Here is a 56,082-nt window from a genome sequence, read left to right on the forward strand (position 1 = left end):
GCGGGAGCGATCACCGGCGGCGTGCCGGACGCCGGCGCCCGGTCGCGGGGACCGACGGCACCGCTGTCGGGGCCGAGGCCGGTGCCGCCGCTGTCGAGGCCGCACGCCGTCGCAGACGCGGGCGGCGGGGCGACGGCGGGCGTCGGCGGCACGTGCTCACGGCGGGACTCCGCCGAACGCGCAGGCACGGCAGGCGTCGGCCCGAGAGACCCGCGGCCGGCACGGGGTGGTCGTGTCCCGTGCGGTGGAACGGCCACCTTTCCCCCTTCGCTGTCCACGGCCCTGGATCAGAGGGCGAGCGTAGTGAGGGCGGGCGGCCGGGGACGGACGCCGGGCGGGCCGGGGGCGGGAAGTCGCCCGTTCGGGGGCCCGTCAGGGGGTGAGGCCGGCGGGGCGGTCCGACGGCTGAAGCAGTGCGACGCGTTCCGCTGAGGCCTGTCAGTGGCGGCTGCAAGACTGAACGAGGCGCCACGGAACCGACGCACGAAGGAGTGATCGGCATGGCAGGCATGGGCGGCGGACGGCCGAGCCTCTACCCCACGCTGCTGTACGCGGACGCGAAGGCGGCGATCAAGCAGCTCACGGAGGCCCTCGGCTTCACCGAGCTGTCGGTGTACGAGACGGAGGACGGCAAGGTGATGCACGCGGAGCTGGTCCAGGGCAACGGCGCGGTGATGATCGGCTCCAAGGGCCGCGGCGGCCTCTTCGACACGGCGATGAAGGACGCCGGGCCCGCCGGGGTGTACGTCGTCGTGGACGACGTGGACGCCCACCACCAACGGGCCCTGGAGCACGGCGTGGAGATCCTGTTGCCCCCGACGGACCAGGACTACGGCTCGCGGGACTACATGGCCCGGGACACCGAGGGCAACATCTGGAGCTTCGGGACGTACGCCCCCGAGATCGGCGCCTGAGCGGCCCCCGCGCCGCTCATCCTCCGGTGTGCACGTGGAAGGCGGCCCGGCGTACGGCCTTGGCCAGGGCCGGGTCGGGGTGCGCGGCGGCGAGCGCCACCAGGACCTGCACGGTGCGCGGGTGCCCGACGGCGCGGACCTCGTCGAGCAGCTGGGGGACGGTGGGCTGCACCGCGGACTCCAGATGCCGGACCAGCATCGGCGACTCGCCGTGGTCGGCGACGGCGGCGGCCGTGTCCACCCACAGCCAGGTCGCCTCCTCGCGGGTGAGCACCTCGTGGGCGTCCTCCGGGTCGATCCCGTCGTGCTCGGCGAGCCACAGCAGGGCGTAGGGCCGCAGGGCAGGCTCGTCCACGACGGCGCGTACGTCGGGCTCGGCGGGGGCGCCGACGACGCGCAGCGCCTCGAAGGCCAGGCCGCGCAGCAGCGCGTCCTCGCCGCGCGCGGCGTGGATCAGCTCGGTGACGGCATCGCCGACGGTGCGGGCGGCGAGCCAGGCTCGGTATTCGGCGCGGGCGGCGTTGGGGCGGAGCTGGGCGCAGCCGCGGAGCATGTCCTCGGCGGACTGCTCGATGTTGCCGGCCGGGCTCTGCGCGGCCACGCAGATCTGCTCCAGCTTGACCCAGACCGCCCAGCTGCCCAGCGGCGTGAGGGTGGCCTGGCCGTCACCGTAGGTCAGCGCGCCGACCGAGGCGAGGGCCCGCAGCGCCCAGTCGAGGAGGGGTTCGAGCGGGGTGTCGCCGGTGGGCGCGGCGTCTTCCGGTACGACGGCCGTGAGTTCCGCCGGGCTCGCGAAGTCGGCCGCCGGGCGCGCGGGTCCCGGCTCGGACGGCCGCCGCGCCCCCGGCAGGGCCGGCTGTGCGGACCCCGGCTCGGACGGCTGCCGGGCCGCCGGCACGGTCGGCCGCGCGGGCCCGGGCTCGGCGGGCTGCCCGGCGCCGGGCTCGTAGGGGACCTCGCAGCGCTCGGTGCGCAGTTCGGTGACCCGCTGCTGGAGCAGGTCGAGCAGCTGCTCGACCGGGACCGGCCCGGCGGACAGCTGGAGGAAGGAGAGCACCTGGGGCATGGCCGAGACGACCTCGGCGACGGCGGCCGGCTCGTGCTCCTCGGGTTCCGGGGAGGAGAGCGACCATGCGTCGAAGAGGGCGACCCAGCCGCGCAGTACGGCGCTGTCGTCGCGGTCCCAGGCGCGCAGCCGCCAGCCGGGGCGCGCGCTGTCGCCGTGCACCTCGACGAGTCCGGCGAGGCGGGCGGTGTCCCAGTCGGTCCGGATCTGAGCGACGCTCAGGCCCAGATCGGCGGCGGCGCGTCGGGCGGTGGCGTCGGAGAGGGTGGCCTTGCCGTCGGCGGTGGCGCCGTCGCTGCCGGGGCCGAGTGCGGCGTCGGCCCAGCGGGCGACCCGCACGGGGCCGGCCAGCCCGGTGCGGGCCATTCCGGCCAGTTCCGCGGGGGCCGGGGTGCCCTCCGGAGGCCGGGGTGCGGGGCGGCGCGGGCGCCGCTGGTTCACAGCTCTGGGGGCGGCGGCCAGGGGTCGCGGTCGGACGAGTCGGAGCCTGGAGTCGCGCGGGATACGGGACGTCACGAGTGCAGTCTTCCGGTTGACGGTCCGAAAACCCAAACGGAATGTCACGGCGGGCGACGGGGCTGGCCAAGGCACGGGGTTCGGGGCGGGGCGAGGAGTGGTGATCAGGCCACTCGTACGGCCTTAAACGGAATGCCCGGCACCGGGCCTCCCGGCGCCTGCCGGAGGGTCGGGAGCGTCCTCGTAACCCATGGGGTGGCGTCCCCGTACCAGCGGGCCGGCGTGCTCATACCAGCGGGGTCAGGAAGCGGCGCAGCCGCTCCTCGTACTCCTTCGGGTCGGCGTTCCACATCGCCGCGTGCGGGGCCTGCGGGACGGTGTGCAGGGCGACCAGATCCGGGCGGCGGCGGGCGAGCCGGCGGGAGAACTCCCAGGGGGCCACCTGGTCGTCGGGCCCGTGGAAGATCAGGGTCGGCACGGTGAGCACGGCGGGGTCGGTGATCTCGGGGACCCGGTCGGCGTACAGGCCGGTCCGGCCCTGCGCGGCGCGCACGGCGAGCGGCAGCAGGGGCTGCGGGGTGCGGCGGGCCCGGGCGAGGGCGCGCAGCGTGGCCTCCCAGCTGAGCACCGGCGAGTCGAGGACCAGTCCGGCGATGTGCTCGCGCACCGCGGAGCGCTCGGCGGCACGCAGCGCCATGGTGGCGCCGGTGGACCAGCCGAGCAGGACGACCCGGCGGGCGCCGTAGCGGACGGCGTAGCGGATCGCCGCGTCCAGGTCGCGCCACTCGGTCTCGCCGAGGTGGTTCAGTCCGTCCGGGGGGCGCGGGGCGCCGAGGTCGCCGCGGTAGGCGAGGGCGAGGACCGGCACCCGGCGGGCGTGCAGGGGGGCCATGAGGTTCATGGCCTGTTCCCGGGTGGTGCCGAGGCCGTGCACGGCGATCACCCAGGTGTCCCGGGCGCCGGGTACGAACCAGGCGGGCAGTTCACCGAGTTCGCCGGGGACGTCGATGTCGGCGTGGTCGAGGCCGAGGGCGGTGCCGGGGTTGCCGACGTACAGGTTCGGGGTGAGCCACACCGCGTCGCCGGAGGCGAGGGTGCCGTGAGTGACGCGTTCCAGGCGGCGTACGACGGTGTCGGCCGCGTGCCGGGCCGCCTCCAGGACGGGGCCGACGACCGCGTGGGAGCCGTCGCCGGCGAGGCCGTAGGTGCCGGGGCGCAGCGAGGCAAGATCGCGGGTGAGGGTGATCTGGCCGGCGACGGTGCCGTGCACGGTGAGCCGGGGTTCGGTGGGCAGGGGGCGGCCCGCGGGCGCCTTCAGCGCGGCGTCGCTGGCGATCCGGCCGGCGGCGACGGATGCCGCGCCGGCCACGAGGACCGCGGTCAGTGCGGTGGCGGTCGCTTTGACTGGGCGCACGGGTCCAGTGTCGTGGGGGTTGGGCCTACCGGCCAGTGGAAGGGCGGGGCGGTGAGGAGCGCGGGGGTGCGGTCGGTTCGGCGCCGCCGGCCACGTGCGCGGTGGCCGAGCGCCGCTGCGGCGGACACGAGGGACCGGCATGGAAAGGTGAGCGAGGCGGTCGAGGAAGCGCCGGAGCGAGGGATGGGGCAGCACGGTGTCACCTCCGTTGGCCGTACCCCCTCAAACGTTCCCCGACCTCCGCCAGTTGTGCCTCCGTCAGCAGGGACGGGGTCGGGCCCGGTACCGAGGACGCCATCAGCCACAGACGGCACATCCACTCCAGCTGGGCGGTGCGGTCGTAGGCCTGGTCGAGGGTGGTGCCGTAGGTGATCGTGCCGTGGTTCTGCAGGAGGCAGCCGGAGCGGTCGGTCAGGGCGCGGAGCATGTTCTCGGCGAGCTCGTCGGTGCCGTAGGTGGCGTAGGGGGCGACCCGGACGGGGCCGCCGAGGGCTGCCGCCATGTAGTGGACCGGCGGGAGCTCCGGGACGAGCGTGGAGACCGCCGTCGCGTGCACGGCGTGGGTGTGGACGACCGCGCGGGCGTCGGTGGTGCGGTAGACGGCGAGGTGCATGGGCAGCTCGCTGGTCGGCACCAGCGTGCCGAGAACCTGGCGGCCGCCGAGGTCGACGCCAGTGATGTCGTCCGGGGTGAGCCGGTCGTACGGCACACCGGACGGGGTGACGAGCACCAGGTCGCCGATGCGCGCGGAGACGTTCCCGGAGGTGCCGACCACCAGCCCGTCGGCCACGGTCCGCCGCGCCGTCGCGACCAGTTCCGCCCAGATCCGTTCGTGTTCCGCGTCCCGCCGCTGTCCAGCCATGCCGTGATCCTGCCAGCCGCGCCCACGGAAGGGGGATGGACGGTCGCTTCCGACCGGAAGCGCACAGCGCCGAATGAGCGAAAACATGACGAACCGCCGTAAAGAGGCGATGATTCGCTGATCACCGGGCCTTCAATGGTCTCTCTTGCCCGCCGGACGGTCTTCCGTCCGCCGACCCGGGGAGACACATGGTCCGCGAACGCACCCTTCTCCGTCACCGCGCCGGTGCCCTCGTGGCGACCACGGCGGCGCTCGCCCTCGCGGCCACCGCGTCCGCGGCCGCCGGACCTCCGACGCTGGTCACGGGCCCGCTCCGGGGCCACGACGTCTCGTCCCACCAGGAGCACGTCGACTGGGCGGCCGCCAGGCCCATGGGCGCGCGGTTCGTCTACGTCAAGGCGACCGAGTCCACGGACTACCTCAACCCCTACTTCTCCCAGCAGTACGACGGCGCCCGTGCGGCGGGCCTGTACCGGGGCGCGTACCACTTCGCACGGCCGGACAAGTCCTCCGGCGCCGAGCAGGCCGCGTACTTCGTACAGCACGGCGGCGACTGGGTCGCGGACGGCAGGACCCTGCCGCCCGCGCTCGACATCGAGGACAACCCGTACAGCAAGAAGCACAAGTGCTACGGGGTGGGCAGGACGCGGATGGTCCGTTGGATCCGGTCCTTCAGCGACGAGATCAAGCAGGAGACCGGACGCCGCCCGGTGATCTACACGACGACCCAGTGGTGGCGGCTCTGCACCGGCAACAGCCGTGCGTTCGCCAAGAGCCACGCCCTGTGGATCGCCCGGCACGGCACCTCGCGGCCGGGGACGCTGCCGGGCGGGTGGCGGTACTGGACGATCTGGCAGTTCGACACCGACGGCCGGCTGCCGGGTGACCAGAATCTCTTCAACGGCTCCACGAGCCGGCTGCGGACCTTCGCGCGGGGTCGGTAGCCAAGGGGTGCCTGGGCCGCCCGAGCCGATCGGAACCTCAACCCCCCTCTTAGGACATCCCTACGCCTGTCGCAGTTCACCTTCTGTTCACTCAGGTTGCCTACGGTCATCCAGCCAATGACCTCGAACGATTGCCTGGGTAAATGGAAAGCTTCTCGCTGATCCTCGCGATAGTGGTGATAACCGCTCTCGCGTTCGATTTCACGAACGGTTTCCACGACACCGCCAACGCGATGGCCACGACCATCTCGACAGGCGCCCTGAAGCCCAAGATCGCGGTGGTCATGTCCGCCGCCCTCAATCTGGTGGGCGCCTTCCTCTCCGTGGAGGTCGCCAACACGATCTCCAAGGGTCTCGTCGACGAGAGCGGCATCCGTCCCGAGGTCATCTTCGCCGCCCTGGTCGGCGCGATCCTCTGGAACCTGCTGACGTGGCTGGTGGGCCTGCCCTCCAGTTCCTCGCACGCCCTGATGGGCGGTCTGATCGGCGCCACCATCGCCTCCGCCGGCTTCGGCGCCGTGCACGGTGACGTCCTGGTCACCAAGGTGCTGCTCCCCGCGGTCGCCGCGCCGATCGTGGCGGGCGTCGCCTCGATGCTGGCCACCCGGTTCTCCTACGGCATCGGCGGCAAGGCCGAGGGCGAGGCCACCCGCAAGGGCTACCGCGCCGGCCAGATCGCCTCCGCCGGCCTGGTCTCCCTCGCCCACGGCACCAACGACGCCCAGAAGACGATGGGCATCATCACCCTCGCGCTGATCACGGGCGGCGCCATCGCCCCGGGCTCGAACCCTCCCACCTGGGTCATCCTCTCCGCCGGCCTGGCCATCGCACTCGGCACCTACATCGGCGGCTGGCGGATCATCCGCACCATGGGCAAGGGCCTGACCGACCTGGAGCCGCGCCAGGGCTTCGCCGCCCAGACCAGCGCCGCGACCGCCATCCTGGCCTCCTCCCACCTGGGCTTCTCCCTCTCCACCACGCATGTCGTCTCCGGCTCGGTGATGGGCGCGGGCCTCGGCCGCAAGGGCGGGGTGGTCCGCTGGTCCACCGCGACCCGCATGGCCGTCGCCTGGGTGCTCACCCTCCCGGCCGCCGCGCTGGTCGGCGCGGGCGCCGAGTCCGTCACGGACCTCGGTGACTGGGGCACCGCCGCGGTCGCCGTCTTCCTCGTCGCCGCGAGCGCCGCGATCTGGAAGGTCTCCCGCCGCGAGGTCGTCGACCACACCAACGTCGTCGACGCGCCCGAGGAGCCGGCCGGCGTGGTGACCACCGCCATCGCCGCGGTGACCCCGCCCCCGGCGGGCACGATCACCGAGGACCTGACGGCCACGATCCCCTCCCCGGCCACCACCGAGGCCGCGCCGCCGGCCGCCACCGTCTGACCCCGGCCACACCGGTAACCAAGGAAGCAACCCCATGAAGATCGACTGGTCGGCCCTCGGCTCCGTCTTCGGCGTCAGCCTCGTGTTCACGGTGGGCCTGGTGGCCCTGTTCACCCTCGGCGTCAACGGTCTGGCGCGGCGCGAGAAGGCCGCGGCCCAGGGCAGCTCAGCCACCCTCGCCGTCACCGGCGCCTACCTCTGCTTCGCCGCCTGCGCGGCCGCGGTGTCGTACGGCATCTACCTGATCGTCTCCAAGTCCTGACCGAGCAGCACCGATCGGGCCATCCGAAGGCTCCCCGCCGTCCGTGACGGAGGGGAGCCTTCGCCATGCCCACGGGTCACGGGCGCCCCACGATGTGGGGATCGGCACACTCTCCCCGCGCAGGTCAACGGCAAGTTGACGGCCGTTCCGGGCGCGTGGTGGACTGCCCAGGCCATGTACGGCGGCAGGAGAGGAAGCCGGTGCGAATCCGGCGCGGTCCCGCCACTGTCACCGGGGAAGAACCCCCGGGAGCCAGGAACTCTCACCGCCGAATCTCGTCGAACCAGGGCGCGGACACCCTGAGTGAGGACACAGATCGCCATGCTCGGCTGCCGAAGGACCAGTACCAGGCCCGCTCCTGTACCCACGGCCGGCTGAGCCGATGGGTGCCGATCGCTCCTACGCGTACGGCGCCGCCGCCGGCCTTCTCGGTGACCTGCTCCTCGGCGATCCGCGCCGCGGGCATCCGGTCGCCGCGTTCGGGCGTGCGGCCGCTGCCGTGGACCGCGCGTTGTGGCACGACCACCGCGGCTGGGGCGCCTTGCACACCGTCGTGTGCGCCGGTGGCGCCGTCGCACTCGGCACACTGACCGCACGCGTCGTACGCCCCTCCCCCACCGCCTCCGTCGCGCTGACCGCCGCCGCCACCTGGGCGGTCGTCGGCGGTACGTCGCTCGCCCGGGAGGCCCGCACGATCGGGCGCGCCCTGGAGTCCGGGGACGTCGAGGCGGCGCGGGCGCGGCTGCCGCATCTGTGCGGCCGGGACCCGCAGGCGCTGGACGCCGACGGGATCGCCCGGGCCGTGGTCGAGTCGGTCGCCGAGAACACCTCCGACGCCGTCGTGGGCGCCCTGGTGTGGGGGGCCGTGGCCGGGGTGCCCGGGCTGCTGGGGTTCCGGGCCGTCAACACCCTGGACGCGATGGTCGGTCACAGGTCGCCCCGATACCGGCGCTACGGCTGGGCCTCCGCCCGGCTGGACGACCTGGCCGGCTGGCCGGGGGCCCGGCTGACCGCCGTACTCGCGGCCGCGGCCGGACCCGACCCGCGGGGTGCCCTGCGCGCCTGGAAGGCCGACGCCCACCAGCACCCGAGCCCCAACGCCGGGCCCGTGGAAGCGTCGTTCGCGGGGGCGCTCGGCGTCCGGCTGGGCGGAACGCTCTCCTACGGCGGCCGGGTCGAGCACCGGCCCGTGCTCAACGGGGACACCGGCCGGGCCGTCCGGGTCACCGACATCGACCGGGCCGTCCGGCTCTCCCGCCGCGTCGGCCTGCTCGCGCTCGGCGGCACGGTCGCCGCGCGCCTCCTCGTCAAGGGTCTGAAGGGACGTGGGAAGTGAACGGGGGACTCCTCGTCGCCGGCACCACCTCCGACGCCGGAAAGAGCGTCGTGACGGCCGGGATCTGCCGGTGGCTGGTGCGCCAGGGCGTGAAGGTCGCGCCGTTCAAGGCGCAGAACATGTCGCTCAACTCCTTCGTCACCCGCGAGGGTGCGGAGATCGGACGGGCGCAGGCCATGCAGGCCCAGGCGTGCCGGATCGAGCCGACCGCGCTGATGAACCCGGTGCTGCTCAAACCGGGCGGCGAGCAGAGCAGCCAGGTGGTGCTGCTGGGCAAGCCGGTGGGCGAGTTGAGCGCACGCGGCTACCACGGCGGGCGGCAGCAGAAGCTCCTCGGCACGGTGCTGGACTGCCTTGCCGAGTTGCGGGGCACGTATGACGCGGTGATCTGTGAGGGCGCGGGCTCGCCGGCTGAGATCAATCTACGGCGGACGGACATCGTGAACATGGGGATCGCGCGCGCTGCGCGGCTGCCCGTGCTCGTCGTCGGCGACATCGACCGCGGGGGCGTCTTCGCCTCCTTCTTCGGGACCGTCGCCCTGCTCTCGCCGGAGGACCAGGAACTGGTCGCCGGGTTCCTGGTGAACAAGTTCCGCGGCGATGTCTCCCTGCTGGAGCCCGGTCTGGAGATGCTGTACGGCCTCACCGGGCGGCGTACGTACGGCGTGCTGCCGTTCCGGCACGGGCTCGGCATCGACGAGGAGGACGGGATGGGGGTCCCCCCGCGCGAGCGAAGCCGAGCGTGGGGGAGGGTCTCGCTGCGCGGCACCGTCCGCGAGTCGACCGTGGCTGCGCCCGTCGGTGCGGATGTACTGCGCGTCGCCGTGTGCGCGATCCCGCTGATGTCCAACTTCACGGACGTGGACGCGCTGGCCGCCGAACCCGGTGTCGTGGTGCGGTTCGTGGACCGGCCGGAGGAGCTGGCGGACGCGGACCTGGTCGTGATTCCGGGGACCCGGGGCACGGTCCGGGCGCTGGAGTGGCTGCGGGAGCGCGGGCTCGCGGACGCCCTCGTCCGAAGGGCTGCCGAAGGACGCCCGGTTCTCGGCATCTGCGGCGGCTTCCAGATCCTCGGCGAGCGCATCGAGGACGAGGTCGAGTCGCGCGCCGGCGCGGTCGACGGGCTCGGTGTGCTGCCCGTACGGGTGCGGTTCGCGCGCGAGAAGACCCTGACCCGGCCGTCCGGGGAGGCCCTGGGCGAGCGGGTCGAGGGGTACGAGATCCATCACGGGGTCGCCGAAGTCCTCGGCGGAGAAGCCTTCCTGGACGGCTGCCGGGTCGGCCGGACCTGGGGCACGCACTGGCACGGCTCACTGGAGTCGGACGGCTTCCGCCGGGCCTTCCTGCGCGAGGTGGCCGCCGCCGCGGGCCGCCGCTTCGTGCCCGCGCCGGACACCTCCTTCGCCGCGCTGCGCGAGGAGCAGCTCGACCGGCTCGGCGACCTGATCGAACAGCACGCGGACACGGACGCGCTGTGGCGGCTCATCGAGTCGGGCGCGCCGCAAGGACTGCCTTTCATCCCACCGGGAGCGCCTGCATGAGCACAGTGTTGTTGTTGTCGACCGCCGACACGGATCTGCTGGCGGCGCGGGCCTCCGGCGCGGACTACCGCATCGGCAACCCGACCCGGGTGGACGTCGAGCAGGAGCTGCCGGGGCTGCTCGCGGGCGCGGACCTCGCCGTCGTACGGCTGCTGGGCGGCAAGCGCGCCTGGGAGGAGGGGCTGGCCGTCCTGAGGGCGTCCGGCGTGCCGACCGTGCTGCTGGGCGGCGAGGCCGTACCGGACGCCGAGCTGATGGCCGAGTCGTCGGTGCCGGCCGGTGTCGTGGCGGAGGCGCTGAAGTACCTGGTCGAGGGCGGGCCCGCGAACCTGCTGGAGCTGTCCCGGTTCCTCTCGGACACCGTGCTGCTGACCGGTGAGGGCTTCGAGGAGCCGCGCAAGATGCCCGAGTACGGCGTCCACGGCTCCTACGAGCTCCAGGACGGCCGGCCGACCGTGGGCGTGCTCTTCTACCGGGCGCACGAGCTCAGCGGCAACACCGCCTTCGTGGACACCCTGTGTGACGCGATCGAGGCCAAGGGTGCCAACGCCCTGCCGGTGTACTGTGGTTCGCTGAGGGGTGCGGACGCCGGGCTGTACGAGCTGCTGGGGAAGGCCGACGCGCTGGTCGCGACCGTGCTCGCGGCCGGCGGCACGCACGCCTCGCAGGCGTCGGCGGGCGGTGACGAGGAGTCCTGGGACATCGGCGCGCTCGCCGATCTCGACATCCCGGTTCTGCAGGGGCTTTGCCTCACCTCCTCGCGGGCCGCGTGGGAGGAGTCGGACGCCGCCCTCTCCCCCATGGACGCGGCGATGCAGGTCGCGATCCCGGAGTTCGACGGCCGGCTGATCACCGTGCCGTTCTCCTTCAAGGAGCAGGGTCCGGACGAGGTCCCGGTGTACGTGGCCGACCCGGAGCGGGCCGCGCGGGTGGCCGGAATCGCCCTGAGGCACGCGCGGTTGAGGCACAAGCCGAACGCGGAGAAGAAGGTCGCGCTGGTCTTCACCGCGTACCCGACCAAGCACTCCCGGGTCGGCAACGCGGTCGGTCTGGACACGCCCGCGTCGGCGGTGCGGGTGCTCGACGCCCTCCGGGACGCCGGGTACGGGCTCACCGAATACCCGTCCGGCGGCGACGAGTTGATCCACCGGCTGATCGAGGCCGGCGGCCATGACGTGGAGTGGCTGACGGAGGAGCAGCTGGCGGCGGCGCCCGCGCGCGTCCCGCTGACCGACTACCGGGCCTGGTTCGAGAAGCTGGACCCGGACCTCGGGGAAGCCATGGTGCAGGCGTGGGGCGAGCCGCCGGGCAGCCTGTACGTCGACGGCGAGGACATCGTGCTCGCGTCCCTGCAGTTCGGGAACGTCGTGGTGATGATCCAGCCGCCGCGCGGCTTCGGCGAGAACCCGATCGCGATCTACCACGACCCCGACATGCCGCCCTCGCACCACTACATGGCGGCCTACCGCTGGCTGGAGAACAGTTTCGGCGCCGACGCGATCGTGCACATGGGCAAGCACGGCACGATGGAGTGGCTGCCGGGCAAGGGGCTGGGTCTGAGCGCGGGTTGCGCTCCGGACGCCGTCCTCGGGGACCTCCCCCTCATCTACCCGTTCATCGTCAACGACCCCGGCGAGGGCACCCAGGCCAAGCGGCGCGGGCACGCCACGGTGGTCGACCACCTGGTGCCGCCGATGGCCCGCGCCGACACCTACGGCGACCTGGCCAAGCTGGAGCAACTGCTGGACGAGTACGCGCTCGTCTCCGACCTGGACCCGGCGAAGGCACCGGCCGTCCGCGCCCAGATCTGGACGTTGGTCAAGGCGGCCGAGCTGCACCACGACCTGCATGTGGCCGAGCAGCCGGACGACGACGCGTTCGACGAGTTCGTCATGCACATCGACGGCTATCTGTGCGAGATCAAGGACGTGCAGATCCGCGACGGTCTGCACATCCTGGGCGGCGGCCCGGTCGGCGAGCCCCGTGTGAACCTGGTGCTGGCCGTGCTCCGTGCCTCGCAGGTGTGGGGCGGGCAGGCGAACGCGCTGCCGGGGCTGCGGGCCTCGCTGGCGGCTCATTTCGGGCTCGTCGAGAAGGAGTTGCTCGCCGAGCCGGGCGCTGCGCTGAAGGTGCCGGTGGAGCTGACGGACTTGGTGGAGGGCCCGGCTCGTACCGCCTCCGACGCGATCGACCTGCTGGAACACCTGTGCCGGCGGATCGCGGAGGGCATGGAGGAGCGGGCCTGGGACCGCACGGCCGTACCCGCCGTCCTGGGAGACGTACTGGGCACCGAACTCCCGGACGCCTCCGCGGTGCTGGAGTTCGCGTGCGACGAGGTCGTACCGCGCCTCGCCCGCACCACCGACGAGATCGGGCACATCCTGCGGGCCCTGGACGGCGGCTATGTCCCGGCCGGGCCCTCCGGCTCGCCGACCCGCGGTCTGGTCAACGTGCTGCCGACCGGCCGGAACTTCTACTCGGTGGACCCCAAGGCGATCCCGTCCCGGCTGAGCTGGGAGGTCGGCCAGTCGCTCGCCGACTCCCTGGTGCAGCGGTATCTGCAGGACACGGGCGAGTACCCGACGTCCGTCGGCCTCACGGTGTGGGGCACGTCGGCGATGCGCACCCAGGGTGACGACATCGCCGAGATCCTGGCGCTGCTGGGCTGCCGTCCGGTGTGGGACGACGCCTCGCGCCGGGTCACGGGCTTCGAGGTGGTCCCGCTCGCCGAGCTGGGCCGGCCGCGCATCGACGTCACGGTCCGGATCTCCGGGTTCTTCCGGGACGCGTTCCCGCACGTCGTCGGGCTGATCGACGACGCCGTACGGGCCGTGGCCGAGCTGGACGAGCCCGCCGGGAGCAACTTCGTGAAGGCGCACGCCGACGAGGACACCGCCGGGCACGGTGACCGGCGGCGCGCGACGGCCCGGATCTTCGGCTCCAAGCCGGGGGCGTACGGCGCCGGTCTGCTGCCGCTGATCGACGCCCGCAACTGGCGCTCCGACGCCGACCTCGCCGAGGTGTACGCCGTCTGGGGCGGTTACGCCTACGGGCGCGGGCTCGACGGGCGGGCGGCGCGCGGCGACATGGAGACCGCGTTCAAGCGGATCGCGGTCGCCGCGAAGAACGTCGACACCCGCGAGCACGACCTGGTCGACGCCGACGACTACTTCCAGTACCACGGCGGCATGGTCGCCATGGTCCGGCATCTGACCGGCGCCAACCCCGAGGCGTACGTGGGCGATTCGGCCGTACCGGACCAGGTGAGGACCCGCACGCTCGGCGAGGAGACCCACCGCGTCTTCCGGGCCCGGGTGGTCAACCCGCGCTGGATGGCCGCCATGCGCCGGCACGGCTACAAGGGCGCCTTCGAGATGGCGGCGACCGTGGACTACCTGTTCGGCTACGACGCCACGGCGGGCGTGGTCGACGACTGGATGTACGAGAAGCTCGGCGCGGAGTACGTCTTCGACCCGGAGAACCGGGACTTCATGAAGAAGTCCAACCCGTGGGCGCTGCGCGGCATCACCGAGCGGCTGCTGGAGGCTGCGGACCGGGGCCTGTGGGCCGAGCCGGACGCGGAGACGCTGGAGCGGCTGCGCGCCACCTACCTGGAGCTGGAAGGCGACTTGGAGGGCGACGACCAGTGACAACCCCCTTCCCCTTTACGGCCGTTGTCGGCCAGGACGACCTGCGGCTCGCACTGCTGCTGAACGCCGTGTCCCCGGCGGTCGGCGGTGTGCTGGTGCGCGGCGAGAAGGGCACCGCCAAGTCGACGGCCGTGCGCGCTCTCTCGGCGCTGCTGCCGGAGGTCGCCGTGGTGGCCGGCTGCCGCTTCTCGTGCGACCCGGCCGCACCGGATCCGTCGTGCCCCGACGGTCCGCACGAGCCGGGGCCGGGTACCCACCGGCCCGCGCGGATGGTCGAGCTGCCCGTCGGCGCCTCCGAGGACCGGCTGGTCGGTGCCCTGGACATCGAGCGGGCCCTCGCGGAGGGCGTGAAGGCCTTCGAGCCGGGTCTGCTGGCCGACGCGCACCGCGGGATCCTGTACGTCGACGAGGTCAACCTGCTCCACGACCACCTGGTCGACCTGCTGCTGGACGCGGCGGCGATGGGCGCCTCGTACGTGGAGCGCGAGGGCGTCTCCGTGCGGCACGCGGCCCGCTTCCTGCTAGTCGGCACGATGAACCCCGAAGAGGGCGAGCTGCGCCCGCAGTTGCTGGACCGGTTCGGGCTGACCGTGGAGGTGGCCGCCTCGCGTGAGCCGGACCAGCGCGTCGAGGTGGTGCGGCGCCGGCTGGCGTACGACGACGACCCGGCCGGTTTCGCCGCGACGTGGGCGGACGAGGAGGTCGCCGTACGGCAACGGATCGTCGCGGCACGGGAGTTGCTGCCGCAGGTGCGGCTGGGCGACGGCGCGCTGCGGCAGATCGCGGCGACCTGTGCGGCCTTCGAGGTGGACGGCATGCGCGCCGACATCGTGATGGCGCGTACGGCGACGGCGCTGGCCGCGTGGGCCGGGCGGACCGACGTGCGCGCCGAGGACGTGCGGCAGGCGGCGCTGCTGGCGCTGCCGCACCGACGCCGGCGTAACCCCTTCGATGCGCCCGGCCTGGACGAGGACAAGCTCGACGAGACGCTGGAGGAGTTCTCCGGCGAGTCCCCCGACGACGACCCCGACCCCGACGGTCCCGGTGGCGGCGGTGGGCAGCCGGCGCCCGACAGCGGCCCCCAGGGCGGCGGGGACACCGCCGCGCGGCCCGAGGCCGGGGAGGACGGGGAACCGCAGGCGTCCGGCTCGAAGGAGCAGTCGGCCGTACGGGCCGCCGAACCGTTCCGGGCCAAGGTGCTCAGCGTGCCCGGGATCGGTGAGGGAGCCGCGGGCCGTCGGTCGCGGGCGCGGACCGAGCACGGGCGGACGACCGGGGCCCGGCGGCCCCGGGGCGTGCTGACCAAGCTGCACCTGGCGGCCACCGTGCAGGCCGCGGCCCCGCACCAGCGGGCGCGGGGCAGGTCGGGGCCGGGGCTGGTGATCCGCCGGGACGATCTGCGGCAGGCGACCCGCGAGGGACGCGAGGGCAACCTCGTGCTGTTCGTCGTGGACGCCTCGGGATCGATGGCGGCCCGGCAGCGGATGGGCGCGGTGAAGGGCGCCGTCCTGTCGCTGCTGCTCGACGCCTATCAGCGGCGGGACAAGGTGGGTCTGGTGACCTTCCGGGGGCCGGCCGCGGAGGTCGCGCTGCCGCCGACCTCCTCCGTGGATGCGGCGGCGGCCCGGCTGGAGTCGCTGCCGACCGGTGGCCGTACGCCGCTCGCGGCCGGGCTGCTCAAGGCGCACGAGGTGCTGCGCGTGGAGCGGTTGCGGGATCCGGCGCGGCGGGCGCTGGTCGTGGTGGTGACGGATGGACGAGCCACGGGCGGGCCTGAGCCGGTCGCACTGGCCGGACGTGCGGCACGGCTGTTCGCTGCCGAAGGGGTCGCCTCCGTCGTCGTGGACTGTGAGTCGGGGCCGGTGCGGCTCGGGCTCGCCGGGCAGCTCGCGGGTGAGCTGGGCGGTACGGCCGTCACGCTGGACGAGCTGCGGGCCGACTCCATCGCCGGGCTGGTCAGGGATGTGCAGGGGACTTCGAGGAGGGCCGCGTAATGCCGCAGGGGCAGCCGAGTGTCGTACCCGACGATGGTTTGACGACCCGTCAGCGACGCAATCGCCCGCTGGTCGTCGTGCACACCGGTGTCGGCAAGGGGAAGTCCACCGCCGCGTTCGGGCTCGCGCTGCGCGCCTGGAACCAGGGGTGGCCGATCGGGGTGTTCCAGTTCGTCAAGTCGGCGAAGTGGAAGGTCGGCGAGGAACGCGCGCTGCGGGTGCTGGGCGACAGCGGTGAGGGCGGTTCGGTCGCCTGGCACAAGATGGGTGAGGGCTGGTCGTGGGTGCAGCGCGATCGGCAGATGGACAACGAGGAGAAGGCCCGCGAGGGCTGGGAGCAGGTCAAGCGGGACCTGGCGGCCGAGACGTACCGGCTGTACGTGCTGGACGAGTTCGCCTACCCCCTGCACTGGGGGTGGGTGGACACCGACGAGGTCGTGGACGTGCTGCGGAACCGGCCCGGCGCGCAGCATGTGGTGATCACCGGGCGCAACGCGCCGGAGAAGCTGGTGGACTTCGCCGACCTCGTCACCGACATGTCCAAGGTCAAGCACCCCATGGACGTGGGGCAGAAGGGCCAGAAGGGCATCGAGTGGTGACATCGTCGGTGCCTCGGCTGGTCATCGCCGCGCCCTCCTCGGGCAGCGGCAAGACCACCGTCGCCACGGGGCTGATGGCCGCGTTCGCCGCGCGGCGGCTCGCCGTGTCCCCGCACAAGGTCGGGCCGGACTACATCGACCCCGGATACCACGCGCTCGCCACCGGGCGGGTGGGGCGCAACCTGGACGCGTACCTGTGCGGACCGGAGCTGATCGCTCCGCTGTTCCTGCACGGGGCGCGGGGGTGTGACATCGCCGTGGTCGAGGGTGTGATGGGGCTGTACGACGGGGCGGCGGGCGAGGGTGAACTCGCGTCCACCGCGCATGTCGCCAAGCTGCTGCGGGCGCCGGTGGTGCTGGTTGTCGACGCGTCGTCGCAGTCGCGGTCGGTGGCGGCGCTGGTGCACGGGTTCGCTTCCTGGGATCCGGAGGTGCGGGTCGGGGGCGTGATCCTGAACAAGGTCGCGTCCGACCGGCATGAGGAGCTGCTGCGGGAGGCGTTGGATCAGGCCGGGGTGCCTCTGCTGGGGGTGCTGCGGCGGGTTCCTCAGGTGGACACTCCGTCGCGGCACCTTGGGTTGGTGCCGGTTGCCGAAAGGCGTTCTGCCGCGGTCGAGGCTGTGGCGGCGATGGCTGCGCAGGTGGGTCAGGGGTGTGACCTGGCCGCCCTCGAAGCGCTTGCCCGTACTGCGGGTGCCCTCCCTGGGGGCTCCGCCCCCTGGACCCCCGCCTCGCCCGCCCACCACCCGACTCGCTCGGCTGAAGGGCGAGGGCCGGTAGTCGCCGTAGCCGGTGGACCCGCCTTCACCTTCTCCTACGCCGAGCACACCGAGCTGCTCACCGCCGCCGGTGCCGAGGTCGTCGCCTTCGACCCCCTGAGGGATGAGCAACTGCACGAAGGCACCGCCGGGTTGGTGATCGGCGGCGGCTTCCCCGAGGTGTACGCGGCCGAGCTGTCCGCCAACGAGCCGCTGCGGAAGGCCGTCGCCGAGCTCGCGCTGAGCGGTGCTCCCGTGGCCGCCGAATGCGCCGGGCTGCTCTATCTCTGCCGGGAGCTGGACGGGAAGCCGATGTGCGGGGTGCTGGACGCCACCGCGCGGATGACGCAACGGCTCACCCTGGGCTATCGGGACGCCGTGGCCGTCGGGGACAGTGTGCTGGTTGTCGCGGGGACGCGGATGCGGGGACACGAGTTTCATCGGACCGTCGTCGAACCCGGGGCCGGGGCCGCTCCGGCGTGGGGTGTACGGGCGCCGGTCCGGCGGGTCGAAGGTTTCGTACAGCAGGGCGTGCACGCGAGTTATCTGCACACGCACTGGGCGTCCCAGCCCGGTGTCGCCCGTCGGTTCGTGGAGAGGTGCCGGACGTCATGAGCAGCAGGCTGGTCGGAGTCGGGGTCGGTCCCGGTGACCCGGAGCTGGTGACCGTCAAGGGGGTCAACGCGCTGCGGGCCGCCGATGTCGTCGTCGTACCCGTGATGGCTGCGTCTGATGGGACGGATGGCGGAGAACGGGGGCGGGCCGAGGCGACCGTGTTGCACTACGTGCCCGAGGACAAGGTCGTCCGGGTGGTGTTCGCGCTGAACGAGCGGACCGACCGGGCGCGCCGGGAGGCCGCCTGGGACGCGGCGGGCGAGCGAGTCGCCGAGCTGCTGAAGCGGCACGGGTCCGTCGCCTTCGCCACCATCGGCGATCCCAATGTGTACTCGACGTTCACCTATCTCGCGCAGACCATCGCCGGGCTGGTGCCGGGTGTCGTCGTGGAGACCGTGCCCGGGATCACCGCCATGCAGGAGCTGGCGGCCCGGTCCGGTGCCGTGCTGACCGAGGGCACCGAGCCGCTGACGCTGGTGCCGGTGACCGCCGGGTCCGCCGTGCTCAAGGACGCGCTGGCCGGGCCGGGGACCGTCGTCGCGTACAAGTTCGGGCGGCAGGCAGCCGAGGTCGCCGAGGCGCTCGCGGAGACCGGACGGCTGGCCGATGCCGTGTGGGGGTCGGCGCTGGGGCTGCCGGAGGAGTCGGTGCGGCCGGCCGCCGAACTGGACGGGACGCCGTTGCCGTATCTGTCGACGCTGATCGCGCCGCCGCGGCGGGACGGCGGACGGGGCGGGAAGCTGTGAGGCGGCCGAGGCGGCCGGCCGGGGCGGCCACCGGGGACGCCGGCCGCCGGGCACCGGTCCGTTCAGCCGCCGGACAGACCCACCACCAGCCAGATGAACGCCGCGCCGGCCACCGTGCACAGCAGGGTGGAGTGCGCGGGGTGCTCGTGGTGGGCCTCGGGCAGGATCTCGGCGGCGGCGAGATAGAGCAGGACGCCGCCGAAAAGGCCCAGGTAGCCCCCGAGGAGCGCTTCGGGGATGTGGAAGAAGGCGGTCGACAGCGCGCCCACCAGGGGTGCGCAGGCGTCGGCCACCAGCATCGCGATCGCCCGGCGGCGGGCGTTGCCGTACAGGCTCGTGATGGTGAAGGTGTTGAAGCCGTCGGCGAAGTCGTGCGCGATCACCGCGAGCGCCACGGCCGCGCCCATGCCACTGCCCACCTGGAAGGCCGCGCCGATCGCCACGCCGTCCATCGCGCTGTGACCGACCATCGCGCCGGCCGCCGTCAGCCCCACCTCGGGGGCCCGGTGATTGCGTCCCTCGGCACCGCCGTGCGCGGCCTGGCGGGCGGCCAGGGTGCGTTCCACCAGGTGGGCCAGGAGAAAGCCGGTCACGAACAGCAGCAGGGCGGCGGGGACACCGAAGATCGCGTGGCCGGCCGCGCGCAGCGCCTCCGGCAGCAGGTCCAGGCCGACCACGCCCAGCATCAGGCCGCCGGCCAGTCCCAGGACGAGATGGCGACGGTCGGTCACGCGCTGTGCCGTCCAGCCGCCGGCCAGCGTCATCAGGAACGCGCCGAGCGCGACGAAGACCGCCATAGGCCCTTGCTATCCGATGGAGGCACCTTCGCGCACATCCGGCGCCGGTCACATCCCGCCAGACCGTGACATTTCACCGATTCCGACTTGCGTTTCCGCGGCTTCCACAGCTCCACAGCATCCGCAGTTCCCGCAGCTTCCGTACGAGAGGACCCTCCCCATGGCCGATGCCCCCACCGGCAAGGTGACGTTCGTCGGTGCCGGCCCCGGCGCCGCCGATCTGCTGACGTTCCGCGCCGCGCGCGCCATCGCGGAGGCGGACGTGGTGATCTGGGCGGCGAGCCTGGTCCAGGCGGAGGTCCTCGAACACGCGCGTGCGGACGCCGAGATCCTGGACTCGGCGACCATGGCCCTGGAGGACGTCGTCGCGGTCTACCTGCGCGCCCACGCCGAGGGCCTGAGGGTGGCGCGGATCCACTCCGGTGACCCGGCGCTGTGGGGCGGCACTCAGGAGCAGCTGGACCGGTGCGCGGAGATCGGGATCGAGACCGAGGTCGTACCCGGGGTCTCGTCCTTCTCCGCCGTCGCCGCTCTCGCGCGGCGCGAGCTGACCATTCCCGAGGTGGCGCAGTCCGTCGTCCTCACCCGGCTGGGCGGCGGCAAGACGCCGATGCCGCCCGGGGAGGAGGTGCGCGAGTTCGCCCGGCACGGTACGACGATGGCGATCTTCCTCTCCGCCGCCCGCAGCGGGCAGCTGGTGCGCGAGCTGCTGGAGGGCGGCTATCCGACGGACACCCCGGTGGTCGTCGCCTACCAGGCGACCTGGCCGGAGGAGCTGGTCGTGACGTGCACGATCGGCACGCTGGAGGAGACGGTCAAGGAGCACAAGCTCTGGAAGCACACGCTGTTCCTCGTCGGCCCGGCACTGGACGCGCAGGGCACCCGCTCGCACCTGTACCACCCGGGTCACTTCCACGGGTACCGCAAGGCCGACCCGGAGGCCCGGCGGGCCCTGCGCGAGCAGAGGGCGAAGAGTTGATCACGGTCGTCGGCACGGGGACGGGGACGCCGGTTCCGGAGGATCTCCTCGCCGGGGCCGCCCTCGTCGTCGGCGGCCGCCGGCACCTGGACGCGGTACGGCTGCCGGAGGGCGCCGAGCGGGTCGTGCTCGGGCCGCTGGCCCCCGCCCTGGACACGATCGCCGAGTATGTCGGCAAAGAGCTTCCGGTGGTGGTGCTGGCCTCCGGCGACCCGGGGTTCTTCGGGATCGTACGGGTGCTGGCCGAGCGGTTCGGGTCGCGGCGGCTGGAGGTGCGGCCCGGGGTCTCGTCCGTCGCCGCGGCGTTCGCGCGGGTGGGGCTGCCGTGGGACGACGCCGTGGTCGTCAGCGCGCACGGCCGGGAGCTGCGTACGGCGGTCAACGTGTGCCGGGCGCGGTCGAAGGTCGCGGTCCTGACGGGGCCGGGCGCGGGGCCGGCGGAACTGGGGGCGGCGCTGCTGCACGACGCCCGCGTGCCGGGGCGTGTCCTCGTCGTCGTCTCCGCCCTCGGCTCCACGGACGAGCGCGTCGAACGGGTCACGCCCGCCGAGGCCGCCGCCCGGGACTGGGGTACGGCGGTGAGCGTGGTGCTGTGTCTGGACGAGGCGCGGGCGCTCGGGCCGGTGCGTACGGTCGCCGGGGTTCCCGCGCGGCCTTCGCGGTGGGCGCTGGGCGAGGACGAGTTCGCCCACCGCGACTCGATGATCACCAAGTTCGAGGTACGGGCGCTGGCGCTGGCCCGGCTGGGGCCGGGCCTGGGCGACCTGGTGTGGGACGTGGGCGCCGGCTCGGGCTCGGTGGCGGTGGAGTGCGCGCGGCTCGGCGCGGCCGTCGTCGCCGTGGAGAAGGCGGCGGACGAGGTGGAGCGGATCCGCGCCAACGCCCGCGCCCACGGCGTGGACGTGGACGTGGTGCACGGCTCGTCACCCGAGGCCCTGGACGGGCTCGACGATCCCGATGCGGTGTTCGTCGGGGGCGGTGGGCGCGAACTCCCCGACATCGTCGCGGCGTGCGCGCGCCGCGCCCGGCGGACGGTCGTGGTCGCCATGGCCGCGCTGGACCGCGTACCGGCCGCCCGCGAGGCGCTCACGGCCGCCGGGTTCACCTGCGACGGGGTGCTGCTGCAGTCGTCGCGACTGACACCGCTGCCGGGAGATGTGACCCGGCTCGCGGCGACCAATCCTGTGTTTCTGCTGTGGGGCGTCAGGCGCCCAGCGGTAAGCGAAGGAGTTACCGATTGAATCCTCTCCCCCGTCGGCGGGGGAGATTCCCGGCTCACGCTGCTCGTCGGTTCGATGAACCGCCGAGTCTGACGCGATCGACACCAGCCGGGTTGAAACCAGCCCGGTTTATGAAGTTGTTGGAGGTTACTGCTGTGCTGGCTTGGTTCTCGCTCAGCGATTCGCGACCCTACCAGTCACCATCCGGAGGCACCCGGTGATTGGACTCATTTCCACCACCGCCGCCGGAACAGTCGCACGGGACCGGCTGGCCGCGGCCTGGCCGGGCCGGACGCGGGCGTACGAGGGGCCCGTCGGGGAGGCGGTGCGGGCCGCGTTCGCCGAGTGCGAGCAGCTGGTGTGCTTCCTGGCGACGGGCGCGGCAGTACGGCTGCTCGCACCGCTGCTCGGCGACAAGACGGCCGACCCCGGCGTGGTCTGCGTGGACGAGGCCGGCCGGTTCGCGGTGTCGTTGGTCGGCGGGCACGGCGGCGGCGCCAACGAACTCGCCCGTGCGGTGGGCGAGTTGCTGGGCGCCGAACCGGTGGTGACGACCGCGACGGACTCGGTGGGGCTCGCGGGCCTGGACACGCTGGGGCTGCCGTACGAGGGCTCGGTCGCGACCGTGTCCCGGGCGCTGCTGGACGGCGAACCGGTCGCGCTGGAGACCGAGTTGGCGTGGCCGCTGCCGCCGCTGCCGGCCTCGCCGCGGGGCGCCCACACGATCCGGCTCACCGACCGGGACGTCGAGCCCGGGGAGCGCGAGGTGCTGCTCAGGCCGCCGTCGCTGGTGGTCGGGGTCGGGGCGTCCAAGGGCGCGCCCGAGGAGGAAGTCCTCGGGCTCATCGAGGGGGCGCTGCGGGAGGCGGGGCTCTCGCCGAAGTCCGTGGCCGAACTCGCCACCGTGGACGCCAAGGCGGAGGAGACGGGCATCGTGGCCGCCGCCGAGCGGCTGGGGGTGCCGCTGGTGACGTACTCCGCCGAGGAGCTGGCGGCGGTCGAGGTGCCGAACCCCTCCGAGGCGCCGCTGACGGCCGTCGGCACGCCGTCGGTGGCGGAGGCGGCCGCGCTGGTGCGCGGAGGTGAACTCCTCGTGCCCAAGACGAAGTCGCGGGCCCAGCCTGCCATGGCGACCTGTGCCGTCGTACGGCGTCCGGGGCGCGGGCGGCTCGCGGTGGTCGGGCTCGGACCCGGCGCCCGGGACCTGCTGACCCCGCGCGCGGCGGCCGAGCTGCGCCGGGCCTCGGTGCTGGTCGGGCTCGACCAGTACGTGGACCAGATCCGCGATCTGCTGCGGCCCGGAACGCGGGTGCTGGAGTCGGGGCTCGGCGCCGAGGAGGAGCGGGCGCGTACGGCGGTCGCGGAGGCCCGCAAGGGGCATGCCGTGGCGCTGATCGGCAGCGGGGACGCCGGCGTGTACGCCATGGCGTCGCCGGCGCTCGCCGAGGCCTCGCACGACATCGACGTGGTCGGGGTGCCCGGGGTGACGGCCGCGCTGGCCGCCGGGGCGATCCTGGGCGCGCCGTTGGGCCACGACCACGTGTCCATCAGCCTGTCCGACCTGCACACGCCGTGGGAGGTCATCGAGCGGCGGGTGCGGGCGGCGGCCGAGGCGGACATCGTCGTCACCTTCTACAACCCGCGCTCCCGGGGCCGCGACTGGCAGCTGCCGAAGGCGCTCGCGATCCTCGCCGGGCACCGGGAGCCGACGACGCCGGTGGGTGTCGTGCGCAACGCCTCCCGGCCGGACGAGTCCAGCCGGGTCACGACCCTCGCCGAACTCGACCCGGCGTCGGTCGACATGATGACCGTCGTCACCGTGGGCAATACGGCCACCCGGATCATCGCGGGACGCATGGTGACCCCGCGCGGCTACCGCTGGCAGGAGGGCACCCAGTGAACCCTGTGGCCCGTGTGGTCCATCCGATCGAGCAGGAGTCCTTCCGGCGGCTGCGCGCCCGCCTGGACACCTCGCACCTCCCGCCGCTGGCCCGGGCGGTGGTGGAGCGGGTCATCCACTCCGCCGCCGACCTGGAGTACGCGACCGATCTCGTCATGGCCGAGGACGACCTGGTCAGGGCGCACGCGGCGCTGCACGCCGGGGCGCCGGTCGTCGTGGACGTGGAGATGGTCGCGGCCGGCATCACCCGCCGGGAGACGGTCTGCCGGCTGAAGGACGCCAGGTCCGGGCCGGGACTGACCCGTTCGGCCCACGCCGTCCGGCTCGCCTACGAGCAGGTCGGACCCGGTGCCCTGTGGGTGATCGGCTGTGCGCCGACCGCCCTGGAGGAACTGCTCACCCTGGACGCCTCCCCCGCGCTCGTCATCGGCCTGCCCGTCGGTTTCGTCGGCGCGGCCGAGTCCAAGGCCGCGTTGCGGACGAGCGGACTGCCCGCCGTCAGCAACGTGTCCGAGAAGGGCGGGTCGGCGGTCGCCGCCGCCGCGCTCAACGCCCTGCTGTACCACCCCGTTTCGTCTGAGGAGACCTCGTGACCACCCCGCCAGCCCTGCTCATCGCCGGCCACGGCACCCGTGACGACGCCGGAGCCGAGGCGTTCCGCGACTTCGTGCGGCAGCTGCAGCTCCGCTCCGACATGCCGGTCGCGGGCGGCTTCATCGAGTTGTCCGCGCCGCCGCTGGGCGAGGCCGTGGCCGGACTGGTGGCGCGGGGCGTACGACGGTTCGCCACCGTGCCGCTGATGCTGGTGTCCGCCGGGCACGCCAAGGGCGACATCCCGGCCGCGCTGGCCCGCGAGAAGGAACGGCACCCGGGGATCTCGTACACCTACGGCCGTCCGCTGGGCCCGCATCCGGTGCTGCTGAGCGTGCTGGAGCGGCGGCTGGACGCCGCGCTGGGTGCCTCCGGGCGGAGCCCCGAGGACCGGGCCGATGTGACGGTGCTGCTGGTGGGCCGCGGTTCGACGGACCCCGACGCCAACGCCGAGGTGTTCAAGGCGGCGCGGCTGCTGTGGGAGGGCCGTGGGTACGCCGGTGTGGAGACGGCGTTCGTGTCGCTGGCGGCGCCGGACGTGCCGAGCGGCCTGGACCGGTGCGCGGCGCTGGGGGCGCGGCGGATCGTCGTACTCCCCTACTTCCTGTTCACCGGGATCCTGCCGGACCGGGTGCGGCAGCAGACCGAGGGGTGGGCGGCCGCGCACCCGGAGATCGAGGTGCGGTCGGCCGATGTCATCGGGCCCGAGCCGGAGTTGCTGGATCTGGTGCTGGAGCGGTACGAGGAGGCCGTCAAGGGCGATCTGCGCATGAACTGCGACTCGTGCGTGTACCGGATCGCGTTGCCGGGTTTCGAGGACAAGGTGGGGCTGCCGCAGCAGCCGCACTTCCACCCGGACGACGACGGCCACCACGGCTCCGGGCACGGTCACGGGCATCACCATCACGGGGGGCACTCGCACAGCCATGCGCACTGAGGACACGGGACCGGATCTGCGGCACCACGGGGACGCCGAGGTGCGGGACGACGGGGCCACGCTGGTCGACCTCGCCGTCAACGTCCGTGCGGACACCCCTCCTTCGTGGCTGCGGGAGGAGATCGCCGGCTCGCTGTCGTCCCTCGCGGCCTACCCGGACGGGCGGGCCGCGCGGGCGGCGGTGGCGGCGCGGCACGGGCTGCCGGTGGAGCGGGTGCTGCTGACGGCGGGCGCGGCGGAGGCGTTCGTGCTGCTCGCCCGCGCGCTGAAGGTGCGACGACCGGTCGTCGTGCATCCGCAGTTCACCGAGCCGGAGGCGGCGCTCAGGGACGCGGGGCACACCGTGGACCGGGTGCTGCTGCGGGAGGAGGACGGGTTCCGGCTGGATCCTGCGGCGGTGCCGGAGGAGGCGGACCTGGTGGTGATCGGGAATCCGACGAATCCGACGTCCGTGCTGCATCCGGCGGCAGCGATCGCCCGACTCGCCCGGCCCGGGCGGGTGCTGGTGGTCGACGAGGCGTTCATGGACGCGGTGCCGGGTGAGCGGGAGGCGCTGGCCGAACGGACCGATGTGCCGGGGCTGGTCGTGCTGCGCAGTCTGACCAAGACGTGGGGGCTGGCCGGGCTGCGTATCGGGTATGTGCTGGCTCCCGCGGACATCATCGCCGCACTGGAGCGGGCTCAGCCGTTGTGGCCGGTGTCGACGCCGGCGCTGGCCGCGGCCGAGGCGTGTGTCACGTCTCGCGCGCTGGCGGAGGCGGGGCATGCGGCGCATCGCATCGCGGCGGACCGGGCCCACCTGGTGGCGGGGCTGTCGGAGTTCGCTTCGCGGGGTGTACGCGTGGTGGAGCCTCCGGAGGGGCCGTTCGTGCTGGTCCGAATGCCGGGTGCGGCCGCTGTACGACACCGGTTGCGTGGCCTTGGCTATGCGGTGCGGCGGGGGGATACGTTTCCGGGGCTCGGTGAGGAATGGGTTCGGGTGGCTGTGCGGGACCGGGTGACGGCGAACGGCTTCCTGAAGGCACTGTCGGCTGTGCTTCCGTAACCGGGGCTCCGCCTCGCCCACCCGCCACCCGACTCGGTCGGCTGAGAGGTGCTGTTACGAGATCGCCCCCAGCCTGCCCCTCGTGTGTGCCCGGAGTTCCGCCAGCGCCTCCACCGTCGCCTCGTCCGCCGGCAGGAACACCACGAGTTGCTGGGCGTCCGCCGGGGCGTCCAGGGTTTCGCGGGTGAGGCGGAGTTCCGGTCCTGTCGGGTGGTTCAGGCGGAGCGCCCCGCGGCGCGGCACCGCGTGGCGGTTGATGCGGCGGGTGAACTCGGGGCCCGCCACGGGGGCCAGTTCCGTGCTGAGCCATTCCGAGTTCTCGAGGGACGGGCCGAGCCACAGGTCGAAGGCCTGTTCGTCGGCGACCTCGTCCCAGTCGGCGAAGAAGGCACGTGCGCGGGGGTCGGTGAAGACGTACCGGGTGAGGTTGGGGGTGTCGCCGTCGAGCAGTCCGGTGCCGGCGGTCACCAGCTCGTAGCCGCTGGTGTGGGCCAGGATGTCGCCGAGGCGGTTGGTCACGACGGCGATGCCCGGTTCCAGCAGGCCGAGGGTCTGGCGGAGCGAGGGGCGGACCTCCCGGTGGGGCGGGGCCGGGCGGTGGTGGGCGGTGCAGACGCCGCCGGTGATCTTCGCGAGGTAGCGCAGGTGGTTGCGCTCGGCGGGGTCGAGGCTGAGCGCGTCGGCGAGGGCGTTGACCACGGACACCGAGGGGTTGCGGTCGCGGCCCTGTTCGATGCGGGTCAGGTACTCGACGCTGATGCCGGCCCGTGCGGCGAGGTCCAGCCGGCGCAGGCCGGGGGACCGGCGGCGGCCGCGCTCGGGCAGCCCCAGTGTCTCCGGCTGGATGCTGTCACGCTTGGCCCGGATGAAGTCCCCCAGCGGCGTACCCATGGGCCGAGGACAGTTCGGCGGACCACCGTCGGTGGAGGGCTCAGGGTGGCCCTCCGGGGGCCGGCCTGGGCCCGGCCTGGTTGCCTCGTGACCGGCGGCCGATCGTGAGGGGCATGGAGAACACGCACAAGTTGCTGATCATCGTCGGAAGCGTCCGGGAAGGCCGGTTCGGGCCGGTCGTGGGTTCGTGGGTGGCCGAGCAGGCCCGCGAGCACGGGGGCTTCGAGGTCGATGTCGTCGATCTGGCCGATGTCGACATCCCGTTGGCGCTGCCGGTCGAGTCGCCGAAGTTCGCCGGGGACGCCTACCCGCGTCCGGCGGGGATGGCCCGGCTGACCTCGGCGCTGGAGGAGGCCGACGCGTTCGTCGTCGTCACTCCGGAATACAACCACAGCTACCCCGCCTCCCTGAAGGCGGCCATCGACTGGCACTTCACCCAGTGGACGGCCAAGCCGGTCGCCTTCGTCAGCTACGGCGGCGCGGCCGGTGGTCGGCACGCCGTGCTGCACCTGGAGAACGTGCTGACCGAGCTGCACGCGGTGACCATCCGGGACGGTCTGGCCTTCCCGAACTACTTCACCGCGTGGCGGGACGGCCGCCCGCTGGACGAGCAGGCCCCGGGCTACGCCAAGACCCTGCTCGACCAGCTGTCCTGGTGGGCGGCCACGCTTCGGTCGGGCCGGGAGGCCGCGCCCTACCCGGCGTGACGGCCGGACCGGCCGCCGCACGGCCGAGTGGGGAGCGGCGCAGGGAGGTGGTGTCAGCCCTTGCGGCGCCGGGCCACCGTCACCGCTCCCCCGCCGAGCAGCACCAGCGCCAGCGCGCCGCCCGCGATGTACGGGGTCGCGGAGCTGCCACCGGTCTCCGCGAGGTCGGCCCGGGATCCCTGGGGCTTCACGTCGGCCGCCGGGTCGTGGCTCGGCACCGGGTGGCGGGTGGGCGGGACCGTCGGGGACTCGCAGGTGGCCTTCGCCAGGGTGACCGTGCCCTCGACGTCGGCCACGTTGAGCTTCAACGGGTTGACGGAGACCTTGAGTTCGAGGGCGGTGGCGGCGGCCGTGCGGGTCGTGGTGCTCCGCTGGGCGAGGTCGAGGCGGACCTCGCCGACGCCGGGCACCTTGACCTCGGCCGGGCCGCCGGCGGTGAGGGTGACGCGCTTGCCGAGGACCGTGACGGCGCCGAGGACGTTCGCGTCGGCGACGGGGGCCTTGCCGGCCTCGCAGGTGGCCTTGGCGGTGACCGTGCCGACCTCGATCAGGGACAGCAGGGGCAGGCCGGGGACGTGCAGCCTGGCGTCGACGAGCCGGACCGAGCCCTCGGCGCGCTCGGCGGTCACGGTGGCCTTCGCCGAGGCGACCTCCGCGCCGAGGACCGTGAACGGTCTGCCGCCGGCCACGCCGTCGAGCCGGGCGGACAGCGCGGTCCTGTCGGCGCTCTGCGGTGCCCGGACCTCGTTGAGGGAGACCACGAGCGGGACGTCGACGGTCTTGTTGAGCAGGGACACGTCGAGCCCGGTGCGCAGGACGACGGCGGAGGCGCGACCGTGGTCGGTGGTCGCGTGCGCGGCGCCCGCGCCCAGGACCGCGGGTGCCGCGGCGAGGGCGGTGACCGTCGCCGCGGCGGCAAGACGGCGCGCGGGCATGCGGAAGTCGTTGCTGTTCAAGGCGGTGGGACCCCCAGTGGAAACCTGCTTGGGACCCGTCAACCTTGTACGCACTGTGGGTGAACGGTCAGCGATCCTGGGTTACTTCACCCGAACGTGGATTTCCCGCACGTCGATTCGAATCGGCAGGCACAGCCGTTCCCCTGCCCCCTCCACGTGCCTACTCGACCACGATCCCGTTCAGCACCACCCGGCGCGGTGCCGCCAGCACCCGTACGTCCGTGCGCGGGTCGCCCTCGTACACCACCAGGTCGGCCGGCGCGCCCTCTTCCAGGCCGGGTCGGCCGAGCCAGGCACGGGCGTCCCAGGACGCCGCCGAGAGGGCGTCCACGGCGGGGATGCCGGCGGTGACCAGCTCCGCCACCTCGGCCGCGACCAGACCGTGGGCCAGCGAGCCGCCGGCGTCCGTGCCGACGAACACCGGGATCCCGGCGTCGTAGGCGCCGCGCACGGTGTCGTAGCGGCGCTCGTGCAGCCGGCGCATGTGCGCGGACCAGCGCGGGAACCTGGTGTCGCCGCCGGCCGCGAGCCGCGGGAAGGTGGCGATGTTGACGAGGGTGGGGACGATCGCGACGCCGCGCCCGGCGAACAGCGGGATCAGGTCGTCGGTCAGGCCGGTCGCGTGCTCGATGCAGTCGATGCCGGCCTCGACCAGGTCGCGCAGGGAGCTCTCGGCGAAGCAGTGCGCGGTGACGCGGGCGCCCAGCCGGTGGGCCTCGGCGATGGCCGCCTCGACCGCCTCGCGCGGCCAGCAGGCGGACAGGTCGCCGAGGTCGCGGTCGATCCAGTCGCCGACGAGCTTGACCCAGCCGTCGCCGCGCCGGGCCTCCTGGGCGACGTAGGCGACCAGGTCCTCCGGCTCGATCTCCCAGGCGAAGTTCCTTATGTACCGGCGGGTGCGGGCGATGTGCCGGCCGGCCCGGATGATCTTCGGCAGGTCCTCGCGGTCGTCGACCCAGCGGGTGTCGGACGGCGAGCCTGCGTCCCGGATCAACAGGGTGCCCGCCTCCCGGTCGGTGAGTGCCTGCTTCTCGGCGGTGGCGGCGTCGACCGGGCCCTCCGCGCCGAGGCCCACATGGCAGTGCGCGTCGACCAGGCCGGGCAGCGCCCAGCCCTCGACGGACCGGACGTCCCGGGCCCCGGCGGGACGGTCGTAGGACACCCGGCCCCCGACCACCCACAGCTCGTCGCGGAGCTCCTCGGGCCCGACGAGGATCCGCCCCTTCACGTGCAGCACCGCGCCATCGCTCATGTCCTGCACCTTAACGACCTACGGCCGGTCCTTTCCCACCTGGTCGGAGGTCTCCTCCTCGACCTCGGCCATCGCCGGGTCGAGCAGCCGGGAGAGGAAGTGTCGGGTGCGCTCGTGCTGCGGGTTGCCGATGACCTGCTCGGGGCTGCCGTCCTCGACGATCACGCCGCCGTCCATGAAGACGACCCGGTCGGCGACCTCGCGGGCGAAGGTCATCTCGTGGGTGACGACCATCATCGTCATGCCCTCGCGGGCGAGCATGCGCATGACGGCGAGGACGTCGCCGACCAGTTCCGGGTCGAGGGCGGACGTCGGTTCGTCGAAGAGCATGACCTCCGGGCCCATCGCCAGCGCCCGGGCGATGGCCACGCGCTGCTGCTGGCCGCCGGAGAGCGAGGACGGGTAGGCCTCCGCCTTCTCGGCCAGGCCGACCCGGGCCAGGTTCTCGGCGGCGATCCTCGCGGCCGTCGCCTTGTCCCGCCCGAGGACCCTGCGCTGCGGAAGGGTGAGGTTCTCGGTGACGCTCAGGTGCGGGAAGAGGTTGAACTGCTGGAAGACCATGCCGATCCGGCGGCGTACGGCGTCGATGTCGACGTCCGGGTCGGTGAGCTCGGTGCCGCCGACGAAGACCTGGCCCTTGGTGGGCTCCTCCAGCAGGTTCGCACAGCGCAGGAGGGTCGACTTGCCGGAGCCGGAGGGGCCGATGACACAGACGACCTCGCCCTGGTTGATCTCCAGGTCGATGCCGCGCAGGACGTGGTTGTCGCCGAAGGACTTGTGCAGGTCCCGGACGCGGATCTCGGGGCGGGTCACTTGATCTCCTTCTGGGCCTTGGCCTCCAGACGGCGGGCGACGAAGCCGAGCGGGATGGTGACCAGCAGATAACACAGGCCCGCGACCAGGATCGGCGTGGAGTTGGCGGTCGTGCTCGCCAGATCCCGGCCGAACTTGGACAGTTCGCGCTCCTCCAGGGTCACGCCGAGCAGCAGCACCAGGGAGGAGTCCTTGAAGAGCATGATCAGCTCGTTGGTGAGCGGCGGGAGGATGATCCGGAACGCCTGCGGGATGATGATGGAGATCATCGCGCGGGCGGGCGAGAAGCCCAGCGAACGCGCCGCCTCCATCTGCCCCTTGGGAACCGCCAGGATGCCGGCACGGAACGTCTCCGCCATGTAGGCGGCGCCGATGAGTCCGAGGCCGAGGGCGCCCTTACCGTAGGTGCCGCCGGGGATCTCCGTGCCCGGAAAGGCCAGCGGGACGGCCACCGCGATGAAGACGAAGATCAGCAGGGCGGGCAGGCCGCGGAAGATCTCGATGTAGATGCCGGCCACCCAGCGGTACGGCCCCACGGAGGACAGCCGCATGAGCGCGACGACCAGGCCGAGCACCAGTCCGAGGACGAAGCCGGACACCGTGTACAGAACGGTGTTCTTCAGCGCCAGCGTGATGACGTCCGGCCACATCTGCTTCGCGATGCCGCCCTGGGCGAACTGGTTCTGCAGCCGGCCCCAGTCCGCCGTGACCGCGATGGCGATCACGGCGGCGACGAAGACGGCGTACTGGATGCCGCGCGACAGCCGACGCCTCTGACGTCGCGTCAGTCCCTGCTTCTTCGGCTGCAGTTGTACGTCCGTATCGGTCATGAGGCGGCGGGAGAGGCCACGGAGGCGCTGTACGGGCCGATCCACTGCTCGTAGATCTTCTTGTAGGTGCCGTCGGCCTTGGCGTCCTTCAGGGCCTTGTTGATGGCCTCGCGCAGCGCCGTGTTGCCCTTCTTGACCGTGAAGCCGTACTGCTCGCCGGTCTTCAGGTTGTCGACGACCTTGAACTTGTCGGCGTTGGCCTTGTCCTTCAGCCAGCCCTGGACGACCGGGTAGTCGATGACGACGGCCTGGACCTGGCCGGTGCGCAGGCCGTTGAGGACCGCGTCGGAAGACTCGAAGGAGATCGGGTCGTACCCCTTGCCCTTGACGTAGTCCTCGCCGGTGGTCTGCGCCTGGGCGCCGAGCTTCTTGCCCTTGGCCTTGACATCGGCCAGCGAGTCGATGCCGCTGCTCTTGTCGACGAGGACGGCCTGGGTGGCCTCGAAGTACGGGTCGGAGAAGTCGACGTTCTTCTTGCGCTCGGGCGTGATCGTCATACCGGCGGCGGCCAGGTCGCACTGGCCGGAGTTCAGGAAGGCGCCGGTCTTGAAGTTCTCGAACGGCGTGTCGACGATCTGCTGCTTGACGCCTAGGTTCTTGGCGACGAGGTCGATGAGGGAGACGTCGAAGCCCTGCACCTTGCCGTTGATCTCCGACTGGAACGGCGGGTAGGGCAGGTGGGTGCAGGTGGTCAGCTGACCGGCCTTGACGAGGTGGACCCCCTTGACGGTGGCACCGCCGCTCCCCCCGTTGCCGTTCGAGGAGCAGCCGGCCACGACGAGGACCAGCCCGGCGGTCGCGGTGGTGGCAGCCAGGAGGCGGGTCCGGCGTCCGAGGAGGGTTTTCATGGGGAATCTTCTCTGTGGGGAACTGTGGGTTCCGATTATAAGGAAGAGTTTGAGTCCCTCAAATCAAACCGAGGGTTATGGGACCGTTGGACCTAAGATCGGTGGAGTTGCCCCCACGTTGACGCCGAGAACGAAGAGAGCACCGCCGTGACCCACCCCTTCCTCGACCTGCCCCCGCTGAGCGCCGCGCGCTTCGCCGCCATCGAGGACGGGGTCGCCCGGCTGCTGGACACCCGGCAGGACGTGCTGATCACACAGGGCGAGGCGCTGCTGCCGCTGGAGGGCGCGATCCGCGCGGCGGCCGGTCCGGGCACGGCGGCCCTGAACGTGATCACGGGCCCTTACGGGCAGACGTTCGGCAACTGGCTCCGGGAGGCGGGTGCGACGGTGTACGACCTCTCCGTCCCCTTCCACACGGCCGTGACGGCCGACCGGATCCGGGAGGCGTTCGCCGAGCACCCGGAGATCGACTTCGTGTCGCTGGTGCATGCGGAGGCGGCGACCGGCAACACCAACCCGGTCGCGGAGATCGGCGAGGCGGTACGGGAGCAGGGCGCGCTGTTCCATCTGGACGCGGTCGCCTCCGTGGGCGCGGAGCCGGTGCTGCCGGACGCGTGGGGTGTGGACCTGTGCGTGATCGGCGCACAGAAGGCGATGGGCGGCCCGGCGGGTGTGTCGGCGATCTCGGTGAGCGAGCGGGCCTGGGCCCGGATGGCGGCGAATCCGAACGCGCCGCGCCGCTCCTATCTGTCCCTGCTGGACTGGAAGGAGCGCTGGATCGACGCCGGCCGCGCGGTGCTGCCGCACGCTCCGGCGCAGCTGGAGATGCTGGCGCTGGAGGCGTGCCTGGAGCGGATCGAGTCGGCGGGGCTCGATGCGGTGATGGCCCGGCATCGCAGCGCCGCGCTGGCCACGCGGGCCGGTGCGGTGTCCCTGGGCGGCGGGCTTGAGCCGTATGTGTACGAGGAGAAGGACGCGGCGCCGGTGGCTACGACGCTTCGGGTGCCGTCGGGCGTGGTCGCCTCGGAGCTGGTGGCGCGCGCCCTGGCCGACGACCCGACACTGCCGATCGCCGTCGGCGGTGGGGCGCTGGCCAAGGAGATGATCCGGGTCAACCATTACGGGGCGGACGCTTCGCCGGAGACCGTGCGGAGGTGTCTGGCGGCACTCGGGGCGGCGCTCGGCGTGTGACGCCGGGTCCTGGGGGCTCCGCCCCCGGACCCCCGTCCGTGCCGCGTCGATGTCAGTGGCCCGTGCCATCCTCCCCGCATGACCACACCACCGGTACCTCAGGCCCCGCACACCCTCCCCGACGGCCGGCCCATCCCCCCGATGACCGGGTCCGAGCGCGCCCTGCTGGAGGGCTGGCTGGACTTTCACCGGGCCACGCTGGAGCTGAAGTGCCGGGGACTGGACGACGCGCAGGTGCGGCAAGCCTCGGCCGAGCCGTCGGAGCTGACGCTGCTCGGGCTCGTGCAGCACCTCGCCGAGGTCGAACGGAACTGGTTCCAGCGGGTGTTGGCCGGGCTGGAGGTGCCGCCGGTGTTCGAGGAGGAGACGGGGTACGCCCTCGATCCGCAGCGGGGGCTGGCAGAGACGCTGGACGTGTGGCGGCGGGAGATCGCGCGCGGCCGGGAGCTGCTCGCCGGACTGCCCCTGGACGAGTCCGGGCGGATCGTCGACGAGCCGATGGCCGGCGTCGAGGTCAGTGTGCGCTGGGTGCTGATCCACCTCATCGAGGAGTACGCCCGGCACAACGGACATGCCGACATTCTGCGTGAACGAATCGACGGGGTCACCGGAGCCTGAATTCAATTTAGCTTCACAATTTCCGCCAATTTCCCGGGTGGCAGCTTCCCATCTTCTTCTGCCCGCTTTTTGCAGAACTAAACGGGGAAGTTTCCCAGCGGTTTTTTGACGGTTTCCGCCGTGTGACGCACTCCACAATACGGTAACTTTGTCCCGATTTGATGCGGGTCAATCCAGACATTTCGCCGAGCCTTCTGTGCGGCACAGTGAGGGCGGCCGTGCATTTCCTAATTCACCTCGCTAAATTCGTGCCGCATGACTGCCGCACCCGCAGACCTGCTCATCGACCAGCCGGCGGTGACCGACGGAGCCGTGCTCTGGCGTCTCGCCAAGGACTCGAAAACCCTCGACCTGAACTCCTCGTACAGCTATCTGCTGTGGTGCCGGGACTTCGCCGGCACCTCGGCGGTGGCGCGCGGTGCGGACGGGGAGCCGGTCGGTTTCGTCACCGGCTACGTGCGGCCGGAGCACCCTCGCACGCTGCTCGTCTGGCAGGTGGCCGTCGACTCCGCCCACCGGGGTCTCGGTGTCGCCGCCGCACTGCTGGACGGGCTGACCGCACGGCTCTCCGCCGAGCGCGGCATCACCGACGTGGAGACCACCATCACGCCCGGCAACACCGCCTCCGAGCGGCTGTTCACCTCGTTCGCCGCCCGGCACGGGGCGTCCCTGGAGCGTGCGGTGCTGTTCCCCGCCGAGTTGTTCCCGGACGGCCCGCACGACCCCGAAGTCCTCTACCGCATCGGCCCGTTGACCGACATCACCGCCCACTGAGGAGCGATTCACCGTGACCATCACCCAGCCCGACCTCAGCGTCTTCGAGACACTCGAGTCCGAGGTGCGCAGCTACTGCCGCGGCTGGCCCACGGTCTTCGACCGCGCGCAGGGCAGCCGGATGTTCGACGAGGACGGGCATGCCTACCTCGACTTCTTCGCCGGTGCCGGCTCACTCAACTACGGTCACAACAACCCGGTACTCAAACGGGCGTTGATCGACTACCTGTCCCGGGACGGAGTGACCCACGGCCTGGACATGTCGACCACGGCCAAGCGGTCCTTCCTGCAGACCTTCCAGGATCTGGTGCTGCGCCCGCGCGATCTGCCGTACAAGGTCATGTTCCCGGGCCCGACCGGCACCAACGCCGTGGAGTCGGCGCTGAAGCTGGCCAGGAAGGTGAAGGGCCGCGAGGCGATCGTGTCGTTCACCAACGCCTTCCACGGGATGTCGCTGGGCTCGCTCGCGGTCACCGGCAACGCCTTCAAGCGGGCCGGCGCCGGGATCCCCCTGGTGCACGGCACGCCGATGCCGTTCGACAACTACTTCGACGGCACGGTCCCGGACTTCCTGTGGTTCGAGCGGCTGCTGGAGGACCAGGGCTCCGGCCTCAACAAGCCCGCCGCGGTGATCGTGGAGACCGTGCAGGGCGAGGGCGGCATCAATGTCGCCCGGCCCGAATGGCTGCGCGCGCTGAAGGAGTTGTGCGAGCGCCAGGACATGCTGCTGATCGTCGACGACATCCAGATGGGCTGTGGCCGTACCGGCGCCTTCTTCTCCTTCGAGGAGGCGGGGATCACGCCCGACATCGTCACGGTGTCCAAGTCGATCAGCGGCTACGGGCTGCCGATGTCGCTGTGCCTGTTCAAGCCGGAGCTGGACGTCTGGGAGCCGGGCGAGCACAACGGCACCTTCCGGGGCAACAACCCCGCGTTCGTCACCGCCACCGCGGCGCTGGAGACGTACTGGACCGACGGCTCGGCCATGGAGAAGCAGACCCGCGCCCGTGGCGAGCAGGTCGAGCAGGCGCTGATCGCCATCACCGAGGAGAACCTCGCCGATGTGAAGGAGTACCGCGGGCGCGGCCTGGTGTGGGGCATGGAGTTCCACGACAAGGGCCGGGCCTCGCGGATCGCGCGACGGGCCTTCGAGCTCGGGCTGCTCATCGAGACGTCCGGCCCCGAGGGCGAGGTCGTCAAACTGCTGCCCGCCCTCACCGTCACCCCCGACGAGCTGGACGAAGGGCTGAGCATCCTGGCCCGCGCCGTCCGCGAAACCGTCTGACCGACCCTCTGATCAACCCGGAGAGAGAACACCACCGTGATCGTCCGATCGTTCAAGGACATCGAAGGCACCGACCGGCACATCAAGTCGAAGTCCGGCACCTGGGAGAGCAAGCGGATCGTCCTCGCCAAGGAGCGGGTCGGCTTCTCCCTGCACGAGACCATCCTGTACGCCGGCACCGAGACGTCGATGTGGTACGCCAACCACATCGAGGCCGTCGTCTGCACCCAGGGCGAGGCCGAACTCACCGACCACGAGGCCGGGACGACGTACACCATCACGCCCGGCACCATGTACCTCCTCGACGGGCACGAGCGGCACACGCTGCGCGTCAAGGAGGACTTCCACTGCATCTGCGTGTTCAATCCGCCGGTGACCGGACGGGAGGACCACGACGAGAACGGCGTCTACCCGCTGCTCACCGAGCCCGAGGAGGTGTGAGAAACCATGACCACCGCACCCGTGAAGGATCTCTACCCGACCCGCGGCGCCACCGAGGTGAGCGTCCCGCGCCAGGACCCGGTCGTCTGGGGCTCCCCGGACACCCCGGGCCCGATCCCCGCGGACGACCTGCAGGGGTACGAGCGTGACGGCTTCCTCGCCATCGACCGGCTCATCACCCCGGACGAGGTCGAGGTCTACAAGCGTGAGCTGGACCGGCTGGTCGCCGACCCGGCGATCCGCGCCGACGAGCGCTCCATCGTCGAGCCGAAGTCCAAGGAGATCCGCTCGGTCTTCGAGGTGCACAGGATCAGCGAGCTGTTCGCGAACCTGGTGCGCGACGAGCGGGTGGTCGGCCGCGCCCGGCAGATCCTCGGCTCGGACGTCTACGTCCACCAGTCCCGGATCAACGTCAAGCCCGGCTTCGGCGCGAGCGGCTTCTACTGGCACTCGGACTTCGAGACCTGGCACGCCGAGGACGGTCTGCCGAACATGCGCACGGTGTCCGTCTCGATCGCACTGACCGAGAACCACGACACCAACGGCGGCCTGATGATCATGCCGGGCTCGCACAGGACGTTCCTGGGCTGCGCCGGCGCCACGCCCGAGGACAACTACAAGAAGTCGCTGCAGATGCAGGACGCGGGCACGCCCTCCGACGAGGCGCTGGCCGCGCTGGCGGGCGAGCACGGCATCCGGCTGTTCACCGGCAAGGCCGGCTCGGCGACCTGGTTCGACTGCAACTGCATGCACGGCTCGGGCGACAACATCACGCCGTTCCCGCGCAGCAACGTGTTCATCGTGTTCAACAGCGTGGAGAACGCGGCGGTGGAGCCGTTCGCGGCTCCGGTGCGGCGGCCGGAGTTCATCGGGGCGCGGGACTTCACCCCGGTGAAGTAGCCCCCTTCCAGCACCGGGCCGGGGCCTCCTCGTGTGGGACGGGAGGCTCCGGTCCGGTTGCGTCGTCAGCCGGCCAGGACGTCCAGAAGGCGGTCCACGTCCGCTTCCGTGTTGTAGAGGTGGAAGGACGCGCGCAGGTTGCCGGCGCGGTTGGAGACCTCGATGCCGGCGCGGCTCAGCTCCGGCTGACGCGCGCCCAGTCCGGGCACGGAGACGATGGCCGAGCCGGGGGCGGGCAGCGGTTCGTGGCCGAGCGAGACGAGCCCGGCGCGGAACCGGTCGGCCAGCGCCAGGTCGTGCGCCTGTACGGCGGCCACGCCCAGCTCCTCGATCAGGGCCAGCGACCGCGCCACCCCGGTGTAGGTGAACAGGGCCGGGCTGACGTCGAACCGCCGTGCGGAGTGGGCGAGTTCGGTCACCGGGCCGTAGCAGCTGTTCCACGGTTCCTCGGCCGCGACCCAGCCCGCCAGCAGCGGGGACAGCCCGCCGAAGTCCTCGGGGACGACGAGGAAGGCCGCCCCGTGCGGGCCGAGCAGCCACTTGAAGGTCGTCGCGACGGTGAAGTCGTGGGCGTCGGCCTCCATCGGCAGCCAGCCGGCGGCCTGGGAGAAGTCGACGTAGGTGCGCGCACCGTGCGCCCGGGCCGCCACGCGCAGGGCGGGCAGGTCGGCGATCCGCCCGTCGGCCGACTGCGCGGCGCTGACCGCGACCAGGGCGGTGCCCGGACGGATCGACTCGGCCAGCCGTTCCAGCGGGACCGCGCGCACCTTGAGGTCGCCGCGCGCATGGAACGGGTTCAGTACGGAGGTGAAGTCGTCCTCCGCGGTGAGCACTTCGGCGCCCGCGGGCAGCGAGGCGGCGATCAGCCCGGTCTGGGCGGAGACCGACGGGCCCGCCGCCACCCGGGTGACCGGCACTCCGGCCAGCCGGGCGAACGCGGCCCGGGCGACCTCGACGTCGTCGAACAGCGGATCCAGCGGACGGCCCTCGGCCCGGATGGCGACCGCCTCGTGCAGCGCGGCGACGGTACGGGCCGGGAGCAGGCCGCTGCTCGCGGTGTTCAGGTAGGTGTTCTTCGGGGCGAACTCGGCGCGGACGAGGCTGTCGAACGTCTCCGTGGTCTCCGTGTTCTTCATGGGTCCACTCTGCGGCCCCATGAAGTCCCCGTCCATTGCGGATTTTTACGTGGATCCGCTCAGGCCTTCTTATACGTCCGTCCCGACCTGCGGTTTCAGCCCTGCTGCGGCACCGCGCACCCGTCGGGCCCGCAGGCCGCCCCGTCCCCCTGGTCGACCAGCTTCAGCGGCGAGTGCTCGCCCCAGGCCTGGGTCAGCGCCCGGGTGAAGACCTCGGCGGGCTGGGCGCCGGAGACGCCGTACTTCCGGTCGAGGACGAAGAAGGGCACGCCGGTCGCGCCGAGCTCGGCGGCCTCGCGCTCGTCGGCACGGACCTCGTCGGCGTAGCGGGACGGGTCGGCGAGCACCGCGCGGACGGCCCCGGCGTCGAGACCGGCCTCCACGGCCAGTTCGACGAGCCGCTCGTCGCCCTCGGTGAAGACGGACCGCTCCTCGGCGAAGTTCGCCCGGTACAGGATCTGGATCAGCTCGTCCTGTCTGCCCTGCTCCCTGGCGAAGTGCAGCAGGCGGTGCATGTCGAAGGTGTTGCCGTGGTCGCGGCCCCGGGTGCGGTAGTCCAGGCCCTCGGCGGCGGCCTGGGCTCCGAGGTTGTCCTCGCCGGCCTGGGCCTGGGCCTCGCTCATGCCGTACTTCCTGGTCAGCATGGTGATCACCGGCTGGACGTCGCCCTTGGTGCGGCCCGGGTCCAGCTCGAAGGAGCGGTGCACGACCTCGACGTCGTCGCGGTGCGGAAAGGCAGCGAGCGCCTTCTCGAAGCGGGCCTTGCCCACATAGCACCAGGGGCAGGCGATGTCGCTCCAGATCTCGACGCGCATGTCTTCGGCTCTCTTCGGGTCGTACGTGCGCGGAGGCTCTCTCCGCCCGGTACATGAACGTTCAAACAGCCGGTTTCATTCCCGGGGCACACACAAGCGCAGGAAGAGGTGGTGGTCGCCGTCGGCCGGCGGGTTGTCCGGGTCCGGGACCCAGCCCTGGCGGGTGTAGAAGGCCTGGGCGCGCCGGTTGTCCACGTGGACGTCGAGGACCGCCGTGCGCTTGCCGTCGGCGCGCCACTCCTCCACGCAGGCGGCGTGCAGGGCCCTGCCGATGCCGGAGCGCCAGCGGTCGGGGTCGACATGGAACTGGAACAGTTTGACCGTTTCCGCGGGGACGCCGTCCGGGGTGCGGAAGGAGGCGATGCCGACGATCCGGCCCTGCGCGACGGCGCACAGCACATGGCCGTCCGAGCGCTCGATGGAACCGCGCCAGGCCTCGGCCCAGTCGACGTCGGCCTGCGGGACACCGTCCGGGTAGTACGTCGACCGGGCCCGGAAGTGCAGCTCGGCGATGACCTCGGCTTCGGTTGGCAGTGCGGTCCGGATCACCGGACCGCCCGCCACACGTTGACTGATCATGCAACGGAGGACGTGACTGCGGCGGACCCGGTTCCGAGGCGGCTGAACTGGGCCCGGTACGCGCTCGGTGTGAGGCCGGTGCGGCGGACCACGTGGGTGCGCAGGGAGTCGGCGGTGCCGAGGCCGCAGGCTGCGGCCACCTGGTCCATGGACAGCGTGGTGGTCTCCAGCAGTTCCCTGGCACGCTCGATGCGCTGGTGGAGGAGCCACTGCAGGGGGCTGACGCCGCTCTCGGCATGGAACCGGCGGGTGAGCGTGCGTACCGAGACTCCGGCGTGCCGGGCCAGGTCGGTGAGGGTGAGCGGCTTGTCGAGGTTGCGCATGGCCCAGCCGCGGGTGTCGGCGCAGGCGGTGCCGCGCTCGGGTGGCAGCGGGGTGTGGGTGAACTGGGTCTGGCCGCCGGGGCGGACCGGGGCCACCAGGGCGAGGCGGGCGACCTCGTTGGCGACGGCGGCGCCGTAGTCGGTGCGGATGATGTGCAGGCACAGGTCGATGCCGGCGGCGTAGCCGGAGGAGGTGACGTACGGCCCGTCCTGGACGTACAGGACGTCGCCCTGGAGTTGCACCTGTGGGTACCGTCTGCGCAGTTCGTCGGCGTGCGCCCAGTACGTGGTGGCCTTGCGGCCGTGCAGCAGGCCCGCCTCGGCGAGCTGGAAGGCGCCGGTGCAGATGGAGGCGATCCGCCTGCCGTCGGCGGCGGCCGCACGGACGGCCGCCACGATCCGGGGCTCCGGCTCGAACGGGGCGCCGGTGCCCGCGACGACCACCGTGTCCGCCTCCCGCACGGCGTCGAGCCCGTGGCGTACGGACAGGTCGAGTCCGGCGGTGGTGGGGATCGGGCCCGGGTCCGCGGCGCAGACGAACACCTCGTAGCCCGGCCGGCCGTCCACCTCCACCTTGCCGAACAGCAGCTCGGGGATGGCGAGGTTGAACATCGAGACCGGTGAGGGCGCGATGACGGCGACGCGGTGCGGCATGGCCAGAACCTCCGGGTGCATGGCATTCAGGCCACTACTGTACGACGCCGACGATCCGCAGTATGGGGACATGCCAACGAACCAGATGCCCGGGGTCGGACAACTCGCCCCTGAGAAAGGCGACTTGGAGCCCACCGGCTCCTCCGCCGCGCTCACCCTCACCGCCGCCCTGCTCGGCTTCGCGCTGATCTGTCTCGACGCGTCCGTGGTCAATGTGGCCCTGCCCGCGATCGGCTCCTCACTGGGCGGCGGGATGTCCGGCCTGCAGTGGGTCGTGGACGCCTACACGCTGGCGTTCGCGGCGCTGATGCTGTCCACCGGTGCCTTCTCCGACCGGGCCGGGGCGAGCCGGGCCTTCGCCCTCGGCACCGCGGTGTTCACGCTCGCCTCGGCGGCCTGCGGACTGGCGCCGAGTCTGCCGGCGCTGATCGGCGCGCGCGTGGTCCAGGGTGTCGCGGCGGCCGTGGTGCTCCCGGCGTCGCTGGCGCTGGTGCGGCAGGCGTACCGGGAACCGGCGCAGCGGGCCCGAGCGGTGGCGGCCTGGGCTGCGGGCGGTTCACTCGCCGTGGCCCTCGGTCCGGTGGCGGGCGGTGCGCTGACCACCGCCTGGGACTGGCGTGGCATCTTCTTCGTCAACCTGCCGGTGGGCGCCGCGGTCCTGGCCCTGCTCGTCCGTGCCCCGCGCTCGCGGCCCCGCCCGGCACCGCTGGATCTGCCCGGCCAGCTGACGGCGGTGGCGGCCCTGGTGTCCCTGACGTTCGCGGTGATCGAGGGCGGGACGGCGGGCTGGACGGCACTGGCGGTGGCCGTCCTCGCGGGCGCGGCGTTCCTGCGCATCGAGGCTCGCCGGCCCCACCCGGTGGTGCCCCTCGGCCTGTTCCGCGACCGGACCGTGGCAACGACCGTCGCTGCGGGCTCCGCGGTCAGCGTGGCGTTCTACAGCATGGTGTTCGTCTTCTCGCTCTTCTTCCAGCAGGTCCAGGGCCACTCCGCGCTGTTTGCCGGGCTGATGTTCCTGCCGATGACGTGCCTGATCGCGGTGACGAACGTGGTGGCGGGCAAGCTCGCGGGCCGCTACGGCCCCAGGCTGCCGATGCTCGTGGGCCAGCCGATCGCCGTCGCCGGCCTGCTCCTGCTGCTGTACGTCGACGCCGGCACGCCCCCGGCCCTGGTGTCGGTGCTGCTGGTTCCGCTGGCGCTGGGCTGCGCGCTGACGGTGCCGCCGCTGACCGCCGCGATGATGGACGCCGTACCCGCCGAACGGGCGGGCCTGGCGGCCGGGGTGCTCAACTCGGCCCGGCAGGTGGCCGGCGGCCTGGGCATCGCGGTGTTCGGGGCGCTGCTCGGCCACGGCTTCCAGGCCGGTATGCGCTGGAGCCTGGCCGTCAGCGCGGCCCTGCTCACGGTGACGTTCGCGCTCAGCTTCCGTCTCGCAGGTCGCTCGGCCAGAACGTCCTGAACTCCAGGTGGTCGTAGGTGACCACGCAGCCCTCCCCCAGCGGTGACTGGGTCATGAAGCCGACCAGCGCGTCACCGGTCTCCTTCTCGTCGCCGAGGGTGAACAGCCGGACGAAGGTCCAGCGCTCGCCGTCCCGGGAGGCGTGGAAGGCGAAGGCCCGCCCGGTCCGGCTGACCCGCAGCCACACCGAACTCCCCTCCACGGTGGAGGAGTTGGCGTCGTCGGAGTGTCCCCGGGTGACCACCGTGCAGACGGTGGGCACGTCCGGGGAGTACTCCAGACAGAGCTTGGCCCAGGCCCGGTCACCGACGTGGACGTACAGCACACCGGCGTCGAAGGACGCGTTGAACCCGACGGTGACCCGGGCGATCAGCTGGAAGTCCCCTTCCGGCGCCCCGAGCAGCCGGGGCGCGTCCGAGGCGGGGTCCAGGGCTTCGCCGGTGGGCGTGACGAACCGGTCCTGCCGGGGGCCGGCCCAGCCGGTGAGCACACCGTCCTCGTACGACCAGTGCCCGTCGGGCCCGTAGGTGCGGAGGGGGAAGGGGAGTTCGGGGAGTTCCACGTCCATGGTCCGATTGTCTCAGCTGTCCGGGCGGAAGTCCGGGTCTCCGCTACCGCTCCAGGACCCCGTTGAACCTCCGGGGAAGCCCCAGCGGGTTCTCGTCCTTCAGCTCGGCCGGCAGCAGGGCCGACGGCGCGTTCTGGTAGGCGACCGGCCGCAGCCACCGCTCGATGGCCGTACCGCCGACAGAGGTGGACGTCGAGGTCGTCGCGGGGTAAGGCCCTCCGTGATGCTGAGCCGGCGCCACCGCGACCCCCGTCGGCCACGCGTTGACCACCACACGCCCGGCCAGCGGAGTCAGTTCGGTGAGGAGCTCCGCACCGCGCCCCTCCCCTGCCGCCTCCTCGGCGGACAGCTGCACCGTCGCCGTCAGGTTGCCCGGCAGGCGGGACAGCACCGTCGCCGCCTCACCCTCGTCCTCGTAGCGGACCACCACGGTGACCGGCCCGAAGCACTCCTCCAGGAGCCGGTCGTACGCCCCCTGCTCGGCCAGCCTGTTCGCCGGCACCGTGAGGAACCCGGCGCTGACCGTGTGCTCGCCGCCCGCGCCCGGAGTGACCGGGGAGTCCACCTCGGGGAGCTCGGCACGCTCGGCCACCCCGGCGATGAAGTTGTCCCGCATCCGGTGGTCGAGCAGCACTCCCGCCTCGGTGTTGCTCACCGCGGCCGTCAGGGCCTTGACCAGGCCGTCGCCCGCCGCGCCGGACGGCACGAGCACCAGACCGGGCTTCACGCAGAACTGCCCGACCCCCAGCGTCATCGACCCGGCGAGCCCGGTGCCGATCTCCTCGGCGCGCTCCGCGGCGGCGGCCTTGGTCACCAGGACCGGGTTCAGCGAGCCCAGCTCACCGTGGAACGGGATCGGCACCGGTCGGGCGGCGGCCGCGTCGAAGAGGGCACGTCCACCCCGTACCGAACCGGTGAAGCCCGCCGCGGCGACCAGGGGGTGCTTGATCAGTTCGACGCCTGCCTCGAAGCCGTGCACCAGGCCGATGACACCCTCGGGGATGCCGTGCTCGGCGGCGGCCCGGCGCAGCACCTTGGCGACCAGCTCGGACAGGGCCGGGTGGTCGGGGTGGGCCTTGACCACGACCGGGCAGCCCGCGGCGAGCGCGCTCGCGGTGTCGCCGCCGGCGACGGAGAAGGCGAAGGGGAAGTTGGAGGCGGAGTAGACGGCGACGACACCGAGCGGCACCTTGTAGCGGCGCAGGTCCGGGATGGGCGGTGTCGCCGTGCCGTCGGGGTGGTTGATGACGACGTCGAGGAAGGCGCCCTCGTCGACGATGTCGGCGAAGGCCCGCAGCTGGTAGCCGGTGCGGGCGAGTTCGCCGGTCAGCCGGACCGGGCCGAGGGCGGTCTCGGCGTCGGCGGTCTCGACCAGGCCGTCCCTGGCCGCGTCCAGGCCCGCGGCGGCCGAGCGCAGGAAGGCGGAGCGCACCGTACGGTCGGCGAGGGCGCCGCGCGCGGCGAGGGCCGCCCTGACCGCCGTGTCCACCTCCTGGGCTGTGGCCTCCACCGCAACCTGTTCACGCTGCTTCCCGGTACGCGGGTCGACACTCCAGACTGGTGCTGCTGCCACCGCGGGTCCCTCCAGTAAGGCCGCAAGAACTAGGGTCACCGATCAGCCGCGTTCGATATACTGAACACTGTCTCTGATGATGAATATGCTGCTCGGAGACTATTTCCCGGCGATTGAAGGGGTCAAGGGCGATGTCGGCTGGCGAGACAGGCGGGGCCCAGGTCAAGTCCGCGGTGCGGACCGTTGAATTGCTCGAGTACTTCGCCGGCAAGCCCGGCATGCACTCCCTCGCGGCCGTACAGGAGGCCGTGGGATACCCCAAGTCCAGCCTGTACATGCTGCTGCGCACGCTCGTGGAGCTGGGCTGGGTGGAGACCGACGCGACGGGTACGCGGTACGGCATCGGGGTGCGGGCGCTGCTGGTCGGCACGTCGTACATCGACGGCGACGAGGTGGTGGCCGCCGCCCGGCCGACCCTGGACCGGCTCTCCGACGACACCACGGAGACCATCCACCTGGCCCGGCTCGACGGCACCAACGTCGTCTATCTGGCCACCCGCCAGTCCCAGCACTACCTGCGCCCCTTCACCCGGGTCGGGCGCCGGCTGCCGGCCCACTCCACCTCCCTCGGCAAGGCGATCCTCGCCACCTACACAGACGAACAGGTGCGCAAGCTGCTGCCGGAGACGCTGCCCGCGCTCACCGAGAACACCATCACCGACCGGGAGAAGCTCATCGAGGAGCTGCACCAGGTGCGGGAGCAGGGCTTCGCGGTCGACCGCGAGGAGAACACACTGGGCCTGCGCTGCTTCGGCGTGGCGATCCCGTACCGCACCCCGGCCCGGGACGCGATCAGCTGCTCGGTGCCGGTGGCCCGGCTGACCCCGGCCCACGAGCAGATGATCAGGGACGCGCTGTTCGACGCGCGCGACCGGCTGACGCTGGCGACCCGCAGGCTCTGAGCCGCACGGTCATGGGCCTGGTGCCCGGGCCGTCGTAGGCTCGGGCACCATGGAGATCGCTCTGCGGGCCGTCGAGGACAGTGACCTGCCGGTGTTCCACCGGCAGATGACCGACCCGGAGGCCGTCCGGATGGCCGCGTTCGGACCGGAGAACCCGTACGACCCGGAGGCCTTCGCGGCCTACTGGCAGCGCGTGCGCGACTCCGCCCACGTGCTGCGCACGGTCCTGGCCGACGGCGAGGTGGCTGGTAACGCGGCGGTCTACGGAGTGGCCGGCGAGCGCGAGGTGACCTACTGGATCGACCGCGCCCACTGGGGCCGCGGTATCGCCACGGCGGCGCTGCGGGCCCTGCTCGCCGAGGTGCCCGAACGGCCGCTGTACGCGCGGGCGGCGGCCGACAACACCGCGTCGCTGCGGGTGCTGGAGAAGTGTGGCTTCCGTGAGACGGCCCGGGCCCGGGGGTACGCGAACGGGCGGGGCCGGGAGATCGAGGAGGTCGTGCTCGTCCTGGGGGACTGAGCGTCTCCCCCGTACGGCGGAGACGGATCGTCACGCCGCAGGAGGTGAACGTCCCATGCCGCGCGGGAGCGTTGAGCCATGACGATCTCAACGGCCCCTGTTCCCGTGGGTGTCTCCGCCCGGCGGCGCTCGCTCCGGCTTGTCGCCATCGCCGCCTGCCTGCCGTATCTGTCCCTCAAGCTCGCCTGGATCGCGGGGAGCCACCTCGGCATCCCGGACGGCAGCCCGCTGCTGAAGCACCGGCTGCCCCTGGCGCTCGCCAACGGTCTCACCGTGCTGATGGACGCGGCCGTCGTCGTCCTGGCCCTGCTGTTGACCCGGCCGTGGGGGCAGCGCGTGCCCGCCTGGCTGCTCGCGGTGCCGATGTGGCTCGCCATGGGACTCCTCGCGCCCATCATGGTGGGCTTCCCGCTGCAACTCGTCCTGCACGGCGGCGCAGGCGGCCACAGCGACGACAAACCGTTCCTGGCCGACTGGGTCTTCGGGGCGGTGTACGGCGGGTTCATCGTGCAGGGGCTGGCGCTGGGCGCACTGTTCACCGGGTACGCCCGCGGGCGCTGGGGGCATCTGTGGCGGGGGCGGGTGCGGGAGCTGCCGGCCGGGGGCGCGGGGCGGGCGCAGCGGCGGACGGCCCTGGCGGCGGCGCTGCTCGCGCTGTTCCCGGGCGCGGTGCGGTCTCTGCGCGGCTGCGGGGCGATCGGGCTCGACGGCAACAGCGACCGGTCCATGGAGTTCGTCTACGTCCTCTTCCTCGCCGCCGCCGTCATCGGTGCCTGGCAGCTCGCCTTCCGTCGCGGCGGTGCGCTGCCCGTCGCCGTGCCGCTCGCGCCGGCCTGGATCGGCTCCGGCGCGGTGGCCTGCTGGGGCGGATGGATGTCGCTGGCGGTGCTGGTGACGGGCGACGAGCCGACACCGCTGACCGGCCTCACCTACGCTGGACAGGTGATCACCGGCTTGCTCGTGGCGAGCGTCATCGCCCGCTTCCTCAGGGACCGGTCCGCCAAGGCCCCGCGGTGACAAGGACGTTGGAGCCGCTCTTCGGCGGACGGGCGCGGCGTCGCTGGATCCACCTGATCCTGGGCGGCGCCCTCGCGATGCCGTACGTCCTCGTCGGCTCGGTGATCGTCGGACCGATCACGGGCGTGGACGACGTCTTCCAGTCCCTGCCCCTCCAACTCGGCTCGTTCGCCGTCGGGTTGCCGATCGCGGCCGTCACCTCGCTGTTCCCGCTGACCCGGCCGCTGGAGTCGGCGGCGGTGCGGGCCCTGTGCGGGATCGACGCGGACTCCCTCGCCCACGGCCCGGCCCGGACGCGCGCCGAACGGGCCCGTTCGGCCGTCTGGTTCACGCTGCACCTGGGCTTCGGCGGGATCATCGCCGGGATGTCGCTGGCCGTGCCGCCCTTCGCGGTGGTGCTGATCGTCCTGCCGCTGTTCGCCGGGCTGCGCCACTCCCCGCTCGCACTGCCCGAAGTCCTCGACCACTGCTGGGCGCTGGCGCTCTCCCCGGTCGCGGGCCTGGCCACGCTGCTCGCGCTCGCCGCCTGCGCCGCCGGCTGCGGAGCCCTGCTGGCCCGCTGGGCGCCCGCGCTGCTCGGGCCCACCACCGAGGACCGGCTGGCCGCCGCCGAGGCCCGCGCCGCCGACCTCGCCGTACGCAACCGGCTCGCCCGCGAGCTGCACGACTCCGTCGGCCACGCCCTGAGCGCCGTCACCCTCCAGGCGAGCGCGGCCCGCCGACTCCTCGACACCGACCCGGAGTTCGTCCGTGAGGCGCTCGCCACCATCGAGGAGACCACCCGGCGTACGGTCGGTGAACTCGACGCCGTGCTCGGCGTGCTGCGGGACGGGGACGCGCCGGGCACCGCGCCCGCGCCGACCCTGGAGAGCGACCTGGACGGGCTGCTTCGCCGGACCCGGGCTGCCGGGCAGCCCGTGACGGCCACCGTCGGCACCGACACCCCCGCACTGCCGCCGCTGGTCTCACGGGAGGCGTACCGGATCGTGCAGGAGGGCCTGAGCAACGTGCTGAAACACGCCGGCACGGCGGTCGCCGTCCGTATCGCCACCGACGCCGGGCACCTGGAGATCACCGTCGAGAACCCGCTGGGCTCCGCCCCGGCCGCCCGCCCCGGCGGCGGCCACGGTCTGCGGGGCATCGCCGACCGGGTGCGGCTGCTCGGCGGCACGGTGCGGGCGGGACCGTCGGGAGACACCTGGCGGCTGTCCGTACGGCTGCCGTTGAAGGCCACATGACCGCCGAAAGGACTCGTATGCCCCAGCCCGCGATCCGGATCGTCCTCGCCGACGACGAGCGCATGGTCCGCACCGCCCTGCGGGCCATCCTCTCCGTCGAACCCGACGTGGAGGTGGTCGGTGAGGCGGCCACCGGTGCCGAGGCCGTGTCCGCCGTCCGGGAGCTGCGGCCCGATGTCGTCCTCATGGACGTGCGCATGCCCGAGACCGACGGCATCCGGGCCACCGAGCAGATCCTCGCCACGCTCGACGAGCCGCCCCGGGTGGTGGTCGTCACCACCTTCGAGAACGACTCCTACGTGTACGACGCGCTGCGCGCCGGAGCTTCCGGGTTCCTGCTCAAGCGGGCGGACGCCGACGCTCTCGTACAGGCGGTACGGCTGATCGCGCGCACCGACAGCCTGCTGTTCCCGTCGGCCGTCCGGGCCCTCGCGGCCGAGCACGCCCGCACGGCGCCCGCGCCGCCCGCGTGGGTGAGCAAGCTCACCGGACGCGAGCGCGAGGTGCTGCGGCACCTGGCCGACGGACTGACCAACGCCGAGATCGCCCGGCGCCTGGACGTGGGCCCCGCCACCGTGAAGTCGCACGTCGCGGCGGTACTGGCCAAGACGGGCACCCGGGACCGCACCCAGGCGGTGATCGCCGCGTACGAGGCCGGTTTCCTGAGCGCACGATGAGAAAACGGGGCGTACGGGAACGATCGGCCCCGTCCCGATCGTCTTCGGAGCGGGATGAACAAGACGATCAGGCGGGCGTCCGTCTTCGCGCTGCTGCTCGTGCTCGCTCTGCTGGTCAGGGCGACCTGGGTGCAGTTCTACGACGGCAAGGCCCTCGCGGACGACAACGACAACCGGCGGAACGCGATCCAGACGTACTCGCAGCCGCTCGGCAACATCATCGTGGCCGGAAACGCGATCACCGGCTCCACCCGGACCAAGGGGAGCGACCTCGCGTACAAGCGGACGTACACGGACGGCAGCCTCTACGCGGCGGTGACGGGCTACGCCTCGCAGGCCTACGCCCCCACCCAGCTGGAGGGCATCTACAAGGAGCTGCTCAACGGCACCGACACCCGGTTGAGGAACGTACTGGACACGCTCACCGGCAAGCGCGCCGACCCGGGTGACGTGCTCACCACGATCGACCCGGACGTGCAGAAGGCGGCCTACCACGCGCTCGGCGACAAGAAGGGCGGTGCCGTCGCGATCGACCCGAAGACCGGCAGGATCCTCGCGGTGGTGTCCACGCCGTCGTACGACCCCTCCGCGCTGACCGACGCGGGCACGGCCGGCGCGGCCTGGAAGCAGCTCAACGCGGACAAGGACAAGCCGCTCACCAACCGCGCGCTGCGCCAGCCGCTGCCGCCGGGCTCGACCTTCAAGCTGGTCGTGGCGGCGGCCGCGCTGGAGGACGGGCTGTACAAGAACGTGGACGAACCGACCGACAGCCCCGACCCGTACACCCTGCCGGGCACGGTGCGCGAGCTGGCCAACGAGAACAAGTCGGCGCCGTGCAAGAACGCTTCCATCCGCGTCGCCCTGGAGTACTCCTGCAACAACGTCTTCGGCCACATGGCCGTCCAGCTCGGCCAGGACAAGGTGCGGTCCATGGCCGAGAAGTTCGGCTTCAACGACGACGCGCAGGACGTGCCGGTGCGGGCCTACTCCAGCGTGTACCCCTCCGGCATGGACAAGGCGCAGACCGGGCTGTCCGGCATCGGCCAGTTCGACGTCACCGCGACCCCGCTGCAGATGGCCATGGTGTCCGCGGCCATAGCCGACGGCGGCAAGCTGGTCTCACCGCATATGGTGTCGCAGATCACCGGCAGTGGCGGTGATGTGTTGCAGAACTACGACGACAGCGCGGACAGCAAGGAGATCGTCAGCTCCTCCACGGCCGGGCAGCTGCAGTCGGCCATGGAGACGGTGGTCAAGGACGGCACCGGCACGAACGCCCTGATCGACGGCGCCACGGTCGGCGGCAAGACCGGCACCGCCCAGCACGGCGAGAACAACAGCAAGACGCCGTACGCCTGGTTCACGTCCTTCGCCAAGTCCGACACCAACGGCAAGGAAGTGGCTGTCGCCGTGATGGTGGAGCAGTCGGACGCAGCGAGGTCGGAGGTCAGCGGCAATGGCCTGGCGGCGCCGGTGGCCAAGGCGATGATGCAGGCGGCGCTGAAGTGAGCCTCCCTCACTTCACCCCGAGGATCTGCTCCACCGGATCGATCGCGAAGTACACGAGGAACAGCGCCGAAACGGCCCACAACAGCCAGTTGACCTCCCTGGCCTTGCCCAGCACCGTCTTGATGACGACGTAGGACAGGAAGCCCGCGCCGATCCCGTCGGTGATGGAGTAGGTGAACGGCATCGCCGCGATGGTGAGGAACGCCGGGACGGCGATCTCGTACCGGTCCCAGTCGATGTGCTTGACGTGGGTCATCATCAGGAAGCCCACCGCGATCAGCGCGGGCGCCGCCGCCTGGAGCGGGACGATGGTGAGCAGCGGGGTGAGGAAGAGGGCGAGGCCGAACAGGCCGCCGGTGACGAGGTTGGCGAGGCCGGTGCGGGCGCCCTCGCCGACGCCGGCCGCGGACTCGATGTAGGCGGTGTTGGAGGAGGCGGAGCCGATACCGCCGACGGCGGCCGCGGCGCCGTCGATGAACAGCACCCGGCCGATGCCGGGCACCTGCCCCCTCTCGTCCAGCAGTCCGGCCTCCGCGCTGATGCCGACGATCGTGCCCATGGCGTCGAAGAAGTCGGACAGGATCAGGGTGAAGACCAGCAGGACCGCGGTGAGGACGCCGGCCTTGGCGAAGCCGCCGAACAGGCTGAAGTGACCGATGAGCCCGAAGTCCGGTGCGGCGACGAGCTTGTCGGGCACCTCGGGCGTGGTCAGGCCCCAGCTCTTGATGTCGGCGACGGCGTTGATGATGATCGCGACGATCGTCATCGTCACGATGCTGATGAGGATCGCGCCCTTCACCTTCCGGGCGACCAGGGCGACGGTCAGCAGCACACCGAGGCAGAAGACGAGCACGGGCCAGCCGGTGAGGCGTCCGACGGCGCCCAGTTGCACGGGCACGGTGGTGTGCGCGGCGTCCGGCATGCGGCTGACGAACCCGGCGTCGACGAAGCCGATGAACGCGATGAACAGGCCGATGCCGACGCCGATGGCCTGCTTCAGCGGCTGCGGGATCGCGTTCATGATGGCCTGCCGGAGTCCGGTGAGGACCAGCAGGCAGATGACCAGGCCCTCCAGGACCACCAGGCCCATCGCGTCGGGCCAGCTCATCAGCGGTGCCAGCTGGAAGGCGACGACGGCGTTGAGGCCGAGGCCGGCGGCGATGGCGAGCGGGAGGTTGCCGCCGACGCCCATGACGATCGTCATCACGCACGCCACCAGCGCGGTGGCGGTGACGAGTTGGCCGGTGTCGAGCGTGTGCCCGAACTTGTCCTTGGCGCTGCCCAGGATGATCGGATTCAGAACGAGGATGTAAGCCATGGTGAAGAACGTGGCGAAGCCGCCGCGTATCTCCCGGCTGAATGTGGATCCCCGCTCGGAGATCCTGAAGTACCGGTCGACGCCGTTCCGGGCGGGTGGCCCGGCATACGGCCGCTGGTCCACCGTCTGCGTCTCGGACATGATCCAACTCCTCGTGCCTGGTGAGCGGTGTGCGGATGCTGGCTGGATTGTTCCCCCGTTGAACTCGTTTCAGGTTTTCCCCGTGTTACGGAATTCGGTTCGGTGGACCATACGTTGTCCGGCCCCCCGTACAGTCACTCGCAGAGCCGCACCGTCGCGGGACCTGACCGACACGTCGTACGGCTTCGTCGCCGACTGCATCGGCAGCGGTGCGATCCAGCGCGGTGAGGGCCCGACCGTGTTCCGGTCCAACACCGAGAAGAAGTGGTACCTGTTCATCGACGAGTACGGCCTGCGCGGCTATGTCCCCTTCGAGACGACGGACCTCGCCTCGGGCAAGTGGACACAGTCCAGGGACTACGCGCTGCCGGCCAGCCCCCGCCACGGCACGGTGCTGCCGGTGACGGGGGCCGAGTACGAGCGGCTGCTCAGGACGTTCGGCCAGGGCCTCAGCTGACGAAGTACGTCGGGTTCGGCAGCTTGTAGGTACGGTCGGCGTAGCCACCGTCGAGGTCCGAGTACTGGTCGCCGAAGTTGGCGATGATCTCGTACCCCAGGTCGTCCTCGATGTGCTTGCGCGTCCCGGACTTGTACTGCACGGTCGTGCAGTTCCAGGCGTTCGGGGTGGCGCAGTCGCTCAGGTAGGCCGGCGGATTGGCCTTGTCCTTGAGGAACATGTGGTCGGCGTCGAGGTTCACATCGGCGCCGTTCTTCTTCAGGTTCGCGACGGCGGCTGCGCGCTGGGCCTCGGTCAGACCGGAGTTGTAGAAGACCTCGACGCCCTTGGACTCGGCGTACTGCACCAGCTCGGGGCTGCCGAAGACGGCGGGGCGGTCGGCGCGGTTCACGTAGTCGTTCCACGTGGTGGAGTTGTACGTGTAGTTGTAGCGCTTCTCGTAGTCGAGGCTGAGCAGCAGCGTGTCGTCGATGTCGAAGACGACGGCCGGCTTCTCGCCGTGGCGGTGTGCCTTGCGGGCCGCCTTGTCGATGTAGCGCTTGGCGTCGGCGTCGATGCCGGCCAGGTCCTGGGCGTACGGGCTGTCCGGGGACGCCTGATAGACGCCGTTGCTGTCGGCGTGGGTGCCGTAGTAGGTGTCGATGTCCTTCACCAACTGCCCGATGTTGTAGGGCTCGTGGGTGGAGTTGGCCGTCGACTGCCCGGCGGTGGCCACGCCCGCGCCGTACAGCGCGACACCGGCGAGAGCACAGGCCGCACCGGCGGCGACGACTCTGTGGGACTTCCGCATGGATTCTCCGGATCTGGTGGATGAGAGTGATGTACCAGGTCAGGGATTATCTACGCGCATAACAACCTTCGCTGCGAGGCCTGTTATCCGATCGATACAGTGTTCTGCGTGATCAGCGTGCACGGGCAAGGGCACCGGGAGAACGAACCCGCGTACCGGCCGCAGGACTTCGTCGCGGACGGCGCTCTGCGCGACGTCCGCGTCCTCGGCACCACGCTCGACGACTGGCGGCGTATGTTCGAGGCGCTGCGTGCCCTGCCGGGACGGCACGTCCTCACATGGACCCTCGCCGGCACCAAGGACACCGGCGTTCCGGATGCCGCTGCTCTGGTCCGGGCTCGCTCAGGACCCGCAGGAATCGGTGAGCCTGGCCGTCGACATCGCAGGCACGTGGTTCACCCGCCACTTCTTCGAGCTCGAGGAAACCGAGTCACCTTCGACCCCCGCGACGTGGTGGACCGGGAGACCTTCGAGCCTGTTCGCGACTTCATGACATGGCTGGGAACATCCACCGGCCGGGAAGTCATCGTGACCATGGGGGGGATCACCCCGCGTACGGATCCGGCACCGTGCCCGGCCGGGCCAGGAACTCGAAGTCGCAGCCGGTGTCGGCCTGCGTGATCTGTCCGTTGTAGAGGACGCCGTACCCGCGCTCGTAACGGGCGGGCGGCGGTGTCCACGCGGCTCGTCGTCGCTCCAACTCCGCGTCGTCCACGTGGAGATGGAGGCTGCGGGCCTCGACGTCCAGGGTGATGAGATCGCCGGTGCGCACGAGCGCCAGGGGTCCGCCGACGTACGACTCCGGGGCCACGTGCAGCACGCAGGCGCCGTAACTCGTGCCGCTCATCCGGGCGTCGGAGATCCGGACCATGTCCCGCACGCCCTGCTTGAGCAGGTGGTCGGGGATGGGGAGCATGCCGTACTCGGGCATGCCGGGGCCGCCCTTGGGTCCGGCGTTGCGGAGCACCAGCACGCTGTCGGCGGTGATGCCGAGCGCGGGGTCGTTGATGGTGCGCTGCATGGTCCTGTAGTCGTCGAAGACGACCGCAGGGCCGGTGTGCTCGAGCAGGTGCCGCTCGGCGGCGATGTGCTTGATGACCGCGCCGTCCGGGCAGAGGTTACCGCGCAGGACCGCGACCCCGCCCTCGCTCGCGACCGGGTTGTCGCGGGGGCGGATGACGTCGTCGTGGTGCACCTGGGCGCCCAGGAGCTGCTCGCGCAGGGTGTCGTACGACACCGTCGGCCGGTCCAGGTGGAGCAGGTCGGTGATCCGGGACAGGAAGCCGGGCAGGCCGCCCGCGAAGTGGAAGTCCTCCATCAGGTACTTCCGGCCGCCGGGGCGGACGTTGGCGAGGACGGGCACGGTCCGGGCGATGCGGTCGAAGTCGTCGAGGGTGAGCTTCACCCCGGCGCGGCCGGCCATGGCGATCAGATGGATCACGGCGTTGGTGGAGCCGCCGAGGCCCAGCACCGTCGTGACCGCGTCCTCGAACGCCTCACGCGTGAGGATCCGCGACAGCCTCCGGTCCTTGCGTACCAGCTCCACGGCCGTCATCCCGGCCTTGGCGGCCATCCGGTCGTGCCCGGAGTCGACGGCGGGAATGCTCGACGCGCCCGGCACGGTCACGCCGAGGGCCTCGGCGGCGGCGGTGAGCGTGGACGCCGTCCCCATGGTCATGCAGTGCCCCGGGGAGCGCGCGAGCCCGCTCTCCAGCTCGGTCATCTCGCAGTCGCCGATGAGACCGGCCCGCTTGTCGTCCCAGTACTTCCACATGTCCGTACCGGACCCGAGCACCTCGTCTCGCCAGTGCCCCGGCAGCATGGGCCCGGCAGGCACGAAGACGGCGGGCAGATCGGCGCTGGCCGCGCCCATCAGCAGCGCGGGCGTGGACTTGTCGCAGCCGCCCATCAGCACGGCCCCGTCGACCGGATAGGACCGCAGCAGTTCCTCGGTCTCCATCGCCAGCAGGTTCCGGTAGAGCATCGGCGTCGGCTTCTGGAAGGTCTCGCTCAGCGTCGAGACCGGGAATTCCAGAGGAAACCCGCCGGCCTGCCACACCCCCCGCTTCACGGCCTGGGCGCGATCCCGCAGGTGCACATGGCAGGGGTTGATGTCGGACCAGGTGTTGAGCACGGCGATCACGGGCTTGCCCAGGTGCTCCTCGGGCAGATACCCGAGCTGCCGGGTCCGGGCCCGGTGACTGAACGACCGCAGTCCGTCGGTCCCGTACCACTGATGGCTTCTCAGCTTGTTCATGTCGTTCTTCATATGGACCATCCGGCGACGACGGCCGCGACCTCGGCGCGCTCGTCCTCGGGCAGCGGCCTGCTCGGCGGGCGGACGTCCCGGCGGCACAGGCCGAGCGTGGCGAGGGCTTCCTTGACGACGGTGACGTTGTTCGCGGAGCCGTGGGCGGCGCGGAGTTCCTCGAAGCGGCGGATCTGCTCCCAGACCTTCATTGCGGCCGGATGGTCGCCGGATCGAAGCGCTTCAATCATGTTCAGCGAGACGGCCGGGGCGACGTTCACGAGCCCGGAGGTGAAGCCGGTGGCGCCCGCGGAGAAGTAGGAGGGGGCGTAGGGCTCGGCGAGACCGGCGACCCAGACGAAGCGGTCGAGGCCCGCGTCACGGGCGAAGGCGGCGAACCGTGCGGCGTCCGGTACGGCGTACTTGACGCCGATGATGTTCGGGCAGTGGTCGGCGAGTTCGGCGAGCCGGGCGCCGGGCAGCTGGGCGTCGCGGATGTAGGGCACCACGCCCAGCTCGGGCACGGACTCGGCGATGGCGCGGTGGTAGTCGACCCAGCCGGCCGCCGAGACGTACGGGTGGACGGGCTGGTGGACCATGACCATCGGGACGCCGAGGTCGCGGGCGTGCCGGGCGGAGGCGAT

52 protein-coding genes, 1 pseudogene and 1 riboswitch (2 of these 54 only partly in view) are annotated in these 56,082 nt (G+C 72.0%); of the genes and pseudogenes, 32 read left to right on the forward strand and 21 right to left on the reverse strand.

Features of this window, described 5'->3' with window-relative positions; all coding sequences use genetic code 11:
- Nucleotides 1-152: the start of a hypothetical protein gene (locus AB0M27_RS16065; protein WP_365722051.1), read on the reverse strand. Its footprint begins 670 nt before the window's first position; the window shows 152 of its 822 coding nt (coding positions 1-152); it begins with the start codon at nucleotides 150-152; its stop codon lies beyond the left edge, outside the window.
- A 348-nt stretch (nucleotides 153-500) separates the two neighbouring features.
- On the opposite strand from AB0M27_RS16065, the gene AB0M27_RS16070 reads away from it, so the two are divergent.
- Nucleotides 501-914 (forward strand): VOC family protein, encoded by a 414-nt coding sequence (locus tag AB0M27_RS16070; protein WP_365722053.1) that lies wholly within the window; start codon nucleotides 501-503, stop codon nucleotides 912-914.
- Between the two features lie 16 nt (nucleotides 915-930).
- On the opposite strand, the gene AB0M27_RS16075 is transcribed toward AB0M27_RS16070, so the two are convergent.
- From AB0M27_RS16075 to AB0M27_RS16085, 3 genes are all read right to left on the reverse strand, one after another.
- The gene (locus tag AB0M27_RS16075; RefSeq protein WP_365722055.1) at nucleotides 931-2,496 is read right to left on the reverse strand and encodes a hypothetical protein; all 1,566 of its coding nucleotides are present in this window, start codon (nucleotides 2,494-2,496) and stop codon (nucleotides 931-933) included.
- Nucleotides 2,497-2,722: 226 nt separating this feature from the next.
- A complete protein-coding gene (locus AB0M27_RS16080) occupies nucleotides 2,723-3,850 on the reverse strand; it encodes an alpha/beta fold hydrolase (RefSeq protein WP_365722057.1) in 1,128 nt (375 codons plus the stop codon).
- A gap of 199 nt (nucleotides 3,851-4,049) precedes the next feature.
- Nucleotides 4,050-4,712 carry a class II aldolase/adducin family protein gene (locus AB0M27_RS16085; protein WP_365722059.1) on the reverse strand — a complete coding sequence of 221 codons (663 nt, stop codon included), beginning with the start codon at nucleotides 4,710-4,712 and terminating at the stop codon, nucleotides 4,050-4,052.
- Nucleotides 4,713-4,900: 188 nt separating this feature from the next.
- On the opposite strand from AB0M27_RS16085, the gene AB0M27_RS16090 reads away from it, so the two are divergent.
- The 10 genes from AB0M27_RS16090 (at nucleotide 4,901) to cobI (ending at nucleotide 18,539) form a co-directional block, all read left to right on the forward strand.
- Nucleotides 4,901-5,656 carry a lysozyme gene (locus AB0M27_RS16090; protein WP_365722061.1) on the forward strand — a complete coding sequence of 252 codons (756 nt, stop codon included), beginning with the start codon at nucleotides 4,901-4,903 and terminating at the stop codon, nucleotides 5,654-5,656.
- Nucleotides 5,657-5,799: 143 nt separating this feature from the next.
- Complete coding sequence (locus AB0M27_RS16095; RefSeq protein ID WP_365722063.1) at nucleotides 5,800-7,038, forward strand: inorganic phosphate transporter; 1,239 nt, start codon at nucleotides 5,800-5,802, stop codon at nucleotides 7,036-7,038.
- A 34-nt stretch (nucleotides 7,039-7,072) separates the two neighbouring features.
- On the forward strand, nucleotides 7,073-7,300 hold the full coding sequence (locus AB0M27_RS16100; protein WP_365722065.1) for a hypothetical protein: 228 nt from the start codon (nucleotides 7,073-7,075) through the stop codon (nucleotides 7,298-7,300).
- Between the two features lie 142 nt (nucleotides 7,301-7,442).
- A riboswitch (cobalamin riboswitch) is annotated at nucleotides 7,443-7,585 on the forward strand.
- 97 nt (nucleotides 7,586-7,682) lie between these two features.
- On the forward strand, nucleotides 7,683-8,636 hold the full coding sequence (locus AB0M27_RS16105; RefSeq protein ID WP_365722066.1) for a cobalamin biosynthesis protein: 954 nt from the start codon (nucleotides 7,683-7,685) through the stop codon (nucleotides 8,634-8,636).
- Nucleotides 8,633-10,177 carry a cobyric acid synthase gene (locus AB0M27_RS16110; protein ID WP_365722068.1) on the forward strand — a complete coding sequence of 515 codons (1,545 nt, stop codon included), beginning with the start codon at nucleotides 8,633-8,635 and terminating at the stop codon, nucleotides 10,175-10,177. The genes AB0M27_RS16105 and AB0M27_RS16110 overlap by 4 nt, the downstream gene beginning before the upstream one ends.
- Entirely contained in the window at nucleotides 10,174-13,827 is a 3,654-nt protein-coding gene (gene cobN / locus AB0M27_RS16115) for a cobaltochelatase subunit CobN (protein WP_365722070.1), read from the forward strand. Before AB0M27_RS16110 ends, cobN begins: the two co-directional genes overlap by 4 nt.
- A complete protein-coding gene (locus tag AB0M27_RS16120) occupies nucleotides 13,824-15,821 on the forward strand; it encodes a putative cobaltochelatase (RefSeq protein ID WP_365722072.1) in 1,998 nt (665 codons plus the stop codon). The genes cobN and AB0M27_RS16120 overlap by 4 nt, the downstream gene beginning before the upstream one ends.
- Nucleotides 15,821-16,420: a cob(I)yrinic acid a,c-diamide adenosyltransferase gene (gene cobO, locus AB0M27_RS16125; RefSeq protein ID WP_365722074.1), complete on the forward strand. Its 600-nt coding sequence runs from the start codon at nucleotides 15,821-15,823 to the stop codon at nucleotides 16,418-16,420. The genes AB0M27_RS16120 and cobO overlap by 1 nt, the downstream gene beginning before the upstream one ends.
- Nucleotides 16,417-17,793 (forward strand): cobyrinate a,c-diamide synthase, encoded by a 1,377-nt coding sequence (locus AB0M27_RS16130; protein WP_365722076.1) that lies wholly within the window; start codon nucleotides 16,417-16,419, stop codon nucleotides 17,791-17,793. Before cobO ends, AB0M27_RS16130 begins: the two co-directional genes overlap by 4 nt.
- Nucleotides 17,790-18,539, forward strand: a complete 750-nt coding sequence (gene cobI / locus AB0M27_RS16135; RefSeq protein ID WP_365722078.1) for a precorrin-2 C(20)-methyltransferase — start codon at nucleotides 17,790-17,792, stop codon at nucleotides 18,537-18,539. Before AB0M27_RS16130 ends, cobI begins: the two co-directional genes overlap by 4 nt.
- Before the next feature lie 62 nt (nucleotides 18,540-18,601).
- Here cobI and AB0M27_RS16140 read toward each other — a convergent pair whose 3' ends face one another.
- On the reverse strand, nucleotides 18,602-19,336 hold the full coding sequence (locus AB0M27_RS16140; RefSeq protein ID WP_365722080.1) for a ZIP family metal transporter: 735 nt from the start codon (nucleotides 19,334-19,336) through the stop codon (nucleotides 18,602-18,604).
- A 160-nt stretch (nucleotides 19,337-19,496) separates the two neighbouring features.
- Between AB0M27_RS16140 and cobM the strand changes: the two genes are divergently transcribed.
- From cobM to cobC, 6 genes are all read left to right on the forward strand, one after another.
- A complete protein-coding gene (gene cobM / locus AB0M27_RS16145) occupies nucleotides 19,497-20,315 on the forward strand; it encodes a precorrin-4 C(11)-methyltransferase (protein WP_365722082.1) in 819 nt (272 codons plus the stop codon).
- Nucleotides 20,312-21,556, forward strand: a complete 1,245-nt coding sequence (gene cbiE / locus AB0M27_RS16150) for a precorrin-6y C5,15-methyltransferase (decarboxylating) subunit CbiE (RefSeq protein WP_365722084.1) — start codon at nucleotides 20,312-20,314, stop codon at nucleotides 21,554-21,556. Before cobM ends, cbiE begins: the two co-directional genes overlap by 4 nt.
- Nucleotides 21,557-21,752: 196 nt before the next feature.
- A complete protein-coding gene (gene cobJ, locus AB0M27_RS16155; RefSeq protein WP_365722086.1) occupies nucleotides 21,753-23,435 on the forward strand; it encodes a precorrin-3B C(17)-methyltransferase in 1,683 nt (560 codons plus the stop codon).
- A gap of 5 nt (nucleotides 23,436-23,440) precedes the next feature.
- Entirely contained in the window at nucleotides 23,441-24,028 is a 588-nt protein-coding gene (locus tag AB0M27_RS16160; RefSeq protein WP_365722341.1) for a precorrin-8X methylmutase, read from the forward strand.
- Nucleotides 24,025-24,963: a sirohydrochlorin chelatase gene (locus tag AB0M27_RS16165; RefSeq protein WP_365722088.1), complete on the forward strand. Its 939-nt coding sequence runs from the start codon at nucleotides 24,025-24,027 to the stop codon at nucleotides 24,961-24,963. The genes AB0M27_RS16160 and AB0M27_RS16165 overlap by 4 nt, the downstream gene beginning before the upstream one ends.
- On the forward strand, nucleotides 24,953-26,008 hold the full coding sequence (cobC, locus tag AB0M27_RS16170; protein ID WP_365722090.1) for an Rv2231c family pyridoxal phosphate-dependent protein CobC: 1,056 nt from the start codon (nucleotides 24,953-24,955) through the stop codon (nucleotides 26,006-26,008). Before AB0M27_RS16165 ends, cobC begins: the two co-directional genes overlap by 11 nt.
- A gap of 54 nt (nucleotides 26,009-26,062) precedes the next feature.
- Here cobC and AB0M27_RS16175 read toward each other — a convergent pair whose 3' ends face one another.
- A complete protein-coding gene (locus AB0M27_RS16175) occupies nucleotides 26,063-26,899 on the reverse strand; it encodes a helix-turn-helix transcriptional regulator (RefSeq protein WP_365722092.1) in 837 nt (278 codons plus the stop codon).
- Nucleotides 26,900-27,012: 113 nt separating this feature from the next.
- On the opposite strand from AB0M27_RS16175, the gene AB0M27_RS16180 reads away from it, so the two are divergent.
- The gene (locus AB0M27_RS16180) at nucleotides 27,013-27,606 is read left to right on the forward strand and encodes an NAD(P)H-dependent oxidoreductase (RefSeq protein WP_365722094.1); all 594 of its coding nucleotides are present in this window, start codon (nucleotides 27,013-27,015) and stop codon (nucleotides 27,604-27,606) included.
- A 53-nt stretch (nucleotides 27,607-27,659) separates the two neighbouring features.
- Here AB0M27_RS16180 and AB0M27_RS16185 read toward each other — a convergent pair whose 3' ends face one another.
- The 5 genes from AB0M27_RS16185 to AB0M27_RS16205 form a co-directional block, all read right to left on the reverse strand.
- Nucleotides 27,660-28,562 carry an SCO1860 family LAETG-anchored protein gene (locus AB0M27_RS16185; RefSeq protein WP_365722096.1) on the reverse strand — a complete coding sequence of 301 codons (903 nt, stop codon included), beginning with the start codon at nucleotides 28,560-28,562 and terminating at the stop codon, nucleotides 27,660-27,662.
- A 160-nt stretch (nucleotides 28,563-28,722) separates the two neighbouring features.
- Nucleotides 28,723-29,814, reverse strand: a complete 1,092-nt coding sequence (locus AB0M27_RS16190; RefSeq protein WP_365722098.1) for an amidohydrolase family protein — start codon at nucleotides 29,812-29,814, stop codon at nucleotides 28,723-28,725.
- Nucleotides 29,815-29,832: 18 nt separating this feature from the next.
- Nucleotides 29,833-30,627, reverse strand: a complete 795-nt coding sequence (locus AB0M27_RS16195) for an amino acid ABC transporter ATP-binding protein (protein WP_365722100.1) — start codon at nucleotides 30,625-30,627, stop codon at nucleotides 29,833-29,835.
- The gene (locus tag AB0M27_RS16200; protein ID WP_365722102.1) at nucleotides 30,624-31,457 is read right to left on the reverse strand and encodes an amino acid ABC transporter permease; all 834 of its coding nucleotides are present in this window, start codon (nucleotides 31,455-31,457) and stop codon (nucleotides 30,624-30,626) included. Before AB0M27_RS16200 ends, AB0M27_RS16195 begins: the two co-directional genes overlap by 4 nt.
- Nucleotides 31,454-32,305, reverse strand: coding sequence for a transporter substrate-binding domain-containing protein (locus AB0M27_RS16205; protein ID WP_365722104.1), 852 nt, complete (start codon nucleotides 32,303-32,305; stop codon nucleotides 31,454-31,456). Before AB0M27_RS16205 ends, AB0M27_RS16200 begins: the two co-directional genes overlap by 4 nt.
- Nucleotides 32,306-32,452: 147 nt before the next feature.
- Here AB0M27_RS16205 and AB0M27_RS16210 point away from each other — a divergent pair, with 147 nt between their 5' ends.
- The 6 genes from AB0M27_RS16210 (at nucleotide 32,453) to thpD (ending at nucleotide 37,514) form a co-directional block, all read left to right on the forward strand.
- The gene (locus AB0M27_RS16210; protein WP_365722106.1) at nucleotides 32,453-33,496 is read left to right on the forward strand and encodes an aminotransferase class V-fold PLP-dependent enzyme; all 1,044 of its coding nucleotides are present in this window, start codon (nucleotides 32,453-32,455) and stop codon (nucleotides 33,494-33,496) included.
- Between the two features lie 78 nt (nucleotides 33,497-33,574).
- Complete coding sequence (locus AB0M27_RS16215) at nucleotides 33,575-34,114, forward strand: DinB family protein (protein ID WP_365722108.1); 540 nt, start codon at nucleotides 33,575-33,577, stop codon at nucleotides 34,112-34,114.
- 255 nt (nucleotides 34,115-34,369) lie between these two features.
- Nucleotides 34,370-34,888, forward strand: a complete 519-nt coding sequence (gene ectA / locus AB0M27_RS16220; RefSeq protein WP_365722110.1) for a diaminobutyrate acetyltransferase — start codon at nucleotides 34,370-34,372, stop codon at nucleotides 34,886-34,888.
- Between the two features lie 13 nt (nucleotides 34,889-34,901).
- Nucleotides 34,902-36,173 (forward strand): diaminobutyrate--2-oxoglutarate transaminase, encoded by a 1,272-nt coding sequence (ectB, locus tag AB0M27_RS16225; RefSeq protein ID WP_365722112.1) that lies wholly within the window; start codon nucleotides 34,902-34,904, stop codon nucleotides 36,171-36,173.
- 36 nt (nucleotides 36,174-36,209) lie between these two features.
- Nucleotides 36,210-36,614 carry an ectoine synthase gene (locus AB0M27_RS16230; protein ID WP_356310542.1) on the forward strand — a complete coding sequence of 135 codons (405 nt, stop codon included), beginning with the start codon at nucleotides 36,210-36,212 and terminating at the stop codon, nucleotides 36,612-36,614.
- A gap of 6 nt (nucleotides 36,615-36,620) precedes the next feature.
- The gene (gene thpD / locus AB0M27_RS16235) at nucleotides 36,621-37,514 is read left to right on the forward strand and encodes an ectoine hydroxylase (RefSeq protein WP_365722114.1); all 894 of its coding nucleotides are present in this window, start codon (nucleotides 36,621-36,623) and stop codon (nucleotides 37,512-37,514) included.
- 65 nt (nucleotides 37,515-37,579) lie between these two features.
- Here the strand turns inward: thpD and AB0M27_RS16240 are convergent, their stop codons facing one another.
- From AB0M27_RS16240 to AB0M27_RS16255, 4 genes are all read right to left on the reverse strand, one after another.
- The gene (locus AB0M27_RS16240) at nucleotides 37,580-38,686 is read right to left on the reverse strand and encodes an aminotransferase class V-fold PLP-dependent enzyme (protein WP_365722116.1); all 1,107 of its coding nucleotides are present in this window, start codon (nucleotides 38,684-38,686) and stop codon (nucleotides 37,580-37,582) included.
- Between the two features lie 59 nt (nucleotides 38,687-38,745).
- Nucleotides 38,746-39,465 carry a DsbA family oxidoreductase gene (locus AB0M27_RS16245; protein WP_365722118.1) on the reverse strand — a complete coding sequence of 240 codons (720 nt, stop codon included), beginning with the start codon at nucleotides 39,463-39,465 and terminating at the stop codon, nucleotides 38,746-38,748.
- Nucleotides 39,466-39,540: 75 nt separating this feature from the next.
- Complete coding sequence (locus AB0M27_RS16250) at nucleotides 39,541-40,044, reverse strand: GNAT family N-acetyltransferase (protein WP_365722120.1); 504 nt, start codon at nucleotides 40,042-40,044, stop codon at nucleotides 39,541-39,543.
- Nucleotides 40,041-41,021 (reverse strand): helix-turn-helix domain-containing protein, encoded by a 981-nt coding sequence (locus AB0M27_RS16255; RefSeq protein ID WP_365722343.1) that lies wholly within the window; start codon nucleotides 41,019-41,021, stop codon nucleotides 40,041-40,043. Before AB0M27_RS16255 ends, AB0M27_RS16250 begins: the two co-directional genes overlap by 4 nt.
- Before the next feature lie 85 nt (nucleotides 41,022-41,106).
- On the opposite strand from AB0M27_RS16255, the gene AB0M27_RS16260 reads away from it, so the two are divergent.
- Nucleotides 41,107-42,480, forward strand: a complete 1,374-nt coding sequence (locus AB0M27_RS16260) for an MFS transporter (protein WP_365722345.1) — start codon at nucleotides 41,107-41,109, stop codon at nucleotides 42,478-42,480.
- On the opposite strand, the gene AB0M27_RS16265 is transcribed toward AB0M27_RS16260, so the two are convergent.
- Both AB0M27_RS16265 and AB0M27_RS16270 read right to left on the reverse strand, forming a co-directional pair.
- Nucleotides 42,440-43,048: a DUF1349 domain-containing protein gene (locus AB0M27_RS16265; RefSeq protein WP_365722122.1), complete on the reverse strand. Its 609-nt coding sequence runs from the start codon at nucleotides 43,046-43,048 to the stop codon at nucleotides 42,440-42,442. The two genes, AB0M27_RS16260 and AB0M27_RS16265, sit on opposite strands and share 41 nt — an antisense overlap.
- Before the next feature lie 43 nt (nucleotides 43,049-43,091).
- On the reverse strand, nucleotides 43,092-44,621 hold the full coding sequence (locus AB0M27_RS16270; RefSeq protein ID WP_365722124.1) for an aldehyde dehydrogenase (NADP(+)): 1,530 nt from the start codon (nucleotides 44,619-44,621) through the stop codon (nucleotides 43,092-43,094).
- 131 nt (nucleotides 44,622-44,752) lie between these two features.
- Between AB0M27_RS16270 and AB0M27_RS16275 the strand changes: the two genes are divergently transcribed.
- The 6 genes from AB0M27_RS16275 to AB0M27_RS16300 all read left to right on the forward strand — a co-directional run bounded on the left by AB0M27_RS16275 (nucleotide 44,753) and on the right by AB0M27_RS16300 (nucleotide 50,484).
- Nucleotides 44,753-45,523, forward strand: a complete 771-nt coding sequence (locus AB0M27_RS16275; RefSeq protein WP_365722126.1) for an IclR family transcriptional regulator — start codon at nucleotides 44,753-44,755, stop codon at nucleotides 45,521-45,523.
- A gap of 49 nt (nucleotides 45,524-45,572) precedes the next feature.
- Nucleotides 45,573-46,043 (forward strand): GNAT family N-acetyltransferase, encoded by a 471-nt coding sequence (locus AB0M27_RS16280; RefSeq protein ID WP_365722128.1) that lies wholly within the window; start codon nucleotides 45,573-45,575, stop codon nucleotides 46,041-46,043.
- 78 nt (nucleotides 46,044-46,121) lie between these two features.
- On the forward strand, nucleotides 46,122-47,060 hold the full coding sequence (locus AB0M27_RS16285; RefSeq protein ID WP_365722130.1) for a hypothetical protein: 939 nt from the start codon (nucleotides 46,122-46,124) through the stop codon (nucleotides 47,058-47,060).
- Entirely contained in the window at nucleotides 47,057-48,298 is a 1,242-nt protein-coding gene (locus AB0M27_RS16290) for a histidine kinase (protein ID WP_365722132.1), read from the forward strand. The genes AB0M27_RS16285 and AB0M27_RS16290 overlap by 4 nt, the downstream gene beginning before the upstream one ends.
- A gap of 17 nt (nucleotides 48,299-48,315) precedes the next feature.
- Nucleotides 48,316-48,975, forward strand: coding sequence for a response regulator transcription factor (locus tag AB0M27_RS16295; RefSeq protein ID WP_365722134.1), 660 nt, complete (start codon nucleotides 48,316-48,318; stop codon nucleotides 48,973-48,975).
- A gap of 54 nt (nucleotides 48,976-49,029) precedes the next feature.
- Nucleotides 49,030-50,484: a penicillin-binding transpeptidase domain-containing protein gene (locus AB0M27_RS16300; RefSeq protein ID WP_365722136.1), complete on the forward strand. Its 1,455-nt coding sequence runs from the start codon at nucleotides 49,030-49,032 to the stop codon at nucleotides 50,482-50,484.
- A gap of 7 nt (nucleotides 50,485-50,491) precedes the next feature.
- Here AB0M27_RS16300 and AB0M27_RS16305 read toward each other — a convergent pair whose 3' ends face one another.
- Nucleotides 50,492-51,943 carry an NCS2 family permease gene (locus AB0M27_RS16305; protein ID WP_365722138.1) on the reverse strand — a complete coding sequence of 484 codons (1,452 nt, stop codon included), beginning with the start codon at nucleotides 51,941-51,943 and terminating at the stop codon, nucleotides 50,492-50,494.
- 163 nt (nucleotides 51,944-52,106) lie between these two features.
- On the opposite strand from AB0M27_RS16305, the pseudogene AB0M27_RS16310 reads away from it, so the two are divergent.
- A pseudogene (locus AB0M27_RS16310) lies at nucleotides 52,107-52,373 on the forward strand (1,4-beta-xylanase); the annotation flags it as partial.
- A gap of 19 nt (nucleotides 52,374-52,392) precedes the next feature.
- Here the strand turns inward: AB0M27_RS16310 and AB0M27_RS16315 are convergent.
- The 3 genes from AB0M27_RS16315 to AB0M27_RS16325 all read right to left on the reverse strand — a co-directional run.
- Nucleotides 52,393-53,190: an HAD family acid phosphatase gene (locus AB0M27_RS16315; RefSeq protein WP_365722140.1), complete on the reverse strand. Its 798-nt coding sequence runs from the start codon at nucleotides 53,188-53,190 to the stop codon at nucleotides 52,393-52,395.
- 544 nt (nucleotides 53,191-53,734) lie between these two features.
- Nucleotides 53,735-55,447 carry an L-arabinonate dehydratase gene (gene araD / locus AB0M27_RS16320; RefSeq protein ID WP_365722142.1) on the reverse strand — a complete coding sequence of 571 codons (1,713 nt, stop codon included), beginning with the start codon at nucleotides 55,445-55,447 and terminating at the stop codon, nucleotides 53,735-53,737.
- Between the two features lie 8 nt (nucleotides 55,448-55,455).
- A protein-coding gene (locus AB0M27_RS16325) for a dihydrodipicolinate synthase family protein (protein WP_365722144.1) crosses the window boundary here: on the reverse strand, nucleotides 55,456-56,082 show its 3' portion. 285 nt of this gene lie beyond the right edge of the window; the window shows 627 of its 912 coding nt (coding positions 286-912); the start codon falls outside the window, past its right edge; its stop codon occupies nucleotides 55,456-55,458.

This window comes from Streptomyces sp. NPDC052107, assembly GCF_040680215.1.
In the GTDB taxonomy this organism is placed as follows: domain Bacteria; phylum Actinomycetota; class Actinomycetes; order Streptomycetales; family Streptomycetaceae; genus Streptomyces.

Coding starts and splice junctions, on each gene's coding strand:
- AB0M27_RS16070 (WP_365722053.1), top strand. CDS start 501: ATGGCAGGCATGGGCGGCGGACGGCCGAGCCTCTACCCCACGCTGCTG.
- AB0M27_RS16260 (WP_365722345.1), top strand. CDS start 41,107: ATGCCCGGGGTCGGACAACTCGCCCCTGAGAAAGGCGACTTGGAGCCC.
- AB0M27_RS16315 (WP_365722140.1), bottom strand. CDS start 53,190: ATGCGGAAGTCCCACAGAGTCGTCGCCGCCGGTGCGGCCTGTGCTCTC.
- AB0M27_RS16200 (WP_365722102.1), bottom strand. CDS start 31,457: ATGACCGATACGGACGTACAACTGCAGCCGAAGAAGCAGGGACTGACG.
- AB0M27_RS16215 (WP_365722108.1), top strand. CDS start 33,575: ATGACCACACCACCGGTACCTCAGGCCCCGCACACCCTCCCCGACGGC.
- ectA (WP_365722110.1), top strand. CDS start 34,370: ATGACTGCCGCACCCGCAGACCTGCTCATCGACCAGCCGGCGGTGACC.
- AB0M27_RS16190 (WP_365722098.1), bottom strand. CDS start 29,814: ATGAGCGATGGCGCGGTGCTGCACGTGAAGGGGCGGATCCTCGTCGGG.
- AB0M27_RS16100 (WP_365722065.1), top strand. CDS start 7,073: ATGAAGATCGACTGGTCGGCCCTCGGCTCCGTCTTCGGCGTCAGCCTC.
- AB0M27_RS16285 (WP_365722130.1), top strand. CDS start 46,122: ATGACGATCTCAACGGCCCCTGTTCCCGTGGGTGTCTCCGCCCGGCGG.
- AB0M27_RS16265 (WP_365722122.1), bottom strand. CDS start 43,048: ATGGACGTGGAACTCCCCGAACTCCCCTTCCCCCTCCGCACCTACGGG.
- araD (WP_365722142.1), bottom strand. CDS start 55,447: ATGAACAAGCTGAGAAGCCATCAGTGGTACGGGACCGACGGACTGCGG.
- AB0M27_RS16245 (WP_365722118.1), bottom strand. CDS start 39,465: ATGCGCGTCGAGATCTGGAGCGACATCGCCTGCCCCTGGTGCTATGTG.
- AB0M27_RS16240 (WP_365722116.1), bottom strand. CDS start 38,686: ATGGACGGGGACTTCATGGGGCCGCAGAGTGGACCCATGAAGAACACG.
- cobI (WP_365722078.1), top strand. CDS start 17,790: ATGAGCAGCAGGCTGGTCGGAGTCGGGGTCGGTCCCGGTGACCCGGAG.
- cobN (WP_365722070.1), top strand. CDS start 10,174: ATGAGCACAGTGTTGTTGTTGTCGACCGCCGACACGGATCTGCTGGCG.
- AB0M27_RS16305 (WP_365722138.1), bottom strand. CDS start 51,943: ATGTCCGAGACGCAGACGGTGGACCAGCGGCCGTATGCCGGGCCACCC.
- AB0M27_RS16295 (WP_365722134.1), top strand. CDS start 48,316: ATGCCCCAGCCCGCGATCCGGATCGTCCTCGCCGACGACGAGCGCATG.
- AB0M27_RS16175 (WP_365722092.1), bottom strand. CDS start 26,899: ATGGGTACGCCGCTGGGGGACTTCATCCGGGCCAAGCGTGACAGCATC.
- cobC (WP_365722090.1), top strand. CDS start 24,953: ATGCGCACTGAGGACACGGGACCGGATCTGCGGCACCACGGGGACGCC.
- AB0M27_RS16140 (WP_365722080.1), bottom strand. CDS start 19,336: ATGGCGGTCTTCGTCGCGCTCGGCGCGTTCCTGATGACGCTGGCCGGC.
- AB0M27_RS16085 (WP_365722059.1), bottom strand. CDS start 4,712: ATGGCTGGACAGCGGCGGGACGCGGAACACGAACGGATCTGGGCGGAA.
- AB0M27_RS16180 (WP_365722094.1), top strand. CDS start 27,013: ATGGAGAACACGCACAAGTTGCTGATCATCGTCGGAAGCGTCCGGGAA.
- AB0M27_RS16105 (WP_365722066.1), top strand. CDS start 7,683: ATGGGTGCCGATCGCTCCTACGCGTACGGCGCCGCCGCCGGCCTTCTC.
- AB0M27_RS16090 (WP_365722061.1), top strand. CDS start 4,901: ATGGTCCGCGAACGCACCCTTCTCCGTCACCGCGCCGGTGCCCTCGTG.
- AB0M27_RS16095 (WP_365722063.1), top strand. CDS start 5,800: ATGGAAAGCTTCTCGCTGATCCTCGCGATAGTGGTGATAACCGCTCTC.
- cobO (WP_365722074.1), top strand. CDS start 15,821: ATGCCGCAGGGGCAGCCGAGTGTCGTACCCGACGATGGTTTGACGACC.
- cobM (WP_365722082.1), top strand. CDS start 19,497: ATGGCCGATGCCCCCACCGGCAAGGTGACGTTCGTCGGTGCCGGCCCC.
- AB0M27_RS16280 (WP_365722128.1), top strand. CDS start 45,573: ATGGAGATCGCTCTGCGGGCCGTCGAGGACAGTGACCTGCCGGTGTTC.
- thpD (WP_365722114.1), top strand. CDS start 36,621: ATGACCACCGCACCCGTGAAGGATCTCTACCCGACCCGCGGCGCCACC.
- AB0M27_RS16205 (WP_365722104.1), bottom strand. CDS start 32,305: ATGAAAACCCTCCTCGGACGCCGGACCCGCCTCCTGGCTGCCACCACC.
- AB0M27_RS16275 (WP_365722126.1), top strand. CDS start 44,753: ATGTCGGCTGGCGAGACAGGCGGGGCCCAGGTCAAGTCCGCGGTGCGG.
- AB0M27_RS16255 (WP_365722343.1), bottom strand. CDS start 41,021: ATGCCGCACCGCGTCGCCGTCATCGCGCCCTCACCGGTCTCGATGTTC.
- AB0M27_RS16300 (WP_365722136.1), top strand. CDS start 49,030: ATGAACAAGACGATCAGGCGGGCGTCCGTCTTCGCGCTGCTGCTCGTG.
- AB0M27_RS16250 (WP_365722120.1), bottom strand. CDS start 40,044: ATGATCAGTCAACGTGTGGCGGGCGGTCCGGTGATCCGGACCGCACTG.